Raw genomic sequence first — 57,671 nt, 5'->3', positions numbered from 1 at the left:
ACAAAACAAGCAGTTATTTATTTTTCTAAGCATTTAATTATGTATTGGAGGAATAGTTCGTGGCTGTTATCTACAAAGTTATCCACAGGTTGCTCTGCAATAATTATAGCTACTAAGCGTAATTCACTGTCGTTTTATTCACAACCTTATGGCATGCTTGTAATAATATTACTCTTTTGTATTTAGGATCCAAATTCACCATGGCTCAGATCCCCGAAAACCCGCTAATTTTAGTTGATGGCTCTTCATATTTATTCCGTGCTTATCACTCTCCACCGCATTTAACCAACTCAAAAGGTGAAGCAACAGGCGCTATTTATGGCGTGGTTAACATGCTTAAGAGTTTGATCAAACAATATGATCCGAGTCACATGGTGGTGGTGTTTGATGCCAAAGGCAAAACGTTCAGAAACGACATGTATAGCGAGTATAAAGCTAACCGTCCGCCTATGCCTGACGATTTACGAACGCAAATAGCGCCACTGCACAGTATTATTAAAGCAATGGGCTTTCCACTGATCAGTATAGAAGGTGTTGAAGCCGACGATGTGATTGGTACGTTTTCACGAATAGCGACTGAGCAAAAGCGCCATGTATTGGTTTCTACCGGCGATAAAGACATGGCTCAACTAGTTAACGAGCATGTGACGCTAATAAACACCATGACCGATAGCATTTCAGATCCTCAAACCGTTGTTGAAAAATTTGGTGTAGGACCTGAGCTAATCATCGATTATTTAGCATTAATGGGTGATAAAGTTGATAACATCCCAGGTGTTGAAGGTTGTGGGCCTAAAACAGCTGTTAAATGGCTACAAAAATATGGGTCACTTCAAGGTGTTATTGATAATGCCGGCGACATTAAAGGCAAGATTGGTGAAAAACTTGCAAACGCCCTAGATCATTTACCACTAAGTTATGAGCTTGCCACCATTAAATGTGATGTTGAGGTAGAGTCAGACCTAGATACCTTTAAAGTACAAGAGCCAAATAAAGATGAGCTTATTGCACTGTATGGTGAGTGTGAGTTCCGCCGCTGGTTAGCTGAGCTACTTGATAATCCAAAAGATGCAGAAAAAGCGCTCCCTACTGAGGAAAATGAACTACCAAAAGTAGAAGACGCTCATTATGAAACTATTTTAAGCGAGTCACAGTTTGATGCGCTTATAGAGCAGCTAAATAGCGCTGAGTTATTTGCCTTTGATACCGAAACAACTAGCCTTGATTATATGCAAGCGCAGTTAGTAGGTATGAGCTTTGCTGTAAAAGCTGGCGAAGCCGCTTACTTACCCATTGCACATGACTACCCGGGTGCACCAGAGCAATTAAGCTTTGAATATGTAATGCAAAAGCTTGGGCCAATTCTGGCCGATGCTAACAAAGCTAAAGTAGGGCAAAACCTAAAATACGACAAGAGTGTACTAGCTAATGCCGGCTATGAACTCAATGGCATTAAGTTTGATACTATGCTTGAGTCGTACGTATTTAATAGTGTGGGCACTCGCCATGACATGGATTCATTAGCGCTTAAATACTTAGGCCATAAAAACATTAGCTTTGAAGATATTGCCGGCAAAGGGAAAAAGCAGCTTACCTTTAATCAAATTGAGCTTGAAAAAGCTGCGCCTTACGCAGCAGAAGATGCCGATATTACACTGCGCTTACACCAAGTACTGTGGCCAAAATTAGAAGCTGATGAGAAGTTAAAGTCAGTGTTTGAAACCATAGAAATGCCCCTAGTTGATGTTATTTCTGATATTGAACGCACTGGTGTAGCTATAGATAGCAATATGCTTGCCGCACACAGTCAGCGTTTAGGCGAGCGTTTACTTGAGCTTGAAAAAGAAGCGTTTGAAATAGCTGGCGAACCATTCAACCTAAGCTCGCCAAAGCAGCTGCAAGTACTTTTATTTGAAAAACTTGAGCTGCCAGTCATTAAAAAAACACCTAAAGGTGCACCTTCAACGGCTGAAGAAGTGCTACAAGAACTTGCCCATGATTACCCATTACCTAAAGTGATTATTGAGCATCGTGGTTTATCTAAGCTTAAATCAACGTATACCGATAAATTACCATTGATGGTAAATGAGAAAACACAACGCGTGCATACTTCTTATCATCAAGCTGTTACGGCCACAGGGCGTTTGAGTTCTACCGATCCTAACTTACAAAATATTCCTATTCGCTCTGAAGAAGGGCGCCGAATACGTGAGGCGTTTGTAGCGGCACCAGGTTATAAAATTGTGGCTGCCGATTACAGCCAAATTGAGCTGCGTATTATGGCGCATTTATCGCAAGACAAAGGGCTACTAAATGCCTTTGCTAATGGATTAGATGTACACAGTGCAACCGCTGCTGAGGTATTTGGTGTTGAGCTTGGTAAGGTAACCACCGATATGCGTCGTAAAGCGAAAGCAGTAAACTTTGGTATAATTTACGGCATGTCAGCCTTTGGTTTAGCGCGTCAGCTTGATGTGCCACGTCACGAAGCACAGCACTACATAGATAAATACTTTGAGCGTTTTCCTGGGGTACTTGATTACATGGAAACAACGCGTGAGAAAGCGGCTGAGAACGGGTATGTAGAAACTATTTTTGGTCGTCGTTTACACTTACCAGAAATTAATGCACGTAATGGAGCTCGTCGTAAAGGCGCCGAACGTGCAGCAATCAATGCACCAATGCAAGGCACAGCCGCCGACATTATTAAAAAAGCAATGTTGAGTGTACATCAATGGGTTAGTGAGCAAGCCCCTAACACGATTAAATTACTCATGCAGGTACACGATGAGTTGGTATTTGAAATTAAAACCGACTGCGCACAAGCTTACACCAAGCAAATTTGTGAACTAATGTCGCAAGCTGCGAGTTTAGATGTGCCTTTAATTGTTGAAGCCGACGAAGGTGAAAACTGGGAACAAGCCCATTAACCTCAAAACATGCTTATAGTTTAAAAGCGCCGCAAGGCGCTTTTTTATTGCCTCTAAATAACTCACCCAATTAGGCGAATCGATATACGTATTTCTGTGTGTAAACAAAGTTTAGTTAAAAGTAGGTTAATTTAAGCAACTATTTGTATTAAATAGTTATATGTTCGTCAATTCGAACTATTTTGGCGGAATATGATTGTATTTTTATGCGCGCTTTTGTTAAAGTGCGCGCGTCCTCATCCTGTAGGACATCCTGTTGATGATGCATCTGAAAAGGTGCAACAAATTGATAGCTTCTCCCCAGTTTGCTATACCGGCCTGCTTGTTTTAAGCAGGCCGTTTTTTCTTTTCAATCCCCTTTATTATTTATTTTGAGTTGGTATGCGTATACCGCAAGTGGTAGTATCGAAAGCGCTATTATTCTCATTTAAATTTAAGGAGTGCGTTATGTTTAAAACGTTAGCCGCTGTAGGTTTATCGTTAACTAGCCTTGTTTTGTCTAATGCCGCTCATGCAGATTGGCAGCTCGTTAATGATAAAAGCCAATTAAGTTTTGTTTCTATAAAGAAAGACACGATTGCTGAGGCGCATCATTTTACTAATCTAGAAGGGACACTTTTAGACAGCGGTGCTTTTAGTGTAAATATTGACTTAACCTCTGCAGAAACACTAATCCCCATTCGCAATGAACGTTTAACTCAATTTGTATTTGAAGCGGCAAAATTCCCTAACGCAATTTTAACCGCAGATTTAAAAAAGCAATTAAGTAATATTAAAAAACCAGGCCAACATGTATTAAAAGCGGTTGATGCGCAGCTTGATTTTCATGGTAATAAAAAACCATTAAAAATAAATGTACTTGTTAGCAGTTCAAAAAATGGCGATTTAAGCGTATCGTCGTTTACGCCAGTAATTATAAATAGCCAAGACTTTGGGGTGACCGAAGGCGTTAAAAAGTTACAGCAATTAGCTGGCTTACCGGCCGTTGCTACAGCCGTCCCGGTTACTTTTGCACTGACACTAAAAAAACAGTGATCTCCTTAGCGGCGCTTAGTAAGCAATTAAGCGAGCCTAGTAAACCGTTTGATAGTTGGCAGCCAACCCAGTGTGGTGAACTGCCAATTATTATTAACGAACAAGGGCTGTGGTTTTACGATGGCAGCGAAATTACTCGCTCCGCTATGGTAAAACTGTTTGCCAGTGTTTTATGCAAAGAAGGCGAGCAGTTTTACTTAAAAACACCCATCGAAAAAATAGCGATAGAAGTACAAGATGCGCCATTCGTTATCGTAAGCTGGCATATAGAGAGCACAGCGCAGGGGCACGTTATGTGTTGTGTAGATAATTTAGCACGACAATGGTTAGTTAGTGCTGAGCAGCCTCTTTATATAAAAAACTATAAAAATGCAGCGGTGCCTTATTTGCAATTGCCTTATGGATGTAATGCGCGGGTATCACGAAATGTGTTTTATCAGTGGGCTGAAATAGCCGACGCAGATGAGCGCGGCTATTTTATAAAATCTGCAGGTGAAAGGTTTTATCTCTCATAGGTGCTTATTTTTTAAGCGTCTGAGTTATCTTCATCACTTGGCTGTGGTGCAACAGCCACGATTGGCCCTAAGTACCACTCATCTAATTTCTTGGCGACTTCCGGTAAACCCGTCCCCTTAAGTGATGAAAAAGCATGAACAGTAATATCACCGTCTAGTTCACTTAATTCGCGGCGTACTTGTAATACTTGTGCTTTGCGCGCCCCTTGCTTAAGCTTATCCGCTTTAGTTAAAAGCGCCAATACAGGGATTTCACTGCCAATAGCCCAATTAATTAAATCTTTATCTAAATCTTTTAATGGGTGGCGAATATCCATCAATACCACAATGCCTTTTAAACTTTGACGTTTTTGTAGGTATTCACCTAGTGATTTTTGCCATTTCTTTTTCATTTCAATGGGCACTTTAGCAAAGCCATAACCAGGTAAGTCAATTAAGCGCATATCATCCACTTCACCTAATTCAAACGTGTTGATCAATTGCGTACGGCCCGGTGTTTTACTGGTACGAGCAAGTTTTTGATCTGTAAGTGCATTAAGAGCACTCGACTTACCGGCATTAGAGCGACCTGCAAACGCGACTTCAATTCCCGTATCAGCAGGTAATTTAGTGATGTCTGGCGCGCTTGTAACAAAAGACGCAGTATTATATTTGATACGAGATTTGAGCACAGGCTCTCCTAAAACGTAAAAGTTAATCTTATTGAGCTAAATTGACTCAGGGCGCGTATTTTATACTATAAAGGATGTATTAAAAAGCGTATTTAAACACCTAAAAATGCTATAAATGGCACTATTAAAGCTGCTTAAAGGTTAATCTAGGTCAAAACCCTATAAATTATAAGCTTAATATGAGTAGAAAACGTGCCAGAGAATTTTTTATCGTGTAGAATACATGAATTACAACATCCATATTGTAGATGATACAGGGTCGGAAACAGAGAATTCACCATGAAAAAAATAGCACTATCTTTAACAATATTGCTTGGTGCGTTGTCAGCAAGCAACGCAACAGCATTTGATGGCGATGTAAACGCAGGTAAAGAAAAATCAGCAACGTGTGCGGCTTGTCACGGCCCAGACGGTAATGCACCGGTTAATATTTACCCTAAACTTGCAGGCCAGCATCCAGATTACATCCTTAAACAACTTAAGGATTTAAAACTAGGTATGACTTCAGGCGGTAAAGAAGGTCGTATGGATCCTGTAATGAGCGCGATGGCTATGCCACTTAGCGAACAAGACATGAAAGACCTATCTGCTTATTTTTCTTCATTGAACATGACTGAAGGCGCCACCCCTAAAGACGTGGTTGAAGTTGGTCAAAAGCTTTACAAAGCAGGCGATGCTGAGCGTGGTATTCCAGCTTGTGCGGCGTGTCATGGTCCGCGCGGCAATGGTTCGTCACTTGCTAAGTTTCCTAAAATTTCTTTCCAGCACCCAGAGTACATCAAAGCTCAGCTAGAGAAATTCCGTGATGGTACCCGTAAAAACGACCATAACGGTATGATGCAGGATATAGCGAAAAAGCTAACAGACAAAGATATTGAAGTACTTTCTCAATACTTGGGTGGTTTACACTAAAGTCGTATTTATTTAGTATTTGCTAATGTAATACTATGAAATATGATTAAAAAGCAGCTTACGCTGCTTTTTTTGTGTCCGTAATTTAACGATATCACCCTTTAGCTTGTGAGATATTTGCCATACCGAATTGTGAGAAATAACTTATTTTTAAACTTTTTAAGTGTGTAACTTATTAATTTATATTGTTTTTAATGAATTTATATGTGTGACATGTCAGAAAAATTATATAAACCAGTTGTAACAAAATTATTAATGGGTAAATTAACCACTGTCGCAAAACAACAATAACAACATGGATTATGCTAAAGGAAAATAGCGCGGCACGACTGAATAGCACACTGAAGGTGCTACAAAAGGAAATAACAAGAAAGCGTCAGGATGACCGTAAATAATAAAATCTCAAGGAAGTTAAAAATAAAAACAAAATGGAATGTAACAAGGAAGGTTAAAATAATAACAATACGGACTGATAATAATAAAAATAATAAAGACTAAAAAAGTCGAAGGGAGAAGTGTCCAGATAATGGCGCTCAGATTAGTAGGCGGTAGAGATGTTTTCTCTACCGCCTTTTTATTTGTCCTGTTACAATACCCACCGTTTAGCAATAAGCTAATGCGCTAATTCAACAAGCAACCCAAGCTTTAATGCGCAAATCGAATTCTTCTGGCTAGGCCAGCACTGCGATGCTCATGTTATGTGCCTCGCTCAAAACCTCTTAAGTGAGATGATCAAGATATGAGTAGAAAGAAAAAGTCACGTAAAATTCCTTCAAACGGCCCTGTTCGTTTAAGCCAAGATAAGCTTAGAGAAATGCGTGCGTTAAAGGAGCAACGTGTTAAAAAGCCAAAGGGCGCTAAACCTGGCTCTCGAAATGCACCAGAGCTATTAGATAGCGACACTAAAAAAGTAAGTTCAGCACCGAAAGATAAACGTGTAGGCAGTAAAAAAGCGGTACCTTTAGTGGCTGCCGCACCACAGCCACAAGTAGAAATGAAGCGTAACTTAAAGCCAATGGCCGAGCTTAAAAAGGCGACAGAGCCAGAGCTGACACCAGAGCAAGAGCTAGAAGCGCTTGAAAACGATGAGCGTTTACTTAAGCTCGTTGAGCGTCATGAACAAGGTGAAATGCTGACAGGTAAAGATGCAAAGTACTTTAATAGCCGTATTGCACGCCACCAAGTGCTTTGTAAGTTACTGGGTATAGAAGATGAGGATGAGGACGAGTTTGAAGATGATTTTGAAGACAATGTCCAAAGCAACGGTAACTCAGACTTTGATAAATACCTTTCAGATGATTTAGCCAATGAGTGGCTAGATGATGACGATAAATAGTAAGGGCGCTTAATGAGTACCGCAGTGATTGTAGCCTTGTTTGTAGGTGCTGTTATTATTGCTGGCTTAGCATTTTATGCAGGTCAGTTACTCTATAAGCTTAACGCGCAAAAAAAGTTAATTGCGCAAAAGCAAGCAGAGCAACAGCAAAAGCTTAAGCAGTCGCGCTTAAAGCGAAACGCTAAACTTGCCGATAGCATTCATTTAATTGCTCGTGCAATGGCTGAAAAGCAATGTGAGTATTCTGAAGGCTGTTTACGGATTTGGGTGTTAATGTCTCAGTACGCTTTTGAAGATGAGCGAGATTTAACCGAGGCGTACCCAGGCATTTATAAAATGTATAATGTCGTTAAAGAAATGCCGACTCACGATGCACGCAAAAAATACTCTAAAAAAGAGATTTTTAAACAAGATACAGCTCGTTGGCGAGCAGAAGAAAACTTTAGCGATGAGATTAAAGCCGATTGCGACAAAATCATTGTCGAGTTTAAAGCTGCGCCGGGCAGCGAAAACATAGTGTTTAATTAAGCTCAAAAATAAAAAAAGCAGATTTAGGTCTGCTTTTTTTATGCCTGCTTTAAATCACCCGTGAGAAACGGGTTTTACTTATTTGCTTTTGTAAGTGAGCATCAAAGCACATACATATAATACGAATAAACAAGTTCCCCCGAGGCGTGACGCGTATTACGTTATCATTTATATGTACCATCTCATCGTCTATTAAAGGCTGTAGTGCCAACAGGGCATCTGCAAAATACTCATTAAATTGAATAGTATGTTTTTTCGTAAAAGCCTGTGTGTCTAATTCAAACTGGCAGATAAGGGATTTAATAGCCTCTGCACGTATTACATCATCATGCGTTAAATGCATTCCTTTATGTATAGCGCTCCCAGCTTGCGTTTCAATGGCGTGATAATAATGCTTAAGCACTTTTTGATTTTGTAAAATGGCTGTGCCAATTTGTGAGATGGACGAGACCCCTAAGCCTAACAAGTCGCAATTACCGTGGGTGGTATAGCCCTGAAAATTGCGATGTAGCTGCCCTTTGTTTTGCGCAACTGCCAGTTCGTTGTCGGCTTTTGCAAAATGATCCATACCAATAAACTGATAACCTGCTGATGTCATTTGCGACAAGGTGTTTTTAAACATTGTTAGCTTGTCGTGGGCTTTGGGTAAATCAGCTTCTTTTATTTTACGTTGCGCAGCAAAGCGCTCCGGTAAATGCGCGTAATTAAATACAGAGACTCTGTCTGGGCTTAAGGCAATTAATTGCGCTATTGTTTTCTCAAAGCTTTGGGGTGTTTGTTTAGGTAGGCCATAAATCATATCTGCATTTATTGACTTAAAGCCCAGCTCGCGGGCTTGGGTTATCAGTGCTTTAACGGTCTCAACTTGCTGTGTGCGGTTAACTGCTTGCTGTACCTCATCGTTAAAATCTTGAATACCAAAGGATACGCGGTTAAAACCTAAAACCCGTAAGTGTATAAGCATATCTTTAGCAAGGGAGCGTGGGTCTATTTCAATGCCACGCTCAGTGTTGCGGGTAAAATGAAAGTGCTGCTCTAGCAAATTAATTAGGCGCGTCATTTGCTTTACAGTTAAAAAAGTTGGTGTACCACCGCCTAAATGCAATTGCTCTACCGTGTAGTGTTTGAATAATGGGGCATGCGCTGCTATTTCTTTTGCTAAATAATCTAAGTACACATCGGCTTTAGACTGATGGCGCGTAATCACCTTGTTACAACCGCAGTAATAGCAAAGCTCACTGCAAAATGGGATATGAATATACAAAGAGAGTGAGCGACTCGATGATGATTTTATAGCGCTAACTAGGTCTTGCTGCTGATACCCCTCGCTTAAAGATAACGCGGTAGGATAGGAGGTATAACGCGGCCCTGACACGTTATACTTATTTATAAGAGTTTGATCCCATTTTGGAAGCTTTATCATCACGCGCACCTTATATATTAATGAGGTGGTGAGTATAAAAAGCTTTTAAGGAAGGGGTTTTGATCTACAACAAAAAAGGTGCCTAAGCACCTTTTAAAAGAGTATTTTTTGTTAATACGTTATGTTGTGGGCATCTTTTAGGTATTGAAACAATTCTTTATAGCCCTTGCCTGGCTTCTCGGCTTTAACCTCTTTGGCGGCATTGCGAACCAATTGGCGCATTTTTTGGCGCTCAAGGGTCGGGTATTGCTCAATGGTTTCGTTGATTAAATCGTCGCCTTGTTCAATTAAGTCACTACGTAATTGCTCAATTTTTTTAATTAAAACCTCAGCTTGGTTATTTTTATTAAGCATTACATCAATAATTGCTTTAATTTCTTCAACGTTTTCTACTGTGCGCAGCGTTTTAGCAATGTAATTTAAATGACGACGGTACGCATCGCTTTTATTGCTAATTTTATCAGCAACCACCATGGCTTCTTTTAAATCGTCATTGAGTGGTAAGCGTTCGCGTTGTTTTTTCCCCATTTTAGCAATTTCAGAACCTAACTGGTGAAACTCTTGCGCGTCTCGCTTTAGCTCACTTTTTGATACGTAAATAATTTCTTCTTCAATTTCAGCAGGCTTGCCTTTTTTCTTCGCCATGGGGTGCTCTTAAGTAAAAATAACTTTTGCCATTATACGCGATTCTTTTAGTGATTAATATTAGCTGATGTGGTGCAGTGAGTGTGTTAGCATTTAAAGATAAGAAATGCGTGCAATATTGCCTTAAGGCTCAGGACTTAATTTATGAAAAGCCAACAACACGATCCAATTTATTCTCAAATCTCTCAAGTAAAAGATGCCGTAGCTGAAGTGCTCGAGCATGCAAAAAAATTGGGTGCTACTGCCGCAGAAGCTGCTATGTCGAGTACATCGGGTTTATCGGTAAGTACACGCATGGGTGAAGTAGAAACCATAGAATTTAACCAAGATGGCGGTTTAGGTATCAGTGTTTATGTAGGGAATAATAAAGGGTCGGCATCTACTGCAGATCTCAACCCAAAAACACTACGCACTGTAGTCGAAAAAGCCATTGATATTGCCAAGTTTACCTCCGATGATCCATTTAATGGCATTGCGGATAAAGAGCTACTTGAGTTTGCCCCTAAAGATCTCGATTTATATCATCCGTGGGATGTAAGCCCAGAGCAAGGTATTGAACTTTGCCATGCCGCCGAGCAAGCCGCCTTAAATGCTGATGAGCGCATTGTAAATTCAGATGGTGCAAGTTTTTCATCGCACCAAGGTTTACGTGTATACGGTAATAGCCATGGTTTAATTGCTGGTTTTCCACGTACGCGCCATAGTATTAGTACTATGGTAATAGGCAAAGAAGGCGAGCACATGCAGCGCGATTCGGCGTACACTGTTGCGCGCGATCAAGCTGGTTTAAACGATGCTGCAGCAGTGGGCCTTGAAGCTGCAACCGAAACACTTGCTAAGTTAAACAGCCAAAAACTAGGGACTATGAAAGTACCTGTTATTTTTAGAGCCGATATAGCTAACTCATTGTTTGGACATTTGGTATCGGCTATAGGCGGTGGGGCGCTTTATCGTAAATCGAGCTTTTTACTCGACAGCCTAGGCACCCAAGTATTTAGTAAGAGCGTTAATATTGCTGAGCGTCCACATATATTAAAAGGGTTAGCATCATCACCTTTTGATAGTGAAGGGGTTAAAACGATTGACCGTGAAATTATTCAAGGCGGTGAACTGCAAACGTATTTATTGGCAAGTTATGCAGCACGTAAATTAAATATGGCTCCAACAGGCCATGCAGGCGGTATTCATAACTGGTTAGTAGAGCAAACGCATAACGATTTAACCGCACTATTAAAAACCATGGGAACAGGCTTATTAGTTACCGAGCTGATGGGGCAAGGCGTAAACACCGTTACCGGTGACTACTCGCGTGGAGCAGCTGGTTTTTGGGTAGAAAACGGTGAAATTCAGTACCCTGTTAGTGAAATTACCATTGCCGGAAATTTAAAAGACATGTTTAAAGGTATTTCGGCCATAGGGGGCGATATTGAGCGCAGAGGCGGTATTCAAACGGGTTCAGTACTTATAGAGCAAATGCAAGTAGCAGGCGCATAATAGCAATTTGCAATAATACGTAATTAAGCGAATTGGTATAATATAAAAGCATATATTAAAGCCGAGCATTTAAACGCTTGGCTTAAGCGTGTTTTATTTAAATTGATGAGGTGTTGAATGGCTAAAGATAGGTACGCACCAAAACCCCTAACTGACATTATGGCAGGCCTTAATAATCGCTTATCTGCTTATGCAGGTAAAAGCCAAGCGCTAGATAAACAGCAAGTATTGCTTAAAGAGTTTTTAGGCCCAAAGCTTGCTGAAAAATGCCGTGTAAGTAATTACCGCGATGGCACGCTGATGATTGAAGCTGTATCGGCAGCAATTGCCCTTAAACTTAATTATTTAAAAATGGATATGCAGTCGCATTTTAGAGCGGCGGGCATGGCAGAGCTCGGCCAAATTAAAATTGTCGCAAACCCTCAAGCAACAGCGCGCTTAAGCCCAACAACAGATAAACGAGGCCCCGTAGGCAAAGCACCTGGCAATTCAAGAAAAATGAGCCAGCAAACCTCAGATTACCTTAATGCCATTGCCGCATCAGCGCCCCCTTCGCTGAAAGAAAAGCTAGAGCGCCTTGCTCGCCATGGTAAAAAATAACTCGCTAAAGCGCGAATATGGTTGTTGGTAGGGCTATTTTGTTATCTCGTCTCACGGCAAATACTTTGTTACATATTCTATTTTATTGTTTCTTTAATGGGGTTTATCATACAAATTCGGCGTGTTGTTTTAACCGCCTAAATATTAATTTCATTAAGTGAAAGCATCGCAGGGCGCTTTTTATCTTTCTCTGTGGCGCCATAGCTTAATGAAATAGATATTTTATTCTTTACTAACAAACGGAATAATTATGAAAAAAGTAACTATTACCGCCGCAAGTATTGCACTTGCGCTGGGCCTAGTAGGTTGCGGTGAAAAACAACAAGAAACACAAGTAGCCGATACAGCTACTGTTGCAGCACCTGCAGAAAAAACCCTTGAGCTAGGTGTAGACCTTGCCAATATGGATGAGTCAGTTCGTGCGCAAGATGATTTTTATTACCATGTAAACGGGCAGTGGCTTGCTAAAACAGAGATCCCTGGCGACAAGTCTAACTATGGCTCGTTTACACAGTTGTATGAAGAGTCGCAAAAAGCGATGAAAGCAGCACTTGAAAGTGCCGCTAAAAATAGTAATGCTAAAAAAGGCAGCGACGAGTACAAAATTGGTGCTTTTTATAAAAGCTACATGGATAAAGACACACGTGATGAGTTAGGTATTACACCTTTACAACCTTCACTTAATACCATTGATAGCCTAGATTCAAAAGCTGATCTTGCGCCTTTAATGGCTAAAATTCAGCAGCAAGGTGCCAGCTTACCATTTGGCTGGTTTGTAAATAACGATGCTAAAAATTCAAGTGAATACGCGCTGTACTTATCGCAATCTGGGCTTGGCTTACCAGATCGTGACTATTACTTAAAAGATGATGAAAAATTTACTAAAATTCGTGCATCTTACGAGCAATACATCACAGATATTTTAGCTAAATCGGGCGTTGAAAATGCCGCTGATGCCGCTAAAAGCGTTATCGCATTTGAAAGCGCTTTAGCACAGGCACAGTGGAGCCGTGTACAAAGCCGTGATGCCACTAAGTCATACAATAAAATGACTGTAGCTGAGGCAAGTAAGCTAACAGGCGACTTTGATTTAGCTGCGTTTTTCAAAAGCGCTGGGGTAGATACCTCAGACATTATTGTACGTCAGCCAAGCTATTTAGAAGGGTTTGCTGAAGTGTACAAAGAAACAGATTTAGCCACGTGGAAAAACTACTTAAAGTTTCATTTTGTAAGTGGTTACGCACAGTTACTAAGCACTGACTTGGTTGATCTTAAATTTGATTTTTATAGCACCACATTACGCGGCGTAAAAGAGCAGGCGCCTCTTTGGAAAAAAGCGGTGGATGCATCTAACAGCGTACTTGGCGAAATTTTAGGTAAAGTATACGTAAAAGATAACTTCCCACCTGAGGCAAAAGCGCGCATGGAAGAGCTGGTAGATAACGTTATTAAAGGTTACGGCGTTGCTATTGAAAACCTTGAGTGGATGAGCCCAGAAACCAAGCTTGCAGCCCAAGAAAAGCTAAACAAATTTACCCCAAAAATTGGCTACCCAGATAAATGGAAAGACTACTCTGAGCTTACAATTAATCCTGATGATTTAGTGGGTAACTACATACGTTATAGCCAGTGGGCTTACAGCGATATGATTGCTAAATTAGGCAAACCAGTTGACCGCTCTGAGTGGCACATGACCCCACAAACCGTTAATGCCTACTACAACCCAGTAAATAACGAAATTGTATTCCCAGCTGCTATTTTACAGCCACCGTTTTTTAATTTAGACGCCGATGACGCTGTAAACTACGGTGCAATTGGCGCAGTAATTGGCCATGAGCTAGGCCACGGTTTTGACGACCAAGGCGCTAAATACGACGGTGACGGTAACTTACGTAACTGGTGGAGTGAGTCTGACCTTAAACAGTTTGAAGAGCGTACCGGCGCGTTAGTGGCGCAATACAATGAATATAAACCGTTTGAAGATGCAGGTGTGAACGGCGAGCTTACGCTTGGCGAAAACATTGGCGACCTAGGTGGTTTAACGGTGGCTTACAAAGCGTATCAATTATCGCTAGGCGATAACAAAGCGCCTGTAATTGACGGTTACACTGGCGATCAGCGTTTCTTTATGGGGTGGTCACAAATTTGGCGTCGTAAGTACCGTGATGAAGAATTACGTAACCGCTTAATGACAGATCCGCATTCACCAAGTCACTACCGTGTTATTGGTATCTTGTCGAACATGCCTGAGTTTTACGACGCGTTTGACGTAAAAGAAGGCGACAAGATGTATATCAAACCAGAAGACCGCGTAAAAATTTGGTAATTGTTATGCTTTTTGGTTAACTTAGTAAAAACCAGCAAGTGTTTAGCTTGCTGGTTTTTTTATACTAATAACACTGCAGTTATTGCATGAGGGCTTTATGCATCCAGCTTTGATTGCTTAAAATATTTTTATACAAAGCGAGTTGGTTTTGCGCACGTTCTAAATTATGTTCTGCATGGGTGGTTTTAAAGTACACGTCGTTATTTAAGTAATCGGTTAAAAACCGCACACTAAGCATTAGCGGCATAACTTTAGCGCCAAGCAGTAAACTTGCTTGCTCTTTGTTGCTAATTGCCGATTTAAGGGGGGCAAGGTAGCCTTTAACAAGCGCTGTAAATACCTCTTTGCGAATAACCACTTTACCAAGGTTAGTTGAATCTTCTGCCTCAGCGCAGCAAAATGTGCGCACCATGTCTCCAAAGTCATAAAGTAAAAAGCCGGCCATGCAGGTATCTAAATCGATAACTGCTTTTGCTTTATATGTATTGCTGCAATACAGCATGTTATTTATTTTAGTGTCGTTGTGGCACACCCGGGTAGGCAAATCAGCTGTTACCTCAGCCAGTTCTTTTACCAAATGCTGTTGTGCAATGCAGTAGTCAATAACGGTTTTACACTGTTGCAGCCGCTCATTAGTGGCTGTGGCAATGGCTGTATTAAGCTGCTCAAAACGCATGGCTAAGTTATGAAAGTCTGCAATAACAGGGTAGAGGCTTGATGCGTCAAAATCGAGCAAGGCACGTGTAAATGTGCCAAATGCAAATGCCGCTTGCTCTGCGTGTTTAGGCTCTTTGACGATATCTTCACTTGCGCTTTGGCTAATAAAATTAAGCACGCGGTAGTACGCGTTATTAATTATTATAAGGTGTTCACCTTGGTGGGTACTTATATGCTTAACAATATCGAGCGGGTAAGTATTTGCTTGTTGTTTAGCGCTTAAATGCTGCTCAATTAACTGGGCGTTATTGACCAGTTGTGCTGGATTTTCAAATACATGAGTGTTGAGCTTTTGAACAACAAATTGCTGACCAGCATTGGTGAGCAGCCAGGTGGTGTTTATATGTCCGCTGCCTAAAGAGCTCACCTGAGTAAGCTCAGGGTTTAGCGCTAATAGCTCACTTAATTTATTTTGTATTGCTGTATTCATGTGCTTTACGCGTATCGCGCGTGTATTTTTTCAATAATCTCGGCGTTAGCAGCAGGAAACTCATAGTTACTAAGCTCATTAATAGCGACCCATTCACTAGGTTGCCCTTCGGCGCCATGTGCTTCACCGCTAAAGTTACTTACAACGTGAATATCAAGTTTTACACATTTATCGCCATAGTCATGTTCAATCACCATCAGTTGGCTAGAGCTGTGAATGGTAATGCCAACTTCTTCACTGAGCTCACGCTTAAGGGCGGCAAATACGCTCTCACCAGCTTCTACTTTCCCGCCTGGAAATTCCCATAAGCCACCTTGATGTTGCTCATTAGCGCGCTTACAAATGAATATAGCATTATTTTTTTTTATTACGCCTACCGCTACGTTAACTATTTTTGTTGTCATATTTTTTCTCCATAAAAAAAGCGACGCTAGCGTCGCTTTTTAATTACATACAATGCGTCGTTACTTTAATTTACCACAACATTGCTTAAACTTTTGTCCTGAGCCACATGGGCACGGATCGTTGCGGCCAACTTTAGGCGCTGTTCTTGCCATTACAGTTGCGCTTTGAGGGGCTTCACCGCCTACGTGTTCAGCTTCTTCGTGTTGGTACTCGCGAGGGGCATTTTCACTTTTACGGTGTTGCTCTTCTACTTTTTCAACATCTTCTTCGGCACGAACTTGTACTTTACTTAAAATGCCCACTACATCAACTTTTAAGTTTTCAAGCATTTCGGTGAATAGCTCAAACGACTCGCGCTTGTATTCTTGCTTAGGATTCTTTTGTGCATAGCCACGTAAGTGAATACCTTGGCGTAAATGATCCATTGCAGCAAGATGATCTTTCCAGTGCTGATCGAGGCTTTGTAGCATAATCGCTTTTTCAAACTGACGTAGTACAGAGTCGCCAACTTGTTCTTCTTTTTGCTTGTAAGCTTGTTCAACCGCTTGCTCAATACGCTCACGAAGTTTCTCTTCGTATAATTTATTGTCATCAGCTAGCCATTGCGCGATAGGCAACTCAATAAGAAAGTCTTGTTTTAAGCGTTCTTCAAGCCCAGGGATATCCCACATTTCAGCAAGGCTTTGTGGTGCGATGTATTGATCGATCACCCCATTGAGTACATCTGCGCGAATTGCAGTGATTGTTTCTGAAATATCGCCTTCTTCAAGCAACTCGTTACGCTGGGCGTAAACAACACGACGTTGATCGTTTGCTACATCATCGTACTCAAGTAATTGCTTACGAACATCAAAGTTACGTGCTTCTACTTTACGCTGAGCGTTTTCAATTGCACGGTTAACCCATGGATGCTCAATGGCTTCGCCGCGTTGCATGCCTAGTTTACGCATCATGTTAGTCATGCGCTCACCAGCAAATATACGCATTAGCGCATCATCCATCGATAAGTAAAAACGGCTAGAGCCGGCATCACCCTGACGACCAGCACGGCCACGTAATTGGTTATCTATACGGCGCGATTCATGACGTTCAGTACCAATAATATGTAAACCGCCAGCATCAATTACTGCATCGTGACGAATTTTCCACGCTGCTTTAATTTCAGCAATTTGTTCATCTGTTGGGTTTTCTAGTTTTTCAACTTCACTGTTCCAGTTACCACCAAGCACAATATCGGTACCACGGCCGGCCATGTTGGTAGCAATTGTTACAGTACCAGGTAAGCCTGCATCCGATACAATGTCAGCTTCTTGCGCATGGAACTTAGCATTAAGTACGTTGTGCTTAATTTTTTCTTTGCGTAAAAACTGCGATAAATACTCAGAGCTTTCAATTGAAATAGTACCTACTAGCACAGGTTGCCCGCGCTCTTGGCAATCTTTAATATCAGCTAAAATAGCTTCGTATTTTTCTTCTTGTGTTAGGTAAACTAAATCAGCGCGATCATCACGGATCATCGGCTTATTAGTTGGCATAACAACCGTGTCTAGACCGTAAATAGATTGAAACTCAAATGCCTCTGTATCGGCTGTACCTGTCATACCAGCTAAGGTTTCGTATAAACGGAAGTAGTTTTGGAAAGTAATAGAAGCCAGTGTTTGGTTTTCGTTTTGAATTTTTACACCTTCTTTCGCTTCTACAGCTTGGTGTAAACCTTCAGACCAACGACGACCTTCCATTGAGCGCCCTGTGTGCTCATCGATAATGATGACTTCGTTTTCTTTAACAACGTAATCCACATCTTTTTGATAAAGCTTGTGAGCACGAAGCGCAGCATACACGTGGCTTAGTAGAGTAATACTACTGGCTGAGTAAAGCGAATCGCCTTCTTCAATTAATCCACGTTCAGTAAGTAGGTCTTCTACTTTAATTTGACCGCGCTCTGTTAAATGAACTTGTTTAGACTTTTCGTCTATAGTGTAATCGCCATCGCCTTCAATGCCTTCTTCGTCTTCTTTTTCTTGAAGCTCTAAAAGCGGCACAATTTTATTGATTTCGATGTATAGCTCAGAGCTATCTTCAGCTGGGCCTGAAATTATAAGTGGCGTACGTGCTTCATCGATTAAGATTGAATCCACCTCATCCACTACCGCATAAAACAGTGGGCGTTGTACACGCTCATCAATGCTAAATGCCATGTTGTCACGTAGGTAGTCAAAACCAAACTCGTTATTAGTACCGTAAGTAATATCGGCACTGTAAGCTTGTTTTTTCTGTTGTGGCATCATGCCTGGTACGTTACAGCCTACAGTTAAGCCTAAGAACTCAAATAACTCGCGGTTTGTTTCAGCATCACGTTTTGCAAGGTAGTCGTTCACGGTAATTACGTGCACGCCTTTGCCTGTTAAGCCATTTAAGTAGGCTGGAAGTGTGGCTGTGAGTGTTTTACCTTCACCGGTACGCATTTCTGCTATACGGCCTTGATGTAAAACCATGCCGCCTAATAGCTGTACGTCAAAGTGACGCATGCCATTTACACGCTTTGACGCTTCACGTACCACAGCAAATGCTTCTGGTAGAATGTCGTCAAGGCTTTGCCCGTTATCGTAACGTTCTCTAAACTCAGCTGTCTTAGCTCTTAAATCTTCATCAGAAAGCGCTTCTAATTGCGTTTCTAGCGCGTTAATTAGCGCGACCGTCTTTCTTAGGTTTTTAATAGTGCGGTCATTGCGACTACCAAAAATCTTGGTAAATAAATTAGATATCATGATAAAACCGTTACAATGTATTCTTTGCTAACCGAGTGTCGGCTAACCCATTTTTTACAATTGGTAATTAATATGTACTTTTACATAACCTGTAGAACATATTAATTAGCAATTTTGTATTAAAGAGCATTAAAAGCACTGTTTAATACGTGTGCTACTATACCAGACTCTGCCAAACAACAAACTATCTCAATAAAAAGATGTGTATTTAAAACAGAAAAATTTGATCTGATGCGCAAAAAACTAGTTTTATTACGCTAAAAAATAGCAGCAAGTTGTGAAGATATGGTGTTAAAAAATTTAAAAACAAGAGTATAGGGTGGGTAAGTTTTATACTGAGTAACCCACCCTATGACGTAGTGTATTTAAAGCTTAAATTGATTAACCGTTTTGTTTAAGGCAACGGCTAGGTCGCTTAAATCACGCGCTTCATCTGCTAAAATGTGGGCGTGATCAGCTGTGCTGTTTACTAAGCCATTAATTGCTGCAAGGCTGGTGTTAATGTCCTCTGCTACAACCGTTTGCTGCTCTGTTGAGGTGGCAATTTGGTGGCTTTGGTCTTGCACTTTAGTTACCGACTGAGCAATGTTTTGTAATGAACTTAGCACTTCTTTGGTTTGCGATACTGAGCCTTCTGTTTGCTCTTGCCCTTGCAGCATCATTACCGATGCTTGTTGGGCAATTTGCTGTAAGCGAGAAATCATATTACGTATATCGTCTGTTGATTCTTGCGTACGGCTCGCAAGTGAACGCACTTCATCGGCAACTACCGCAAAACCACGGCCATGCTCACCAGCACGCGCAGCTTCAATGGCGGCATTAAGAGCAAGTAAGTTGGTTTGATCGGCAATGGAGTTAATTACATCCACCAATGCACCAATGTTATTACTTTCTTGCTCAAGCCCTGCCACCACTTTAGACGCTTCACCTATGTGTAGCGCAAGTTCGGTCATCACACGTTGTGCTTGAGTTGAGCGGTCAGCCCCTTCGGCAGTAATGGCTTGTACTTCTTCGGCGGCGCTGTTGGTATGCTGTGCGTTACGCGATATTTCAAGTACAGTGCTGGCCATTTCGGTCACGGCGGCACTAACGCTGTCTACTTGTTGTTTTTCTTGCTGTATTTCGGTATTGGTCTGGGCTGATACATTTTTAAGCTGCGCTGCGGCATTGGTCAATTGCTCAGCTTGTGCGGCTGTTTCTAACATCATGCCGCGCAGCTTATCAATGAATGTATTCATGTGATTGGCAAGCTGGCCAACCTCATCTTGGCTGTTAATAGTAATCTTTTGGGTTAAATCGCCTTCGCCCGATGCAATATCACGCATAATATTAGTTAGCGTGGTAATAGGCTGCGAAATCATGTGGGTTGCCCATAATATCATCGCTAAAATGATCACTAAAATAATCACCACTGCGGTGGTTGTGCTGGTAACCGCTTCATTAACGGGGGCTTCAATCATGCTGGTTGGAATTAGTATACCTACATACCAGTCAAGATAAGGTTGTTCTAGTTGTAAGCGATGATACACCACATAATACGCTTCGCCTTTTAAAGTCACCAATTGGCTGCCTTCAAGGTTGTTACGCATTTGGGTATTAAGCTCTGTAAAGCCTGATGTATTGCTAAACTGGCTTTCAAGGCCATCTAGCCCTTCTTTACCTTTAGGGCCTTCATCGGTGTTAGACAGTTTATGGCCAGTGGCATTTGAAAAGTGCACCACCTTTTGATTGCCATCGAGTAAAAAGCCATAGCCTTGGCCGTTAAAGCGGATACCTTCTACCATGTCGTTGATTTTATTAAGCTGTAAATCAACGCCGCCCATACCAATAAGTTTACGCTGTGCGTTGTATACCGGCTGCTGTACAACTGCCGAGGCAACACCTGTGGTTAAATCGACTGATATAGGGCCCACGTAAAGTTTATTTATTTGCAGGGCTTCTTGCCACCAACCACGCTTATAGGCGTAGTAAGGTTGGCCATTGTAATGGCTGGTACGCTCGTTTTCTTTAAAGTATTCGCCGGTGGTTGCTGAGGCAAAAAACGCCGACAGTATATTTTCGTCATTTGAGCTAATACGGACAAAGTCTTGATTAACTTCGTTGTATCCCGGAGCGTTTTTGATTGGCTGATTTCGAGTATCCCAATTTTCAAAAAAATTAACTAAGTGGGGATTATTAACGAACGTAGATACCAGCTTGCCATACTTTGCAAAATAGCTTTGCATTGAAAGTTGTTCGCTTTGTAGGTAGCTTTGAGCTTCGCGCTCAATGTTTACTCTGGAAAGGTTAGCGATGTGATTTACAAAAAATGTTGAAGCAATAATTAGCAAAATGGTGATGGTACCACCAATCAATAATAATATTTTCTTCCGTAATGATAAATTATTTAGCATGAGTGCACGTATTATTGTTATTTAGTAGGTGATATCTAATCATATCTTACTTTAAATCTCTATGAAGTTAGATAAAAAGCACTAATTATGCGTTTAAAATGAAGGGTTATGCAAAAATGGAAACAAAAGCTAATAAATTAGTAGTATTAGGCGCAGGCTGGTTGGGTCATGCTTTATGCTTACAAGCTAAGCAAGCCGGTTGGCAAGTACAAGGTACACATAGAAGTGATGAGCATACAGAGGATTTTCAGCGTCAATTTGTCCTCAATGAAGGGCTGCTAACACACCAAATAGATTTACACGATGCTTACTGGGTGTGTGCAATCCCCCCACGGAGCAGACACAGTGAAAGTAACTACCCAGAAACACTTAGTGCTGCACTTACTCTTTCTAAACAATTAACTGCCAAAGGCTTTATTTTATGCTCATCTACCGGTGTGTACGACCAAGAGCCTGGTGTTTACACTGAAAGCAGTGAAATAAGCTGCACCAATGAGCGACAAATAAAACTGTTCGATAGCGAAGAAAAAGTACTAGAACAAGACGGTAAGGTGCTGCGTTTAGCGGGCTTATTAGGACCTAACCGTGAGCCTGGACGCTTTGTGGCTGGTAAAGAATTAAACTCATCTAGCGAGCAAGTGGTTAATATGGTGCATCAACAAGATGTGATAAACGCTATTTTTGCGGTAATAGAAAACTATAATTCGGGGCAAAACATTTATAACGTGGTGAATCCATCGCACCCCACTAAAGCGAATTATTATGCACAAAAGTGTGCAGAGCATGGCGGTGAAATGCCAACCTTTACCAGTAATGAAAGTGCTGAGCGCAAGGTGCTTGGCTCAGCAATTGAGGCGTTAGGTTTTAGCTATCAGCATGGAATTTAGCATGCGATGGTAGCGGGTTGAGATTAATAAAGTCGCACAACGCCCCCTGAGATAAAAGCGTATTGGTCGCGTCTATATCGGGGGCAAAGTAGCGGTCTTTATCATAGTAACTTACATGCTCGCGCAGCAGTGCTTTTGCTTTTTCTACTTGCGGTGAGGGTTTTAGCGGGGCTCTAAACTCAAGCCCTTGAGCAGCTCCAAGCCATTCAATTGCTAATACCCCGCGGGTGTTATTGGCCATTTCATTTAAGCGCCTTGCTGCAAAGGTTGCCATAGAGACATGATCTTCTTGATTAGCAGATGTTGGCAGGCTGTCTACCGAGGCGGGGTGCGCAAGCGATTTGTTCTCGGAAGCAAGTGCCGCCGCAGTTACTTGGGCAATCATAAAGCCTGAGTTAACTCCGCCATTTTCAACTAAAAAAGGCGGCAGTGTAGAGAGGTTTGAATCAATAAGTAGCGCGATTCTTCGCTCTGCCAGCGCGCCTATTTCGGCAATCGCTATGGCTAAGTTATCAGCTGCCATAGCAACGGGCTCTGCATGAAAATTACCACCGGAGATAATATCGCCCACATCGGCAAATACCAGCGGGTTATCGGTAACGCCATTTGATTCACACAGTAGCACTTCTGAAGCTTGGCGAATTTGTGTTAAGCACGCGCCCAATACCTGAGGTTGGCAACGCAGGCAGTAAGGGTCTTGCACTTTTTCACAGTTTACGTGAGATTGGCTAATTTGTGATTGAGTACCAAGTAGCTCTCTAAATACACTGGCTGTATCGATTTGGCCGCGTTGCCCCCGTATTTCGTGAATGCGTGCATCAAAGGGGGCACGGCTGCCCTTAGCAGCTTCTATGCTAATAGAGCCTATAACACAACTTTGTGTGTATAAATCTTCTGCTTTGAAAAGCCCTTGTAACGCAAGTGCGGTAGAAGCTTGTGTACCATTTAACAGCGCCAGCCCTTCTTTTGCACCTAAAGTTAGGGGGGAAAGGTTTGCAATTTTTAGCCCTTGAGCAGCACTTATAATTTCACCTTTGTGACGCATTTTACCTTCACCTAGCAGCGGTAGACACATATGAGCAAGCGGCGCTAAATCGCCCGAAGCACCCACAGATCCTTTTTCTGGTACGCACGGGTAAACTTCACTGCATAGTAGCTTAATAAAAAACTCAATCACCTCAAGGCGTATTCCTGAGTAGCCCCGAGATAGAGAGTTTATTTTTAAGGTCATCATTAACCTTACTGTGCTGTCGTCCATGAGCTCACCTATACCGGCAGCGTGCGAAAGGACAATACTACGTTGAAGTAGCTCAAGCTCGTCATCCGCTATTTTTGTATTGGCTAATAAGCCAAAGCCGGTGTTGATACCGTACACCGTTTGACATTTGCTTATTACGTTTTGAACGGTTTGTGCGCTGGCGGCTATTTGTGTACTGGCGCCATCGACAAGGTTAAGCGTGACAGCTGAGCCATTAATTTTTCTTAGGGTGTTTAAGTCTAACTGCCCTGGTGTGAGAGTGTGTGAAATCATGGCTATTCCTTGTTTAGCATAGGGAGATCGAGATGGTGCTCTTGCGCACAATTTTTTGCAATGTCGTAACCTGCATCGGCATGACGCATAACACCGCTGGCAGGGTCGTTCCAAAGCACGCGGGCGATACGCTCTTTTGCTTCATTAGTACCATCAGCAACAATTACAACGCCGGCATGTTGACTAAAGCCCATACCAACACCGCCACCATGATGCAGTGAAACCCATGTAGCGCCGCCTGCAGTGTTTAATAAAGCATTGAGTATTGGCCAATCAGACACGGCGTCTGAGCCATCTAGCATACTTTCTGTTTCACGATTCGGGCTTGCTACTGAGCCTGAATCGAGGTGATCGCGACCAATAACAACCGGTGCTTTAAGCTCGCCATTTTTAACCATGTCGTTAAAAGCCAGTGCAAGGCGAGCTCGATTTTTTAAACCTACCCAGCATATACGTGCTGGTAAACCCTGAAATTGAATGCGCTCACGCGCCATATCAAGCCAGTTATGTAAGTGGGTATCTTCTGGGATAAGCTCTTTCACTTTTGCATCGGTTTTATAAATGTCTTCGGGGTCGCCCGAAAGTGCAACCCACCTAAATGGGCCAATTCCTTCACAAAATAACGGGCGGATATAAGCGGGCACAAACCCCGGAAAATCAAACGCGTTAGTAACGCCTTCTTCAAATGCCATTTGGCGAATGTTATTACCATAGTCGGTAGTGGCAGCACCTGCTTTTTGCAGTGCTAGCATAGCGTTAACTTGCATTGCCATAGATTGCTTAGCGGCTTTAACAACCGCGTGTGGGTTTTGTTTGCGCATTTTTGCCGCATCTTGCATGTTCCAACCTTGAGGTAGGTAGCCGTTGAGTGGGTCGTGCGCTGAGGTTTGGTCGGTCACGATATCAGGGATAATGTTGCTGTTTGCTAGGGTAGTAAAAATATCGGCGGCATTACCTAATAGGCCTACCGATAGGGCCTTACCTTTAATACACGCATCGGTAATAAGTTTAAGTGCGTGCTCAAGCGTCGTGGCTTTTACATCAACGTAGCCAGTTTTAATTCGAAAATCGATACGGGTTTCGTCGCATTCCACAACTAATGCGCTAAAACCGGCCATCGTCGCGGCGAGTGGTTGGGCACCTCCCATACCGCCAAGACCTGCGGTTAAAACCCATTTACCCTGCGCATTACCGTCAAAGTGTTGTTTTGCCATTGCTACAAAGGTTTCGTAAGTGCCTTGCACTATGCCTTGTGAGCCAATGTAAATCCAAGAGCCCGCGGTCATTTGCCCATACATCATTAAGCCTTTTTTATCGAGCTCATTAAAGTGCTCCCAATTTGCCCAATGTGGCACCAGGTTAGAATTAGCAATGAGAACGCGCGGCGCGTTTTCGTGGGTTTTAAATACGCCCACGGGCTTGCCCGATTGCACAAGCAGTGTTTCGTCGTTTTCGAGCCTATCAAGGGTTTCAATTATTTTATCAAAGCTTGGCCAGTCTCTTGCTGCTCGGCCAATACCGCCATAGACTACTAACGCATGGGGGTGCTCTGCCACTTCAGGGTCTAAATTGTTCATTAACATGCGTTTAGCGGCTTCGGTTTGCCAACTTTTAGCGCTAATTTTGTCGCCATGGGGCGCGCGGATTTCACGGTGTGTGTCGAGCCTGTTGTTCATGAATTTCTCCTGTTGTATATACAAGATGGTCAGCTATAAAAAAACGCCCTTAAGCGTTATCTTGTTATTATTTTTTAAATGTTAAGTGTCCACCCAGGCGGTATTTACTGCCCGGTGATACTAAGCGAGCAAAGCTCACTATGCCTTTTGTTGACCAAGTACGACGAATGACCTGTAAGCAGGGCTCTTCGTTATACAGGTTAAGCCATTGGCACATTTGCGAGTTAGGCATAACCGCTTCCACTGTGTGGCGTGCTTGTGTGAGTGGCGCTACGCTCGATAAGTACTCATGCGGTGTAAGGGTGCTAAAGTCTTGTTGTAAATAACCCGCGGCTAAAGCTGGGTTCACAAACCGCTCTTCAACTTGCAGTGGTTTGTCGTTCTCGTTGTGTACCAGTACACTGCGATACACCACGCTATCTACTTCAACGCCAAGCGCAATGGCGATGGGGGCAACGGCATTGATAGATTCAAGCACGTGCACGCTACAGCTGTAATGCCCGTTACGCTCTTTTACTTCATCGGCAATGTTTTTAATTTCGAGTAGAGATGATTGCGATTTAAAACTTGCTACAAACGTACCTAATCCTTGGCTGCGCGTTAAAATACCGGCATCTGTTAATTCGCTCAGTGCACGTCGTGCGGTCATACGGCTTACAGAAAATTGACTGCTAAGCTCGTTTTCTGAGGGGACGCGTTGGTTTTCTTGCCATGCGCCATTTTTTATTTTATCGACAATAAATTGTTTTATTTGTGCAAATTTAGGAGTGGTCATTACTTATTATTAGCTGTATTTAAAATAAACTATTTAATAAAGATGGCATAATTGTCTTGTATATACAAGGTGTATTGTTAGACTGTATTTCAAGCACGTTAGGGAGCTAAGTATGCAAAATAAAACAACGGGTTACGCTTTAGAAGATCTCGACTTATTATTGACAGATGCCAACATAGCAACCATGGATAGCACAGTTGCTACGCCTTATGGGGCGATAGGAAATGCGGCACTGGCGATTAAAAATGGCGAAATTGTATGGTTAGGTGAGCAATCAAACTTACCCAGTTTTGATGCCTTTGCTACCCCTACATTAAGTATTAAAGGGCAATGGTTAACACCTGGGCTTATTGATTGCCATACACATTTAATATTTGCAGGCTCCCGTTCAGAGGAGTTTGAGCAGCGCTTACAAGGTACAAGCTATGAACAAATAGCTGCACAAGGTGGCGGTATTGCCAGTACCGTTAGAGCCACTCGCGCGGCAAGCCATGAGCAATTATTTGTTGATGCAAAAGATCGCTTAAACACTTTATTTGCTGAGGGCGTGACGACTGCTGAGATAAAGTCGGGATACGGACTTGATGTTGAAAACGAAATAAAAATTTTAGAAGTGGCGCGTTTGCTTAATGAGCATCACCCTATTGATATTAAAACCACGTTTTTAGGTGCGCATGCGTTACCCCCTGAGTACAAAGGCCGTGCAGATGAATACATTGATTTAGTATGTACACAGATGCTTGAGCAAATAGTGGCTAATAACCTTGCAGATGCTGTGGATGTGTTTTGTGAAAATGTAGGCTTTAGTCATGCACAAACAAAGCAGGTGTTTGATGCAGCTAAAAAACATAACTTGCCGGTAAAGTGCCATGCTGAGCAGCTTTCTAATCAGCAGGGCGCGCAGCTGGTGGCTGAGTATAAAGGCCTTTCAGCTGATCATATTGAATACCTTGATGAAAATGGTGTAAAAGCTATGGCTGAGGCTGGTACTGTGGCTGTTTTATTACCTGGGGCTTTTTATTTTTTACGTGAAACGCAGCTTCCGCCCATCGATTTGCTGCAAAAGTATAAAGTGCCTATCGCCATTGCCAGTGACTTTAACCCAGGGACCTCGCCTTTATGCTCTGTGCAATTGATGATGAATATGGCTTGTACTTTATTTAAGCTTACCCCCGAGCAAGCTCTTGCGGGTGTAACGCGCAATGCAGCGCAAGCGTTAGGGTTGAAAGATAGAGGTGTACTAAAGGTGGGTGCAAGGGCTGATATTGCACATTGGCAAATAAGTCACCCTTCACAATTAAGTTACCAATTTGGCGTAAATAAACTGTTAAATCTATGGATTTTGGGTAGAATTAATTAGTTTGTATTATTTTTGTTCATATTAAACATGCTTTTATTAAATTTTATAGCTAATGGAGTGGCGTAAGCTTGAGTATTTTGACTGATAGTAACTTTCCTATATTTTTTAGCGGCGCGCTGTTAATGGCGATGGTGGCTACGTTAGTTGCGGTTAAGAATACCAGTATTAAATTTAGTTATTTATGTACAGCAGTTGTTGGTTTAGCCATTTTAAGCAGTGGCGCTGCTTGGTTGGCAATATTGCTCGCCTTTGGTTTTTGCTTTCACTTATGGCTGACATTTGAACGTAATAGTTGGAGCATGATTATCACAAGTGCTGTTTCTGGCTTGCTATTTGTGGTGTTGTTTTCGGCGCATTTACTCATGAATGTGCCTCTATTTTGGGTGGTGGTGGCAATTATCCTGCAGGCGGTTGTAGGGCTAATGAACGATGAAGAAGAGCCCAAAGTTGAAGATTTGCATAATATCAACGAGCCTGAACCGTACCAAGATGACTCTCCCCTTGCTGCATTTGCTGATAAACAACAGTTACGTCAAGGTTATTACAGCTGGTGTAAAGAAAAACAGCTAGAAGCTGCACTGGTAATTGTGCGTTTAGAAGGGTTTGAGCAAGTTAATCAACATATTGGTAGAGACTTTGGTGATTTGTTGTTGGCACAATCAGCTAATAGAATAAAAGGCTTACTAAATAACGACGATGTGATTGATTTAGGGGGCTATGAGAAGCTGGCGCATTTAGGCGGTCTTAACTTTGCGTTTATTTGTAGCCTAGCTGCGCATAAACATACTCATGAACACATTATTGAGCAAATTATTGGCGCAACACTCAAGCCGTTCAATGTTGCTAATTGTACAGTAGAGGTAAAAGCAAGAGCGAGTTACGTTAATTGCGATGAGCAAGATGCTAACTTTGATAACTTAGTATCGTGTGCTTACTTAGCTCTTGATAGACAGCCTAAAAAAGCAGTGGTTGTGTACCATCAACAAATGATGGTTGAACAGCTCGAGCAGCAAGCCCGCTTAAAAGAGCTGGCTAATATTGATTTTGTAAGCGAACTTGAGCTTTATTTTCAGCCTATTATTCGTAACGATGACGGCCAAATTGAATTTTTAGAACTCCTACTGCGTTGGCAGCATCCCCAGCAAGGTATTTTATCTGCCCACCGATTTATTGATGATATTCGTATTGCGGGCTTAGCTTACCCACTAGCTAAATTTGTTATAGAGCGCGCTGCAGAGCTTGCCATGGCACTTCGCATTGAGGGTATTGCTATACCACTGAGCATTAACTTATTTGGCCCTGAAATGCTTAACGAAGAGTTTATTGAGTTTGTTGATGGCGTGGTGAGTGAACACAACTTACAGCATGGGGATTTAATTGTTGAATGCCCTCTGCATATATTCACAGATTTAGATAATAAGGGACGCGCCATGATTGCGCGATTAAACAATTTAGGTTTAAAAATATGTGTTGATGGGTTAGGCGATAACCCAATTGTGCTTTCTAAGCTGCCAAATTTAGCGGTTGAGTACATTAAAGTGGCACCATCGCTAACCGCCGATTTTAGCAATCAGAATAATATTCGCAGCCTAGTTGGCGGTATGGTTGAAATGCATAACCAACAAAATACCAAGGTTATTTTTGAGGGCGTTGAAACCTTAGATCAATTAAAGTTTGTAAAAAGCTTAAAAGCCCATGCGGCACAAGGTTATTATTTTGGCCACCCGTTGAGTAGTATTGGTTTAATGAGTTGGCTGAAGCAGTGGCAGGCTCATCAAGCACAATGAGTTATCATTTTTAAAAGTGGCGCTTTATCATCTCGATAGGCCCGTTTAATCACCGCGCTTTATGAGATTGCTCAGAGTACTCAATGTTACTATTTCGTGCTAACTAATTTTGCCTGTAAGTATGTATTTACTAACGCACTAATAATTTGCCCACAGCTTTGCATACCGGCTTTTAACCCTGCAGGGTGATTTATCGGTGCAGCTTCACATAAATGTAGGTAACGGGCAGTGCTGTGTTTTGCTGTTAAATATACATAGTGCTCAGCATCACTGACACTAAAACCGCAGCATGTGTAAGCGCTGGCTGGTAAAAATGAAATACTGTCTAGGTCGAGTTCAATACCCAGTGGCGCATTATTAAACCCTGCTAAGGCGTGCTGTACGGCATCAGTTAGTGATATTTCTCGACGTATATTAATGGCCTGATAGCTGTGATAACGACATTGATTTTGCGCGATCAAATCAAAAATGGCTTGGTTATTTTTTTGCTCATGCAGGCCAATAATATGATATTGCTGCAATGCATTTTTTTTCAAAGCATAGCTAAACCCATTGCCACTATGACGGCCTTCGCAAGGGCGTAAGTCTGCATGGGGGTCAAAATTTATAGCGTTAACAGCAGCCCCAATATGCTTGCTTAAAGCACTGAGTATACCAAAGCTATTATTGTGTCCGCCGCCAATAACAATAGGCTCAAGGCCAGCATTAAATATAAGCATTAATACCGCCTCTACTCGCTCATCTATTGTTGCGCATAACTTGCGTAGTTGAGCCAGCTCTTCAGTGTGCTGGTTATTTAAGCCTTGGGCTTGCGCCATTACATCATCAACGTCAATTTCGCCTAACAGCAGTACCTGCTGTGCTGCGCTAAACTGGTTAACAGGTTGGTTTAAAAAGTATTGTAAAAAAGCGGGCCATGCCTGATGCGAGCCACCCCGGCCTAAATTAGCGCGAGGGCCTATATCTTCACATACACCAATTAATACGTAGCGAATACCAAATTGCGCTGCATCATTAAGTGCTTGTTGTACATTTACGTGGGTGTCTAATAGAGCAACAGACTGCCAGGTTTTTGTTTCGTTAGTGCGTGTGGAGCAATAGGGTTTAACGGCGTTTTCATCATACACTTTTAAGGTAGGGTGCACTGTGTTGAATCCGTATTGAGCAGTAAATAAATAGGGGTGGAGTAAGCTGTGCTTTTTCAAGCACAGCGTGTTACTTTATTCTTCGATAACTTCTAGTTCAAGTTCTTCGGCTGATAATACAATGCCAGTACTATCTGCATAGATAAAGTCATCATCAAAAAACGACACACCGGCAAAGTTAACGCCAATGCCATCTTCACCAGCGCCTTCGCTGTCGGCGGCAACAGGGATTGATGCAATTGCTTGAATACCTAAATCTATTTCTTCTAGCTCGTCTACATGACGTACAGCACCAAATACAATAATGCCGTTCCAGTTATTATCAAGCGCAAGCTCTGCAAGTTCAATGTCGATAAGAGCGCGTCGTGTTGATCCGCCTCCGTCGATAAGTAGTACTTGATCAGTACCATCTTGTGAGAGTATTTCACGGATCAGTTCATTATTTTCAAAACATTTAACGGTTTTAATTCGGCCGCCAAACGTGTGTCGACCACCAAAGTTGATGAACATCGGTTCAAGCACATCAACCACATCGGCAAAAAAATCACATAAGTCAGAAGTGCTGTAATCCATTATTTTATCCTCAAAGGGTACATAAGTTACCCTCAGTATACCCTCCTTATATGCAATAACAACGACTTAATCGCAGTAAATTTATTCAAAAAATAACGAAATTAGAAATGGCAACAATAGTGTCTTAAAAGCGTCACTCAATTGTTATTTTCTGCCACTAAGCTTTCATTATGGTTAGATATTGTGCAGCTGAAGGTGAATTATGAATGACAACAATGTGTTTAAAAAAATGGCTCGAATAGATGAACAACTGTTTTTAACTTTGTTTAATTATAACTCGCCCAAATGGTTAAAAACGGCTGCGCTTGGTTTATCTAAAAGTGGTAATGGTGGTTTATATTTACTTATGTGTTGCGCAGTTTGGTGGCTAAGTACCAATGAGCAGCATCAGTTATTGCCAATATCGGTGTTACTGGGGTTTGCAATTGAAAGACCGATATATTTTTTAGCAAAGCGTAGCTTTGCACGTATCCGCCCCTGCGATTGCCTTGTGAGCAATGCGTATATTGTCCCGAGTGATAAATTCAGCTTACCTTCTGGGCACAGTGCGGCTGCTTTTTTAGTTGCGGTAATATTGGGCCACTTTTTTGCAGAGTATGCATGGCTATGGTTTAGTTGGGCCTCAGGTGTGGCGGTTTCTCGCGTGGTATTAGGCGTACATTTTCCAGCAGATATAATAATAGGCGCCGTTATTGGCAGTTCATGTGGTTTATTTGCGCTAGCTTTGGTGGTGCCAGTATGAAGATACTATACGGCATACAAGGGACAGGTAATGGCCACATTACGCGTGCCCGTGTTATGGCAAGTTGTTTTAAAGAGTTAGGTATAAATGTTGATTACGTTTTTTCAGGACGCCCTGAAAAAGAATACTTTGATATGCAGGACTTTGCTGATTACAAAACGTTTCGGGGGTTATCGTTCAGCACTAAAAACGGCCAAGTAAAAAGCTATCAAACATTAAAAAATGCCCGTGTCTGCGAGTTGGTTAACGATATAAAATCATTTGATGTAAAAAAATACGACTTTGTCTTAAATGACTTTGAGCCTATTTCAGCCTGGGCTGCAAAGTGCTCAGGCGTACCTGTAGTTGGTATTAGTCACCAGGCGGCTTTTTTATCTAATAGTGTGCCTATGTTTGGTCGAGGTTTATTTAGAAAATCTCTTATTAAGCACTATGCGCCAGCAAACACCTATTTAGGCGTACATTGGCAGCCTTTTGCAGATAATATTATACCGCCCTTTATTGCAAACCATAACCATGGCAACCCAGTCGCGGTTATGAATAAAGTGCTTGTATACTTACCCTTTGAAAACCTCGACAACATTATTGATTATTTGAAGGACTTCCCTGAAAAAGAGTTTTATTGTTACCACCCACACGCGCAAGATAAATCCCTTGGACACATTCATTTACGCGCTCCTTCACGGGCGGGGTTTTTAAACGATTTAGCAAACACAAGCGGTGTTATTGGTAATGCAGGCTTTGAGCTGGCAAGTGAGGCTTTAAAGCTTGGGAAAAAGTTATTACTTAAACCACTCGATGGCCAGTTTGAACAAGATGCAAATGCGCAAACATTACGGGCGATGAAAATGGCTCATGTAATGAACTACTTAAACCCCCAAGCCTTAGATGACTGGAATAGTGCTCCGCAAAACAAGCAGATCAACTTTCCCAGTGATCCAGCTCCTCTGGTGCACTGGTTGCTTAAAAAACAATGGCATAACACTCACTCATTGCATAAAAATTTATGGGGTAGTGTCAATCTAATGGCATGACTTACATACAATAAAATTAACAAAAAGTTTAAAAAAAAGCGCCATAACGTACTACACTAATAGTGCATATTTAATATAGGTGTTTTCAATGAATTTTTTACAAAACTTAACTATTAAAAGACGTTTACAACTTAATGCAGTGGTAGTCGGTCTGGCAATGGTCATTTTGTTGTGTGTGATAATTTATGAGTCACGTGTAACACTTAATCTGAACAAAACAATTCAGCTTGCAGAAGAGCTCAACGTACATGCACTAGAGCTTAGAAAGTATGAAAAAAACTTTCTTTTTTACAAGCAGCAGGAAGCACTTACATCATTTGATAAGGATTTTAAACAGCTAAGCACTAAAATCAAAGAGCTGCAGGAGGTAATGCAAAAGCAGGGTATTACCACAGCGCAAGTTGAGCATTTTCATACGCTTATTACTAACTACAACAACAATTTTTCAGAGGTTGTTAGGTTACAGCAGCAGATAGGTTTAAACCCTAAAGATGGGTTATATGGCAAGCTTAGAAATGCAGTACATGAAGTTGAAGAACTATTAAAAGAGCAAGATAACTTTGAGCTTTTATCAGTAATGCTTCAGCTTCGACGTGCTGAGAAAGATTTTATGCTGCGCTTTGATGCAAAATACTTAACTCGCTTTAATAACCTTATCAGTACGTTTAAGCAAAAAATTACGCAAGCTAATTTGCAAAGTAGTTATAAGTCGCAAATAAACCCGTTAATAGATACTTATCAGGTCGCTTTTCAAAACCTAGTTAAAGCACAAACTGAGTTAGGACTAGATTTAGACTCAGGTGCACTAGGCGTTATGCGTATTAACGTAGAAAAAAGTGACAAAGTTGTAAGTGAAATCGTTGAGTCAACTAAGTCACAAGTTGAAACAAGTGTTGAACAAGCAGAACTTATAGCCATTATAGTTTTTGTTCTTTCAGGGGTTATCGTGTTGGCGTTGGTGTACTTAACTAGTCATTCAATCATTGTACCTATTGAACGAGTGTATCACACCATAAACGACATACGCCGCAATAACGATTTAAGCGTAATGATAGAGCAAACAGGTAATGACGAAGTTACCATCATGACCTCAGACTTTAATAGCTTAATAGGCGATTTTAAAAACCTCATAAACGAAGTTAATACTGCGCTTAATACGTTAAATGTAGCAACAGAGCACTTATCTGAAAGCACCTCTGCAACAAGTTCAGGCATGCAAGAGCAATTACACGAAGCGGATATGGTGGCCACTGCGGCTACGCAAATGCAGGCAACGATTCAAGATATTTCGCATAACACCGAAGCTGCTGCTAAAAAAGCAGAGTCAACCAATCTAAGCGCGCAGCAAGGGCGCAATGAAGTAGATTCTACGGTTATGCACATACGCGATTTATCTTCGTCGTTAGGCAATGCATCAAGTGTGGTATCGCAACTTGAAAAAGACGGTGAAACCATAGGCTCAGTACTCGATGTAATCAGAGGCATTGCAGAGCAAACCAATTTACTGGCATTGAATGCCGCGATAGAAGCCGCTCGTGCTGGTGAGCAAGGGCGAGGATTTGCTGTAGTGGCAGATGAAGTGCGCTCGCTTGCGCAACGCACACAAGAGTCTACCAGTGAAATTGAAGGCATTATTAATACGCTTCAGCAGCGCACGCAAGAGGTCGTCAGCATTATGCATCAATGTCGTTCTCAAGGCGATGAGAGTGCTTCACAAGCTATTAAAGCGGGTGATTTACTCGGCGCTATTACCGAGGATGTGCAAACCATAATGGAAATGAGCACGCAAATTGCTGTTGCCATTGATGAGCAAAGTCAGGTGGCATCAGAGGTAAACAAAAATGTAGTACGCATTAGAGACATTGCCCAAGATGCCTCTGAGCATGCAGTGAATAATGCGCAAACCAGTGAAGAAGTCTCTGAACAAGCGCGCGTATTATTTGCGGCTATTGATAAGTTTAAAGTGTAATACAGCGTAGCGTTTAAAAAGCCAATAAGGTTTAGGGAACAAACTTTATTGGTACGCTATCTTTGTTTTGTTCGTGCTCGGTAAGGCGCGCTTGGTATTTATCCCACAAGGTTTTTTGCTGCGCTTGTAGTGCTTCAAAGTAACTCCAGCTAAATAGCCCGCTGTTGTGGCCATCATCAAAGTCTAACCTAATTGCGTAATGCCCCACCGGTACAATCTCTTTTATACCAACATGTTGTTTATTAAGTACCAACTTCATTGGCTCTGCACCATGTCCTTGCACTTCGGCAGAGGGGGAGTGAACGCGTAAAAACTCGCAGCTAAATACAGCCATACTGTCATCATCAAAGTAAACATCTAGGTTTTTACTCACGCTATGATAATGCACTTTTGTTACGTGTTTCATTTTATATGTCCCATTAAAAAGCCCCCAATATGGAGGCTTTTAGTATAGTATTTTTGCCTACCTTATAAAATAAAGCGGCTTAAGTCTTCGTCTTCTACAAGTGCACCTAAGTGTTTTTCTACGTAGGCGGCATCTATAGTAAGGGTAGAGCCTGCCTGCTCAGATGCATCGTATGAAATTTCTTCCATTAGCTTTTCCATTACCGTATGTAAGCGACGCGCACCAATATTTTCGGTTTTCTCGTTAACTTGCCATGCCGCTTTGGCAATACGATCTATTGCATCATCACTAAACTCAACGTTAACTTGCTCAGTTTTAAGTAGCTCACGTTGCTGCTCAGTAAGTGAAGCATGTGGCTCGGTAAGAATACGTTTAAAGTCATTAGCACTGAGCGCTTCAAGTTCTACACGAATAGGTAAACGGCCTTGTAACTCAGGGATCATGTCTGATGGCTTAGCCATTTGGAACGCGCCCGATGCAATAAATAACATGTGATCGGTTTTAACCATACCGTGCTTAGTATTTACAGTTGAGCCTTCAATTAGTGGTAGTAAGTCGCGTTGCACACCTTCACGGCTTACATCTGGACCTGACGAATCGCCACGCTTACAGATTTTGTCTATTTCATCAATAAACACAATACCGTTTTGCTCTACAGCAAAGATAGCCTGCTCTTTTAACTCTTCAGGATTAACGAGCTTAGCGGCTTCTTCTTCAGTTAATAGTTTGAAGGCTTCTTTAATTTTTAACTTACGCTTAGTACGTTTGTCGCCACCCATGTTTTGGAACATGCTTTGCAGCTGGTTGGTCATATCTTCCATACCAGGTGGTGCCATAATCTCTACATTTGGCTGCGCTTGCGCTAAATCTATTTCTATTTCTTTATCATCAAGCTGACCTTCGCGTAATTTTTTACGGAATGTTTGGCGAGTCGATGAGTTGTCATCACGCTGCGTTTCACCGTATTGATCTTTAGCGGGTGGTAAAAGTGCATCTAAAATACGCTCTTCTGCTGCTTCTTCTGCGCGGTGTTTAAACTTTTTAGTTTGTTGCTCGCGGGTCATTTTAATTGATACATCAACTAAATCGCGAATGATAGTTTCTACTTCTTTACCAACATAACCTACTTCAGTAAATTTAGTCGCCTCTACTTTAATAAAAGGCGCATTTGCTAGTTTAGCTAAACGGCGGGCAATTTCAGTTTTACCAACACCGGTTGGACCAATCATTAAAATGTTTTTAGGGGTTACTTCGCTACGTAGGTCATCGTTTAATTGCATTCTGCGCCAGCGATTACGCAAGGCAATAGCCACGGCTTTTTTAGCTTTAGCTTGACCAATAATATGCTGATCTAACTCGTGTACAATTTCTCTTGGGGTCATAGCAGACATAATGGGTCCTATTATAGTTCTTCGATTGTTTGGAAGTTGTTGGTAAATACACAGATATTGCCAGCAATGGTCAGGCTTTTTTCTACGATATCGCGAGCGCTTAAATCGGTATTTTCTAATAGGGCAGTGGCTGCTGATTGAGCAAAGTTACCACCGCTACCAATAGCAATTAAATCGTTCTCTGGCTGCACTACGTCACCGTTACCTGTGATAATTAGTGAAGCAGTTTCATCTGCAACTGCCAACAACGCCTCAAGCTTGCGCAGAGCTCGGTCGCTACGCCAATCTTTGGCCATTTCTACAGCGGCTTTAGTGAGGTTACCTTGGTGCATTTCTAGTTTGCTTTCAAAGCGTTCGAAAAGGGTAAAAGCATCAGCAGTACCGCCGGCAAAACCAGCAATTACTTTGCCATTATAAAGGCGTCGAACTTTGCGGGCATTGCCCTTCATTACGGTATTACCAAGCGATACTTGGCCGTCGCCACCAATTACTACTTTATTGTCGCGGCGTACACTTACGATAGTGGTCATGTTATTCCTCATCATCAAGCTGCGAGGGCAGCTTGTAAAAAACGATTATGAAGAGGTTATATGGGTGAATGCACTAATTTCAAGTCCAGCCCCAAATTCCGCAGCTAACAACGTGTACTCGCTTGAGTTTGTTTTTGTCGCTCTCGGCTTGGCGCTTTGTTTTGTATGGGCCTAAACGCACTTTATACCAAACCCCGTTAGTACCGGTGGTTTTTTTAATTTCAGAAATTAAGCCCGCGAAAGCAATTTTAGCTTTAAGGGTTTCAGCTTGCTCATGTGTTCTAAACGACCCACACTGCATAACATAGGGGCCTTTTTGCTCAATTTCTCTCACTTCTACTTGGATCTCATGCTCTTTAATTTCTTCAATGAACTTAGGGGCGCGAGGTTTAGCTATTTCTACTTTTTCAGCTGTTTTAGGGTGTGCCTGCTGCTCAACAAGCTCAGGATCAGCATTATTTTTAATAAACCATAAGCCGTAGGCAAACCCACCTACAAGCAAAACAGTAATAACAACTAAAAGTATAGGAAATGGTTTTTTAGCAGGGGTCTGCTTGGTGTTTTTTCTACCCGATGGTTTTTTATTAATATAATCGTGCTGTGCCATTTGGCTTTAACCTAAATCATGTCTATAGGGTCAACATCAAGGCTCCAGCGCACTTTTTGTGCGAGTTTGCTGGTGCTTAAATAGTCAACCATTTGCGCAAGATACTGATGCAATACTTTGCGGTCTTGCGCTTGAATGTGTAATTGAAATCGATACATACCCGCCACTCTTTCAAGTGGAGCAGGGATTGGACCGAGCAATTGTATACCAGATACACCGTTAACAGGAACCAAATCCGTCAAAAAATCGACAACTTGCTTAATACTGTGCCCTTGTGCCCTGACTATAGCCATATTAGTGATGGGTGGTAAATCAGCGTCATCTCGCTCACTTAAAGCAAAACGGGCAAAGTCTTGATAGCCGTTATTAACTAAATCTTGTAAAAGAGGGTGTTCTGGAAAGTGCGTTTGCAGTAATACTTGCCCAGGCTCCCCCGAGCGACCCGCGCGCCCAGCAACTTGAGTCACTAGCTGGGCTAAATGCTCAGTAGCTCTAAAGTCACACGAGTACAAACCACTATCTACATCTAATATAAGCACTAAGCTAACATCGGCAAAATGATGACCTTTAGCTAACATTTGTGTGCCCACTAAAATACGCGCTCCACCTTGGTTTATTTCCTCTAAGGCTTTTTCTAAGCTTCCTTTACGGCGGGTTGAGTCGCGGTCGATGCGACTTACGGGCGTATCGGGAAATTCACTCGATAAAAACTCTTCAATTTGCTCTGTGCCTTTTCCGTTAGGAAAAATTTGCGTGCTACCGCAATCAGGGCATTGATGAGGTACAGGGTGCTGCTCACCACAGTGATGGCAAATCATTTGACCAATGGCTTTATGAAAGGTGGCACTAGTGCTGCAACGATTGCACTCACTGAGCCACCCACATTCGTGACAAATAAGCGTAGGAGAAAAACCGCGACGATTTAAAAACACCATAACTTGCTTACCGCGGTTTAAATGTTGGCGCATAGTGGCAAGGCTTGCATGAGCAATACCCGCTTGATCGGGCTGACCTTTCATATCAAGCAACATAAACTGATTATCGGTTGCTGTTTGCGCGCGCTCTGTAAGGCTTAAAAGTTGGTATTTATTGTTTATAGCTTTGTGCAGTGTTTCCAGTGCTGGGGTGGCACTGCCTAAAATAAGCGGTATTTTATGCTGAAATGCCCGATAAGCTGCTAAGTCGCGTGCGTGGTAACGTAAGGTATCTTGCTGTTTGAATGATGAATCGTGTTCTTCATCAACCACTATCATTCCTAACTTTAAAAAAGGGAGAAAAATACTTGAACGGGTACCTATTACAATTGCGCAGCTGCCTTTTTCGCAAAAACGCCATGTTTGCAAGCGCTCGTTATCGGTGAGGGCTGAGTGCCATAGCATTATTGGGGTATCAGGGAAGCGACGACGAAATCGGTTGACGGTTTGTGGCGTCAACCCTATTTCAGGTACTAGTACTAGGGCTTGTTCGCCACGTTTGAGGACTTCTTCTAAGCATTGTAAATATACTTCGGTTTTACCGCTGCCGGTCACACCTTCTAATAAAAAGCTATTAAAACCAACGCTTTGATTTATTGTTGTGCACGCTACGGCTTGCTCTTTATTCAGTACTGGCTTAGTACCGACTGTGGGCGCAACGCTTTGCCATTGGTTGTCGTGCTCAATGCTTTGGGTTATAAATTCCTTATCTATTAAGGCATCTATTGTTTTTTTACTAAAGCCGAGCGCTTTTAGTTCGGTTAATGATGACTTACCTGATTGTGCGAGCTGCTTTAACAAGTTTAATTGGGTTTTCGCTTTTAATGACGGTATTTTTGCGCCTTTTTCGGTAAGACTAACCATACTTATGCTGGTTTTATCAGGGTGCTCACCTTGGCGAAGCGCACTAGGCAGCGCAATGTGTATAGTTTCACCGAGTGGGTAGCAATAATAGCGGGCGGTAAAGCTAAGCAGTTCTAAATGCTGCGATGATAAAATGGGGGTTTGGTCAATAACTTCACTAACCGCTTTAATTTTGTTCTCGGGTACATCGGTATGCGTTTTAAGTGCAAGAACAACAGCTACTTTCTTTTGATTCCCAAAAGGCACCAAAACACGCATCCCTGGCATAATTGTCGCTGAGGGCGAGATAAGTTGTTCATCTATTTTATAATCAAAGGTGCGTGGTAACGGAACTTTTATAGCAACTTCAACAAAGCGCATAACAACTCATGTGATAAAGGGTAATAGCTTAATGTACTAAAAATAAGGCTAAAAACCTATACTCAAATAGTCGCTCTAAGGCTAGTTGGTTACTTTTTTGACAAAAAGCGTAATTAAAGCTTGTGCGGGGCAGGCTAGTTGGATAAAATCCGCGGCCTATAAATTTGTTTTAACGACGTATGGTGCCAGACTTCGGGTTTGGAGAGCGATGCGGCCTTAACTAGAGGTTCCTATGAAAGAAGGTATTCACCCTAAGTACGAAGTAATTTCTGCAACATGTTCATGCGGAAACAAATTCGAAACTCGTTCTACTCTTTGTAAAGACATTCACCTAGACGTATGTTCAGCGTGTCACCCGTTTTACACTGGTAAGCAAAAGATTTTAGACACTGGCGGCCGTGTTGATCGCTTCAACAAGCGCTTCGGTGCACTTAGCAGCAAAAAATAATTATTGCTGTTTAGTAAAAAAAGCATCTTCGGATGCTTTTTTTGTGTCTAAAATTCACCTTTTTGGGTATAAAACTACCAATTATTACCATATTCCCACTGCATAACTATTTCCTGTTCTTATTCTGAATATGCATAAAGCTTTGCTGACAAACAGACAATTCTTCTCTATATTTTTTATACGTTAATTTTTAACCAAGTTGCTAAAAGCGCTAATCGTGGCGATATTTGTTTTTAACAGTGATTAACGCGCCATAATGGTGCAGTTTGATAAACTAATATCATGCAAAATACTAAAAATATTGTTTAGGTAAAATGAACCTCAAAAAGCACTTTTTAAATGAATTTTTATTTTTTAATGTTGATAACTTTTAGCGAAGTTGCTGATAAATCACTTAAAATTAACGGATATAGCATATAACAGGATAGACCTGATATTGCTTGGAATTTAAAATTAATAAGAGTATCTTAGCCCCATACTCCCTCTCACTTAACTTAAATTGCAGGATACCATCGCGTTATGTCAGATTTTCGTGAACAAGCATTACATTACCACTCTCACCCCGTTCCAGGCAAAATCAGCATTGAGCTAACAAAACCAGCTGAAACGGTGCAAGATTTAGCATTAGCCTATAGCCCAGGTGTAGCAGAGCCTGTGCGAGAAATTGCAGCAGATCCAGCCAATGCGTATAAATACACCGGTAAAGGTAATATGGTTGCAGTTATCAGTAATGGTACGGCAATTTTAGGTTTAGGTAATTTAGGGCCACTAGCCTCTAAGCCTGTTATGGAAGGTAAGGCGCTCTTATTTAAGCGTTTTGCCGGCCTTGATTCTATTGATATTGAAGTTAAGCATCGCACCACCGAAGATTTTATAAATACAGTGGCCAACATTGCCGACACGTTTGGTGGTATTAACTTAGAAGATATTAAAGCGCCAGAGTGTTTTGAAATTGAAAAAGCGCTTATTGAACGCTGCAGTATTCCGGTTTTTCATGATGACCAACATGGTACCGCTATTGTAACTGCAGCAGGAATGCTTAACGCATTAGAAGTGCAAGGCAAATCAATAGAAGATGCCATTATTGTATGCTTAGGTGCCGGTGCTGCAGCAGTTGCGTGTATGGAGCTGTTAATTAAGTGTGGAGCACTGCGCGAACATATTTATATGCTAGACCGAAAAGGGGTTATTCATACCCGCCGCGATGACTTAAATGAATACAAGCAGCTTTTTGCTAACAATACAGATAAGCGCACGCTGCAAGATGTAATTGCTGATGCAGATGTGTTTGTAGGTGTATCGGGCCCTAATTTGCTAGCACCTGAAGACCTAAAGTTAATGGCCGATAAGCCAGTGGTATTTGCATGTTCAAACCCAGATCCTGAAATTGCACCTGAGCTTGCGCACAGTGCACGTAAAGACTTAATTATGGCCACAGGGCGTTCTGATTTCCCTAACCAGGTTAATAATGTTTTATGTTTCCCGTTTATTTTCCGTGGTGCTTTAGATGTGCGTGCAAGCGCAATTAACGATGAAATGAAAATAGCTGCTGTTGAAGCTATTCGTAGTATTGCTAAAGAGCCAGTGCCTGAGCAAGTATTAAAAGCAGCGGGTGTAGAAAAGCTCGAATTTGGTGCAGATTACATTATTCCTAAGCCGATGGACCCGCGTTTATTACCACGTATAGCCAAGGCGGTTGCGATTGCGGCTGTTGAATCGGGCGTGGCACAAATCGACTTACCTGAAAATTACATGGCATAATATATAGCGCTTAAACAAAAAAACCTCAGCATGCTGAGGTTTTTTTGTTTAAAAAGACGTTTTATTCTTCGTCTAAAATAGGCACTTCTAAACCCATTTCTTGCATTATTTTTTTAACTTCTTCAGGTACTTTTTCTGCGTTGTCTTTACGTAGGTCATCATCATTAGGTAATGGTTGGCCTGTAAAAGCATGCAAAAACGCTTCGCATAGTAACTCGCTATTTGTTGCATGACGCAGGTTGTTTATTTGACGACGTGTACGCTCATCAGTTAATACTTTTAATACATTTAGCGGGATCGAAACGGTGATCTTTTTAACTTGCTCTGATTTTTTCCCGTGTTCTGCGTATGGGTGAATATACTCACCATTCCATTTAGCCATAAGATGTATCGTTGCCTCAGATTATTAATTTCTCACACGGCGTAAAAAGCGTGTAAATATGCGTGAAATTCTATCGTTTTAAAAAAGATAGTCAAATAATAGATAGCAATCTATCTTAATAAGCTGGTTGTAACGGCAAATAAAGATTTATGAGGGCTTTACACGTATATTATTTTTAGCCATCTAGAGCTTTAAAATCTTTGACTTATTATAATGGATAACTTACTCTTTTAGACGTCTAAACATCCAAATTAATCAGGTGACGAATATGAGCGAAAAAAACAAAGCAACCATTGCTGTACGAAATGGGGTTGATGCCGATAAACATCATGGCGCCGTTGTACCGCCAATTTATTTATCGACGACGTATTCGTTTGCCGATTTTGATACTAAGCGCGCATATGACTATGGGCGCAGTGGCAATCCTAATCGCGATATTTTAGCAGAAACGCTAGCAGAGCTTGAAGGTGGCGCGCGGGGCATTATTACTGCTACGGGCATGGCTGCTGTGCATTTAGCCACACAGTTATTAAATAACGATGATACCTTGGTTATCCCTCACGATTGTTATGGCGGCAGCTACCGTTTATTTACGTCGTTAGAAAAGCGCGGCTTGCTTAAACTTAAAGTACTTGATTTAACTAAACCAGAAAGCCTAGAACAAATTTTAACCATTAAACCTAAATTAATTTGGATAGAAACACCCAGTAACCCTGTGCTGCGCCTAACGGATATTAAAGCCGTGACGGATATAGCAAAACAGTGCGGTGCATTAGTGGCTGCCGATAACACCTTTTTATCACCGGCATTACAAAACCCAATTAAGTTTGGCGTAGATATTGTGGTGCACTCAACCACTAAATATATCAACGGCCATTCTGATGTTGTAGGCGGTGCAGTTGTTGCTGCAACACAAGAGCTTGGTGATGAGCTTGCTTGGTGGGCCAATAACATTGGCATTACCGGCGCTCCATTTGATAGCTATTTAACGTTACGTGGTTTACGTACTTTAAATGTGCGCTTAAGGCAGCACCAAGAAAATGCTCTGACGATTGCTAAATACCTTGAAAGCTCTGAGTATGTTAGCCAAGTTTACTACCCTGGCCTTGAATCGCACCCTCAACATACGCTTGCTAAAGCCCAACAACTTGGCTTTGGTGGCATGGTTAGCTTTGATATTAAGGGGGATGTGGATGATGCTGCGGCGTTTTTAACAAGCCTTAAAGAGTTTAGCTTAGCTGAATCGCTAGGTGGGGTTGAGAGTTTAATTTGTCACCCTGCGACCATGACTCACGCAGGTATGGAGCCAAAAGCGCGTCTAGAAGCGGGAGTGGGCGATACGTTAATTCGTATTTCGGTCGGTATTGAAGATGTAGAAGATCTATTAGCTGATTTTGAGCGTGTTTTTAACTTAGTTAAACCTGGACAAAATAAAAATGTAGGGCGCGTTGGTAAAGCCGCAGGCAATGCCAATGGTGATGTAAAGCAGCAGGCTGCCCATCCAGCTTTGTGGTGATTGAGTATGGTAAATAGTGTACATAAATTTGGTGGCTCGAGCTTAAGTTCGAGCGAGCGCTATCAGAGCGTGGCAAAAATTATTATTGCTCACACACAGCCAGGCGACTGCGTGGTTGTATCTGCTGCGGGTAAAACCACTGATACCTTGGTTTCGCTGTGGCAAAGTTATCAACAACAAGATAAGCAAGCCGTTGCTGATATTTTACTGCAATTGAGTAACCACCAAACAGCATTAATTGAAGCGTTATTAAAAGCCGATGCTAAACACGCAGCTTTAGCTGTGTTAGCGCAAGAGCTAAGTGATGTGGCAGAGCAAGCCAATGAGCAGCAGTTGCAAGAGGCGGCGCTACTGGCGCATGGCGAACTGTGGTCTGCGCGGTTATTGGCGGCCTATTTAACGCAATTAAACATTCAAGCGTGTGCTCATGATGCTAGAGCGCTGTTTAGTGTAACAAGCGGGGAGCTTTTGCATGCGCAAAACAAGCAGCAATGCATCCAAGTTATTGATGAAAATAAAATTAATGTAGTAACAGGGTTTATCGCAGCAAGTGCTGATGGCGAAACAGTTACGCTTGGGCGTAATGGCAGTGACTACAGCGCCACTTTATTAGCCAATTATTGCGACGCACACAATGTATGTATTTGGACTGATACACCTGGCGTGTTTAGTGCAGATCCCCGTAAAGTTGAAAAGGCGATTAAGTACAACAAGGTGTGCCGTGAACAAGCTAACCTATTAGCTCGGTTGGGTAACCCTGTGTTACATGCAAAAACGCTTTCGCCTTTAAAACATAGTAATATTAAACTGGCTGTGCGTAGCAGTTTTGATGTGCAAACTGCCCCTACCAATATTGTAAAACAAGGCAAAGCTAAGCAAAAACGTTTCATTACTACATTACAAAACGTTGATTTACTACTTGTAGAAGGTATTAACGCGGGTGAAGTGGCGCATGTTAGCCAACTTATTCAACACAGCCTTCATCATTTTATACACAACGGCGATACATACTTAGTTGTGCCCGCGGGAGCAACGCATCAAGTAGTGAGTTATTTTGCTGGGCGAGCAAACATAAGCGAGTCTAATTTAAATAGCTGCGCGGTTGTTGCACCTACGCAAGATGTTTACACCCTAAGTACATTAGCGGCTGAGGTTTTAAATCAGCAAAGTATTCACCCTCGTTTTATTCATCAAGATACAGGCTATACATTGCTGTTAACTGATCAGTTAATAGAAAGCGATGTACTTAGTTTATTGCACGAAAAATTAATTAATAAAGGCCAAGAGATTGCCCTAGTTGTGGCTGGTTTAGGTAATGTAGGCGATGAATTTTTAAGCCAGCTAGAAGCTCAATTTAAGCGTTTGTCGGGCGATTATAGTATTAAGCTAGTTGGGTTAATTCGCTCGCAACATATGCTATTTAATGCCTCGGGTATTACGCTTGGGCAATGGAAAAAACAATGGCAGCATAATGCCGTTGCTTATGAGCAGACGGATTTATTAAGTGCATTAAACGAACTTGATTACGAGCACAAAGTTGTTGTTGATATAACGGCAAGCGAGCAATTTAGCCAATTATACACCGACTTTGTAGAGCGAGACTGTCATTTAATAAGTGCTAACAAGTACGCGGGCACGGCTGCAACAAATTGGTATAACGCGCTGCGCCAAAGTATTAGCGAGCGTAACTTGCATTGGCGCTATAACACCAGTGTAGGGGCTGGGCTACCAATTAACTTTGCATTGGCCGATTTACAAAATAGTGGCGATAAAATTACGCGTATTGAAGGTGTTTTCTCGGGCACACTCTCGTGGTTGTGCAGTAAGTACGATGGCAGTGTGGCATTTTCTGATCTTGTTCTTGAAGCGCAAAAAATGGGCTTTACAGAGCCTGATCCGCGCGAGGATTTATCAGGTCGCGATATGCAACGTAAATTACTGATACTTGCGCGCGAGCTTGGCATTGAATTAGATTTAGATGATATAAGCTTACAAGCATTGATGCCTGATGAGTTAGCCCAAGGCTCATGGGATGATTTTTTAGCGAATAAAGATAAGTTAAATGCCTTTATTAAGCACCATGGCGATGCGGCAAATACGCAAAATGCTGTACTTAGGTATACAGGCTTATTGGCATTAGAGCCGGGAAAAGTAACGGCGAAGGTAGGTATAACTTACGCGCCTAAAGGGGATGCCTTAGCTAACTTAACACCTGGCGATAATATCTTTGTTATTAATAGCCAGTGGTATAACGAAAACGCCTTAGTAATACAAGGCCCTGGGGCAGGCAAAGAAGTGACCGCCGCGGGAGTGCACTCTGATTTATTTTGGTTAGTTAAAAACCTAAAATAGCGGGGCCAAATATTAATAGTAAAACGGCAGCGTGTGCTATACCAATCCGCAATAACACTTAATCATTTTCAGGGGCTAAACGTGTCGCTATCTGCGTTAAAAAAGTTCTCATTTAGAACAACTAAATAGCGAATTTTTTGCCTTGCTATCAACACGTTTATCCATCCTCAAAATAGATCACTTAATTATGTGGATTGGTATAAGCTGCCGTTTTTGATTTTTAGAATAACTCTTCTTCTGTTTTTGTATCTTCTTCAAAAATATCAGTTGGCTGAGACAGTACATATTTTGTTGGGGCTGTGCCTTTTTCAAAATATTCAAAGCGACTGGTGTAGTCGTTTTTATGACTTAACAAACCTGTTTTTAAATCGATACGAATTGAAACGAGTCCTTCAGGGGGCTCTATTGGCGCTTCTGGTGTGCCTTCAAGGGCCACTTTCATAAAATCAATCCAAGCTGGTTGTGCCGTTTTAGCACCTGATTCAGCACCAGAGATCTGGCTACTATCTAGGTTGTTATTATAGGTTGAGCGTCCTAACGAGTTTCCTGGGTTGTCAAAACCCACCCATACAGACGTTGCTACATTGCGGTTAAAGCCGCTAAACCAAGTATCAACAGAGTCATTCGTTGTGCCTGTTTTACCCGATAGATCGCGCCTATCTAATGCTTGCGCACGCCAACCAGTCCCGCTCCAGCCTGTTTTATGGGTCCAGCTACCGCCACCCCATACAGCGCTGTGCATTGCCTCAGCAATTAAAAAAGCATTTTGCTTTGATATAACACGCGGTGCACAACGTGGTTGTATGGCTTGCTCATCTGCTGTATCGGTATCTAGGTTATTGTTGGCAAAGCTATCCGTTGCTTGAGAGACGGGTAATAGCTCGTCTTCATCGCAAGCAAGAGCAGGGGATGCTTTAAATAGTACATTACCATAGGCATCTTGAATTTCAGATATAAAGTAAGGTTCAATTAAGTGGCCACCATTAGCAAATGTGCTCATGCCGCGAGCAAGCTCTAATGGCGTGATTGATGCACTCCCTAATGCTAAGGATTCACTGCGGTTAATGTCCTCATCTTTAAAGCCAAACTTAAGTAAGTGATCGGCCGTGCGCTGCAGCCCTACACCGCGCAGCAAACGCACAGAAATAACATTTTTAGATTGTGCTAGTGCACGGCGAATACGTATAGGGCCATTATAAACCGCAGGGCTGTTTTTTGGCCGCCACGCTACACCTAAACTTTTATCCCATTGGTTTATTGGCGCATCGTTTAAAATAGAGGCCAATGTATAGCCATTTTCAAGCGCAGCAGAATAAATAAAGGGTTTGATATTAGAGCCAACTTGACGTTTAGCTTGTACCGCTCGATTGTATTGGCTTTGTTCAAAACTGTAACCGCCCACTATGGCTTTAATACGACCATCTTGTGGGTCGAGTGAAACAAGTGCACTGGCCGCTTCAGGTATTTGGCTTAGCAGGTAACTGTCGTCGTTATTTTTACGCAGCCATATTTGCATGCCTGGGGTAAGAATGTCAGTAGCGGCTTTAGGAGCAAAACTTTGACGGTAGCGAGTAATATATTTGCGCGCCCATTTTAAATTATCCCAATTAAGTGTGGTGTATTGGCCATTTTTTAAAATAACGTCAGCGGTTTTTTCAGATACGTTTAATACCACCGCAGCGTGCAAATCAGCAATTTCTTTAACTGGTTTTAGCTTTTCTAGGATTTGTTGCTCACCTAAGGCTGGTTGTGTTTCTGGGTCCCATAGCACGTCTACAGGCCCACGAAAGCCATGGCGCATATCGTAGTTATGTAAATTATTTACTAAAGCCGTTTGCGCAGCCTTTTGTACTTTAGACTCTACAGAGGTAAATATTTTAAAACCAGAATTATATGCTTTATCTACACCGTAACGCTTAACCATCTCTGCACGAACCATTTCAGAGATGTAAGGCGCGTACAGGTCTATCTCGGCTCCGTGAAAATACGCGGTGATAGGTTGGCTGGTTGCTTCGTTGTATTGTTGTTGTGTTATATAGTTTTCTGTAAGTAAGCGACCAAGCACTACATTACGACGTGCTTTAGCTCTTATGGGGTTACGAATAGGGTTAAGCGCAGAGGGCGCTTTAGGTAAACCTGCAATCATTGCCATTTGTGCAAGAGTGAGGTCTTTTAGCTCTTTACCGTAATAAACTTGAGCAGCTGCACCAATACCAAATGCACGATTACCTAGTTCTATTTTATTAAGGTAAAGCTCAAGAATTTCGTCTTTTGTTAATACACTTTCAATATGTAGCGCTATAAAAATCTCTTTAACTTTACGAATATATGCCTTTTCTCGTGTTAAGAAAAAGTTACGAGCGAGCTGCATGGTGATTGTACTCGCGCCTTGTTTTTTTTCACCTGTTGAAATTAAGACAATAGCGGATCGAACAATACCTATGGGATCAATGCCTATATGGTCATAGAAACGGTTATCTTCTGTTGCTAAAAAGGCATCAATTAAAGGTTGCGGAATTTCGTCTATGGTGACAGGGATGCGGCGTTTTTCACCAAATTGATTGATTAACAGTCCATCTTTTGTAAAGACCTGCATAGGGGTTTGTAATTGCACGTCTTTTAAAACTTGCACACTGGGGATATCAGGTTTAACGTAATAATAAAGGCTGATTAAAGTGATCAGACCAATTAACGTGCAAATGATAAAAAATTGTAATGTTCGTTTTAATAAAATCACTTATATTTCCCTAAATGGACTCCCAATTGCGAGTTTAGACTGCTAGTATATATTGATTAAAAAATGAATAATATTTTTTACTAAAAAAATTATAACTTGTTTATTATTAAAACAAAGGTCAAGTTGCAAACATGCTAAGTCAACTATTTCAAAAGCCATCAGCTGCGATGGTCGGAATTGATATCGGATCGCACTCTATCAAAGCAGTGCTTTTAAGTGAAATTGAAACGGGATTTCGACTAGAAGCACTTGCAATTGAACCTATGCCTAAAGGCGCGATGAGCGAGCGCTCAATTCAAGATATTGAAGCAATTGGTAATGTGATTACAAAATTAAAAAGAAAACTACCAAAATCGCTAAAATCTGCGGCAGTCGCTGTATCAGGACAAACCGTTATCACTAAAGTAATTTTTATGGATGTTTCATTAAGTGACGCTGAATTAGAGTCACAAATTGAAATTGAGGCTGACAGCTTAATCCCATATCCCCTCGACGAAGTGAGCTTAGATTTCGAAAAGCTTTCTACTAATGAAGCCGATCCCAGTAAAATGAATGTACTACTCTCTGCTGCGCGTACCGAGAGCGTTGAGGCGCGTGTAGGTGCACTTGAAGCTGCCAACTTAACCGCTAAAGTGGTTGATGTTGAAAGCTATGCATTGAGCCGAGCGATGGATGTGTATTATCAGCAACTTCCAAGTGACGCCTTTAATAAGTGTGTTGCAGTGGTAGATATTGGCGCGGTGTTGATGTTGGTAAGTGTGGTGCAAGCCGGTGAAACAATTTACACCCGCGACCAAGTGTTTGGTGGTGACCAATACACCAATAGTATCGTGTCATACTACAACAAGGGCTTTGATGAGGCTGAGATAGGTAAAACAACAGGTGATTTACCCCCTAACTATACCTTTGAAGTACTTGCACCGTTTCAAACATCATTATTGCAGCAAGTGCGACGTGCGGTACAAATGTTTTTAACAACCACAGGTAAAGATCAAGTTGATTATATTGTACTAACCGGTGGCACATCGATGATCGAAGGGCTCGATCGTTTGTTAATAGAAGAGCTGGGTATTCATGCTGTTGTAGCTGAACCGTTTGCAAATATGGAAATTTCACCAAAAGTAGATCGAAATATTATGCAGCGAAATAGAACACAGTTTGCAATTGCTACTGGTTTGGCATTAAGGAGCTTTTCATCATGCCACATATAAATTTACTGCCTTGGCGCGAGTTGCAACGTGAAGAGTCTAAAAAGAAGTTCATCACAATTATAGTTGCGGTAGTAATTGGTTGCTTTGCATGTATGTACCTGCTTAGTTCTTTTTATGCTGGTTTAAAAGATGGCCAAAATTTAAAAAATAACTATCTCAGTTCAGAAATAAGCATGCTTGATAAAAAAATTAGTGAAATTCGAGATCTTGATAAACGAAAAGAAAATTTACAACAACGTATGCGATTAATCGAAGAGTTGCAAAGCAGTCGTAATTTAGGCACTCAAATTATGGATGAGGTGGCGAAAATTGTTCCTCAAGGGGTATATCTCACTAAGCTTGAGCGTCGTGGTAACCAAATACATGTACTTGGTCGAAGTGAATCAAACAATCGCTTATCTACGATGCTGCGTCAGGTGCAAGGCTCATACTTATTAGAAAGACCCACCATGCAAGGTATTGTAGCGGGCGATCAGACATCACGGTTACTCAGTGATTTTAATATGGAGTTTTATGTAAAACCATTTGATGAAATTGGCGAGGTAAGTGATGAACCTTGATTTAAAAGCTCTAAATGAAATAGATTGGAATGAAATTGAGCTCGACAATATTGGTGAGTGGCCTGTTGCAGTAAAAGCAATTAGTTGCTTATTTGTCGCAGGTTTAGTGTTATTTTTTAGCTACAGCTTATTGGTATCTGACGAAATAGACAGCTACCACAGTGCTGTAGCAAAAGAAGTGGAATTACGTAGCACTTATAGAACTAAATATGCTGTAGCAAGTAAACTTGATATATACCGTCAGCAGATGGTTGATATGGAAGATAAGTTTTCTCAATTGTTAAAGCGACTACCCACATCAAATGAAACACCGGGTCTACTTGATGATTTATCTTATGTAGGGACTACTAGCGGTTTAACATTTTTAAAAATAGGTTGGTTACCGGAAGTCGAAAAAGAGTTTTATACAGAGCTCCCTATAAAAATCGAAGTAATAGGTACTTACCATGAGTTCGGTGAATTTGTTGGAAAAGTAGCCCAATTACCACGAATTGTTAGTTTACATGACTTTTCGATTGTATCATCTGGGGAAAAGCAACTAACATTCAGTGTAGTAGCAAAAACATATCGTTATGAAGAAGGGGTTAAAAAGTGAGATTAGTCCCTTTATTATCGCTGTCTATTTTATTTTTAGCAGGTTGTAATGACGATACGTCTGAGCAAAAAGAGTTTATTGACCAAGTTAAAGCCAGTACCACGGCTAAAGTTGAGGAAATACCTGAATTAACTCAGTTTGAACATTTTGAATATAACGCATCGCAATTGCGAAGCCCTTTTGTAGCACCACAGCCTGAAATTATTCAAAATAAACTGACGCAAATTAAAAATTGTTTACACCCTGACCCTGATAGAGTGAGAGAGCCGCTAGAAAAATACCCGCTCGATAACCTATCTATGAAAGGGACGTTAGGCTCTAACGGACAAATGTGGGCATTGATCACCGCAGCAGATGAGACGCTGCATAGGGTAACGGTAAATAACTACTTAGGGACATACGACGGTAAGGTTAAATCTGTAAGTAGTGATTATGTAGAATTAGTTGAATTAATCCCTGATGGGTCGGGTTGTTGGAAAGAGCGGCTGACTAAATTGGAAATGTTAGAGGCGGCAAATAATGGCGCAAATTAATAATAAAAAAGGTAAAACACACATGCATAAGGATGTACTTTGGCATCATCGTTTTCAAACGATGTTTTTTGTCATATTGGCTCTTTTTGTTGCAAAAACAGCTAGTGCAGCGCCATTACTTTATGATGTACGCTATAACCCATTGCTTAAAGGCGAGACCGAGTTACAACTTGTATTTGACGAAGAGCTAACACAACAACCTAAAATTCAGGTACATAATACACCAGCGCGTATAGAGATGCTGTTTGATGGTGTTGAATTAGAGCAGGGCCTTGAAAATGTACCGGTCGATCACGCAGGTATTAATAGTGTTAGCAGCGTACAGACAGAGCAAGGCTTAAAAGTTACGGTAAATTTGGAACGTTTAAAAATATACGAAACTCAAGTTAATAATAACTTAGTGTCGTTGCGCGTATCGGATAACCCACTTACTGAACAAGCTTCTGATGAAAGCAGCAATGGTTATGATGCCTCAAGCGCTTATATTAACCGGATTCAATCTATTGATTTTCGCCGTGGTGAAAAAGGTGAAGCAAAAGTTTTAGTATTTTTGCAAGACACGCAAGCTGCAATAGAAGTACATGAAAGCGGTGGAAAAATAATTGCAGAGTTTCATCATACAGATATTTTAGACGACTTACTGTATGAACTAGATGTATTAGATTTTGGCACTGTTGTAAGTACCATTGAAACCTTTAAAGAAGATAGCCTAAGTCGTGTGGTTATTGAGCCTAATGCTGCTTTTACCTTTACCTACCAGCAAATAGATAACATTTTAACGTTAACGATTGAAAAAGATGAAACGCAAAATGCTTATTTAGATGGGGGCAAAGAATACCAAGGTCGTCCAATGACCTTAAACTTCCAAGATATTTCGGTTAGAGCTGTACTGCAAATAATAGCGGGCTATAACGAGTTTAACTTAGTAACGAGTGACTCAGTAACCGGCAACATCACGCTTCGTTTAGATGGCGTTCCATGGGATCAGGCTTTAGATGTTGTGCTGCGTATTAAAGGCCTTGATAAGCGCATGGATGGCTCTATATTGATGGTGGCGCCAGCTGAAGAGCTAGCCGCCCGTGAAGCGAAAGATTTACTAGCTAAACAAAAGGTCGAAGATTTAGAGCCGCTTTACAGTGAGTATATTCGTTTAAACTATGCTAAAGCTGAAGACTTTGCGGATTTACTTAAAACCGACACGAACAGTATCATTTCTGCTCGTGGCAGTGTATCGGTCGACCAGCGTACCAATACCTTACTTATTAAAGATACAGCGAAGAGTATTGAAAGTATCCGTCGTATGATTGAAACACTTGATATCCCAGTGCAACAAGTTGTTATTGAATCACGTATGGTAACGGTACGCGATAACGTCACAGAAGATTTAGGTGTACGTTGGGGATTTAGCGACCAACAAGATAGTGATGGTATTTCAGGCTCGCTTGAAGGTGCTGAGTCTATCTCAAATGGTACTATTCCTGACTTATCAGATCGTCTTAATGTAAACCTACCTATTACTAACCCTGCGGCGAGTATTGGTTTACACATAGCAAAGTTGGCGAATGGCACCTTAATTGATCTAGAGCTAAGCGCTTTAGAGGAAGAAAATAAAGGTGAGATTATTGCGAGCCCGCGCATTACTGCGGCTAATCAGCAAAAAGCACGTATTGAGCAAGGTACTGAAATCCCCTATACCGAATCAGCCTCAAGTGGTGCTACTACTGTAAGCTTTAAAAAAGCGGTATTGAGCCTTGAGGTTACACCGCATATAACGCCTGACAACAAAGTTATTTTAGACTTAGTTATTACACAAGATACTCGTGGCGAAACGGTCCAAACCGGAACAGGTGAAGCGGTGTCGATAGACACTCAACAAATTGAAACACAAGTGCTGGTTGATAACGGCCAAACCGTTGTGCTGGGTGGTATTTTTCAGCAGCAAATAATTAATACCACAAATAAAGTACCTGTACTTGGTGATATTCCCTATGTTGGACGCTTATTTAAGAGCACCAGCGAGTTTAATGAGAAACGTGAATTACTTATTTTCGTGACACCGAAAATACAAATAGACTAAAATTTAGTGGTTTTATGTTCGCCAACGAGTGTTTATTGATAATAATTGCTCGTTATATGGCTTTTTATTGTAATAGACTTGAAATACCCGGCCAATTACTGAGATAATCCCCTCCTTAATTTTGGGGCCAGGTCGTTAGGCGGGGTTTTATTTCAAATTTTAGAGTTCGTTTGTACTAAAAGATATGGCTGAGAAACGTAATATATTTCTAGTTGGCCCCATGGGGGCTGGCAAAAGCACGATTGGTCGTCACATCGCTGACCAATTACACCTTGAATTTGTCGATTCTGATCAAGAAATCGAACGCCGTACCGGTGCAGATATTGCCTGGGTGTTTGATCTTGAGGGTGAAGAAGGCTTTAGACTTCGTGAAGAATCTGTTATTGGCGACTTAACCGAAATGCAAGGTATTGTACTTGCAACCGGTGGTGGGTCAGTAATGAGTAAAGAAGTTCGAAACAAGCTTTCGGCTCGCGGTATCGTTGTATACCTAGAGACACCTATAGAAAAGCAAGTTGCACGCACGCAACGCGACAAGCGTCGCCCATTACTGCAAACTGAAGAAGCACCTCGTAATGTACTAGAGCGCTTAGCAGAAGAACGCGAGCCACTATACAAAGAAGTTGCTGATTTTGTTGTACGCACCGATGAGCAAAGCGCTAAAGTTGTTGCTAACCAAATCATCGAGAAATTAGATTTTTAAAAACCAATAATAAAGGAAATAACAAAGCATGCTTGAATTAACTGTTAATTTGGACGAGCGAAGTTATCCTATTTTTATTGGTCAATCTGCACTTCAAGATAATGGCCGCCTTGTTCACCACATTGGTGATTGTCGGCCTATCATTATCACTAACGACACAGTTGCCCCTTTATATTTGCAAGGACTGCTAGATTCGTTAGCTGAGCTAGACCCTCTTTCTTTTGTCATTCCAGATGGTGAGCAATACAAATCACTTGAATGGTTTGAGAAAATTTCTGCTTTTTTATTGCAAAATAATTGCGGTCGAGATACCTGCTTAATAGCATTAGGTGGCGGTGTTATTGGCGATTTAACAGGCTTTGTAGCTGCATGCTATCAACGCGGTGTACCGTTTATTCAAATTCCTACCACGGTACTATCACAAGTTGACTCCTCTGTTGGGGGGAAAACAGCTGTAAACCACCCACTGGGTAAAAATATGATTGGGGCATTTTATCAGCCGCAAGCTGTTTTTATTGATACTGAATCACTTCATACATTACCGGCGCGTGAATTTGCAGCGGGCATGGCCGAAGTTATCAAGTATGGTCTGATTTACGATACCGAGCTCTTTGCTTTTATTGAGCAAAATGCAGAAAAGCTACAGCAATTAGACGAAGCCAGTTTGCAGCATATCATTTATAGATGTTGTGAAATTAAAGCGCTTATTGTTGCACAAGATGAAAAAGAAAATGGCCTTCGTGCGTTACTCAATTTAGGGCATACCTTTGCTCACGCAATTGAAGCGCAAATGGGGTATGGCGTATGGCTGCATGGTGAGGCTGTTGCGACCGGAATGGTACTGGCTGCTAAATTAGCCCATACACGCGGTGATTTGTCGCAAGATGAGGTAGATAGAATTGTAACGCTACTCAAGCTTTATAATTTGCCTACTGAGATCCCAGCAGAAATGACTGCTGAGCAGTTTTTGATGCATATGCGCAAAGACAAAAAAAATAAAAAGGGCACTATCCGTTTTATTTTACCGACAGAATTTGGTCAATGCGCATTAGTAGATGACGTATCAGATGACCACGTTAGAGCGTTAATCGAGCAATAATGCAGGCGCAAATTTTACCAAGCCGTGCGGCGTTGGTGGATAGAATCGCGCTGCAATTTGAATATGGGCAAAACTTAATTGTATTGCTAGGCACCTCAGGCCTTGGCAAAAGTTATATGCTCGAAACCTTCATCACCGACAAATACAACAGTTTTAATAAAGCATTTGTACAAGTAAGTGCCAGTGTAAATGATGTATCACTGATGAGTGATATATTAGAGCAAAGCTTTAACTCTCCGCTGATTGACCACGATTTATCGTTAAGTGAAAACTTTTACCAACTGCTAGAACAACAGCCGTGCGAGGCCTGTTTATGGGTGCTCGATAATGCAAGGCATTTATCTGAAGAGTTATTACAAGAGTTAGAGTTACTTGCCAAAAATAGCCCTATAACGCTTTATATTATGCTAGCCTCGCAATCAAAGCTGGCTATTAATAATGCCGTTGAAATTTACTTAGAGCCTTTATCTTCCAGAGAATCTAAACAGTTGATGAGCTGGTATTTTCCTAATTTACCGTACGATGAAGACCCCGTATTTAGCGCATTTTTAAATGAAGCAAAAGGCAACCCCAGCTTATTATTAGCATGGCAGCCAACGGAGCATGTGGCTGATATTGTAAAAAAAGATACAGTGTCATGGCGTATACATTTAATCTCGTTGTTAATTATTATTATGTTACTAATTATTGGGCTGCTCTATAAAAATGACATGACCCAATGGTGGCAAACGTACTATCAAAATCAACAAAGCCAAGACATAGATACCGCTATTCCTGCTTCTAAAATTACCGCTATCCCAAGAGCGGATAAAGAAGTCAGTAATGACAATGCTGATATTTCAAAAGCGGATTTGCCTTTAGAGCCGGTCAGCGATAAATCACAAGGGAGTGAAGCGCCACATAAAAACGATGTGCCGGCGATAATGCAAAGCCTAACGCGTCAGGCTCAACAAAGCGCTCAAAGTGAGCAAAGCGAGGCGTTACCACAAAGCTCAAACACTCCTGAGACTATTGAGCCAATTGAAAGTGACGATAAAGAAAGCCCACAGTCTAAAACCTCAAATAACGTATCAGATAACGCGTGGTATTTAGCTCAGCCAGATAATAATACAACTGTGCAGCTGCTTGCTGTGACACAGGAAAAAATCATTCGTGAGTTTATTATTCAACATAGTTTAAGCCAGCGGGCTAGGGTATATAAAACTAAGCGGAACAATAAAGTATGGTGGGTAGCTACTCTTGGCAGTTATGTATCACTCGCTGATGCTAAAAGTGCGTTGTCTGCCTTGCCAAGTACGCTTAGAAAGAACAAGCCTTTTTATAAAAAAATCAGCAAAATAAAACAAGAAATTGCACGACTTGATCAGTAAACTGACTCACTTTAGTGTAAAATCGCGCTACAGCAGATTGAAGTTAAGAACCAATGCAACAAAAGAGTAGAGCCTTCCTTAAATGGGCTGGCGGTAAATACAGCCTAGTTGAAGATATTAATGCACGATTATCTCAAGCCAGCAAACATGCTGAAACCTTGGTAGAACCGTTTGTAGGTGCAGGCTCAGTATTCTTAAACAGTAATTTTAAACGCTATTTACTTAACGACATAAATGCTGACTTAATTAACTTATACAAAGAGCTCAAGCGCTCACCTGATGAGTTTATAAGTGACTCTAAAAAGCTGTTTGTTGATTTAAATAACCATCCAGACGCTTACTACGAATACCGTGTACAGTTTAATAAAAGCAATGATGTATATGAGCGCGCAATGCTCTTTTTATACATGAATCGCCATGGTTACAATGGATTGTGCAGGTATAATCTAAAAGGCATTTTTAACGTGCCATTTGGTAAATATAAAAAGCCTTATTTTCCAGAAAAAGAAATGTACTTTTTTGCCGAAAAAGCACAAAAAGCCACATTTACCTGCCTAAGCTACGATGATGTGTTTAAGCTTGTGCCAA

Annotated in this window: 47 protein-coding genes (1 of these 47 only partly in view); 28 read left to right on the top strand and 19 right to left on the bottom strand. The window is 41.5% G+C overall.

Annotated elements, in window-relative coordinates; genetic code table 11:
- Positions 1 to 200 precede the first annotated feature (200 nt).
- The 3 genes from polA to AN393_RS08110 all read left to right on the top strand — a co-directional run bounded on the left by polA (position 201) and on the right by AN393_RS08110 (position 4,480).
- On the top strand, positions 201 to 2,930 hold the full coding sequence (gene polA, locus AN393_RS08120; protein ID WP_055017790.1) for a DNA polymerase I: 2,730 nt from the start codon (positions 201 to 203) through the stop codon (positions 2,928 to 2,930).
- A gap of 447 nt (positions 2,931 to 3,377) precedes the next feature.
- Positions 3,378 to 3,965, top strand: a complete 588-nt coding sequence (locus AN393_RS08115) for a YceI family protein (protein WP_055014561.1) — start codon at positions 3,378 to 3,380, stop codon at positions 3,963 to 3,965.
- A complete protein-coding gene (locus AN393_RS08110; protein ID WP_055014562.1) occupies positions 3,962 to 4,480 on the top strand; it encodes a DUF1285 domain-containing protein in 519 nt (172 codons plus the stop codon). Before AN393_RS08115 ends, AN393_RS08110 begins: the two co-directional genes overlap by 4 nt.
- Before the next feature lie 11 nt (positions 4,481 to 4,491).
- On the opposite strand, the gene yihA is transcribed toward AN393_RS08110, so the two are convergent.
- Positions 4,492 to 5,151: a ribosome biogenesis GTP-binding protein YihA/YsxC gene (yihA, locus tag AN393_RS08105; RefSeq protein ID WP_055017789.1), complete on the bottom strand. Its 660-nt coding sequence runs from the start codon at positions 5,149 to 5,151 to the stop codon at positions 4,492 to 4,494.
- Positions 5,152 to 5,430: 279 nt separating this feature from the next.
- On the opposite strand from yihA, the gene AN393_RS08100 reads away from it, so the two are divergent.
- The 3 genes from AN393_RS08100 (at position 5,431) to AN393_RS08090 (ending at position 7,927) form a co-directional block, all read left to right on the top strand.
- Positions 5,431 to 6,063 carry a cytochrome c gene (locus AN393_RS08100; RefSeq protein WP_055014564.1) on the top strand — a complete coding sequence of 211 codons (633 nt, stop codon included), beginning with the start codon at positions 5,431 to 5,433 and terminating at the stop codon, positions 6,061 to 6,063.
- 739 nt (positions 6,064 to 6,802) lie between these two features.
- A complete protein-coding gene (gene yihI, locus AN393_RS08095) occupies positions 6,803 to 7,399 on the top strand; it encodes a Der GTPase-activating protein YihI (protein ID WP_055017788.1) in 597 nt (198 codons plus the stop codon).
- Between the two features lie 12 nt (positions 7,400 to 7,411).
- Entirely contained in the window at positions 7,412 to 7,927 is a 516-nt protein-coding gene (locus tag AN393_RS08090; protein WP_055014566.1) for a DUF2489 domain-containing protein, read from the top strand.
- A 49-nt stretch (positions 7,928 to 7,976) separates the two neighbouring features.
- Here AN393_RS08090 and hemN read toward each other — a convergent pair whose 3' ends face one another.
- A complete protein-coding gene (gene hemN / locus AN393_RS08085) occupies positions 7,977 to 9,350 on the bottom strand; it encodes an oxygen-independent coproporphyrinogen III oxidase (protein ID WP_055017787.1) in 1,374 nt (457 codons plus the stop codon).
- A gap of 111 nt (positions 9,351 to 9,461) precedes the next feature.
- A complete protein-coding gene (yjgA, locus tag AN393_RS08080; protein ID WP_055014568.1) occupies positions 9,462 to 9,995 on the bottom strand; it encodes a ribosome biogenesis factor YjgA in 534 nt (177 codons plus the stop codon).
- A gap of 144 nt (positions 9,996 to 10,139) precedes the next feature.
- Here yjgA and pmbA point away from each other — a divergent pair, with 144 nt between their 5' ends.
- The 3 genes from pmbA to AN393_RS08065 all read left to right on the top strand — a co-directional run bounded on the left by pmbA (position 10,140) and on the right by AN393_RS08065 (position 14,415).
- Positions 10,140 to 11,489, top strand: coding sequence for a metalloprotease PmbA (pmbA, locus tag AN393_RS08075; protein ID WP_055017786.1), 1,350 nt, complete (start codon positions 10,140 to 10,142; stop codon positions 11,487 to 11,489).
- Positions 11,490 to 11,606: 117 nt separating this feature from the next.
- Complete coding sequence (locus AN393_RS08070; RefSeq protein ID WP_055014570.1) at positions 11,607 to 12,089, top strand: DUF721 domain-containing protein; 483 nt, start codon at positions 11,607 to 11,609, stop codon at positions 12,087 to 12,089.
- 250 nt (positions 12,090 to 12,339) lie between these two features.
- A complete protein-coding gene (locus AN393_RS08065) occupies positions 12,340 to 14,415 on the top strand; it encodes a M13 family metallopeptidase (RefSeq protein WP_055014571.1) in 2,076 nt (691 codons plus the stop codon).
- A 79-nt stretch (positions 14,416 to 14,494) separates the two neighbouring features.
- Here the strand turns inward: AN393_RS08065 and AN393_RS08060 are convergent, their stop codons facing one another.
- From AN393_RS08060 to AN393_RS08045, 4 genes are all read right to left on the bottom strand, one after another.
- Positions 14,495 to 15,562 (bottom strand): phosphotransferase enzyme family protein, encoded by a 1,068-nt coding sequence (locus AN393_RS08060; RefSeq protein WP_055014572.1) that lies wholly within the window; start codon positions 15,560 to 15,562, stop codon positions 14,495 to 14,497.
- Positions 15,563 to 15,567: 5 nt separating this feature from the next.
- Positions 15,568 to 15,966, bottom strand: coding sequence for an 8-oxo-dGTP diphosphatase MutT (gene mutT / locus AN393_RS08055; RefSeq protein ID WP_055014573.1), 399 nt, complete (start codon positions 15,964 to 15,966; stop codon positions 15,568 to 15,570).
- A 60-nt stretch (positions 15,967 to 16,026) separates the two neighbouring features.
- The gene (gene secA / locus AN393_RS08050) at positions 16,027 to 18,735 is read right to left on the bottom strand and encodes a preprotein translocase subunit SecA (RefSeq protein WP_055014574.1); all 2,709 of its coding nucleotides are present in this window, start codon (positions 18,733 to 18,735) and stop codon (positions 16,027 to 16,029) included.
- A 365-nt stretch (positions 18,736 to 19,100) separates the two neighbouring features.
- Positions 19,101 to 21,128: a methyl-accepting chemotaxis protein gene (locus AN393_RS08045; RefSeq protein WP_055014575.1), complete on the bottom strand. Its 2,028-nt coding sequence runs from the start codon at positions 21,126 to 21,128 to the stop codon at positions 19,101 to 19,103.
- 116 nt (positions 21,129 to 21,244) lie between these two features.
- On the opposite strand from AN393_RS08045, the gene AN393_RS08040 reads away from it, so the two are divergent.
- Complete coding sequence (locus AN393_RS08040) at positions 21,245 to 22,015, top strand: NADP-binding protein (RefSeq protein WP_055014576.1); 771 nt, start codon at positions 21,245 to 21,247, stop codon at positions 22,013 to 22,015.
- On the opposite strand, the gene hutH is transcribed toward AN393_RS08040, so the two are convergent.
- The 3 genes from hutH to hutC form a co-directional block, all read right to left on the bottom strand.
- Entirely contained in the window at positions 21,993 to 23,546 is a 1,554-nt protein-coding gene (gene hutH, locus AN393_RS08035; RefSeq protein ID WP_055017785.1) for a histidine ammonia-lyase, read from the bottom strand. The two genes, AN393_RS08040 and hutH, sit on opposite strands and share 23 nt — an antisense overlap.
- Before the next feature lie 2 nt (positions 23,547 to 23,548).
- On the bottom strand, positions 23,549 to 25,222 hold the full coding sequence (gene hutU / locus AN393_RS08030; protein ID WP_055014578.1) for a urocanate hydratase: 1,674 nt from the start codon (positions 25,220 to 25,222) through the stop codon (positions 23,549 to 23,551).
- Positions 25,223 to 25,289: 67 nt separating this feature from the next.
- A complete protein-coding gene (gene hutC, locus AN393_RS08025) occupies positions 25,290 to 25,997 on the bottom strand; it encodes a histidine utilization repressor (RefSeq protein WP_055014579.1) in 708 nt (235 codons plus the stop codon).
- A gap of 112 nt (positions 25,998 to 26,109) precedes the next feature.
- On the opposite strand from hutC, the gene hutI reads away from it, so the two are divergent.
- Both hutI and AN393_RS08015 read left to right on the top strand, forming a co-directional pair.
- Positions 26,110 to 27,357, top strand: coding sequence for an imidazolonepropionase (gene hutI, locus AN393_RS08020; RefSeq protein WP_055017784.1), 1,248 nt, complete (start codon positions 26,110 to 26,112; stop codon positions 27,355 to 27,357).
- Positions 27,358 to 27,479: 122 nt separating this feature from the next.
- Positions 27,480 to 29,144, top strand: coding sequence for a GGDEF domain-containing phosphodiesterase (locus AN393_RS08015; RefSeq protein WP_055014646.1), 1,665 nt, complete (start codon positions 27,480 to 27,482; stop codon positions 29,142 to 29,144).
- A gap of 89 nt (positions 29,145 to 29,233) precedes the next feature.
- Here AN393_RS08015 and AN393_RS08010 read toward each other — a convergent pair whose 3' ends face one another.
- On the bottom strand, positions 29,234 to 30,289 hold the full coding sequence (locus AN393_RS08010) for a formimidoylglutamase (protein WP_055017783.1): 1,056 nt from the start codon (positions 30,287 to 30,289) through the stop codon (positions 29,234 to 29,236).
- A 75-nt stretch (positions 30,290 to 30,364) separates the two neighbouring features.
- A complete protein-coding gene (gene rraA / locus AN393_RS08005) occupies positions 30,365 to 30,862 on the bottom strand; it encodes a ribonuclease E activity regulator RraA (RefSeq protein WP_004589330.1) in 498 nt (165 codons plus the stop codon).
- A gap of 202 nt (positions 30,863 to 31,064) precedes the next feature.
- On the opposite strand from rraA, the gene AN393_RS08000 reads away from it, so the two are divergent.
- The 3 genes from AN393_RS08000 to AN393_RS07990 all read left to right on the top strand — a co-directional run bounded on the left by AN393_RS08000 (position 31,065) and on the right by AN393_RS07990 (position 34,607).
- Positions 31,065 to 31,604: a phosphatase PAP2 family protein gene (locus AN393_RS08000; protein ID WP_055014582.1), complete on the top strand. Its 540-nt coding sequence runs from the start codon at positions 31,065 to 31,067 to the stop codon at positions 31,602 to 31,604.
- Positions 31,601 to 32,638 carry an MJ1255/VC2487 family glycosyltransferase gene (locus tag AN393_RS07995; RefSeq protein ID WP_055017782.1) on the top strand — a complete coding sequence of 346 codons (1,038 nt, stop codon included), beginning with the start codon at positions 31,601 to 31,603 and terminating at the stop codon, positions 32,636 to 32,638. Before AN393_RS08000 ends, AN393_RS07995 begins: the two co-directional genes overlap by 4 nt.
- Positions 32,639 to 32,726: 88 nt before the next feature.
- Positions 32,727 to 34,607, top strand: coding sequence for a methyl-accepting chemotaxis protein (locus AN393_RS07990; protein WP_055017781.1), 1,881 nt, complete (start codon positions 32,727 to 32,729; stop codon positions 34,605 to 34,607).
- Positions 34,608 to 34,638: 31 nt separating this feature from the next.
- On the opposite strand, the gene AN393_RS07985 is transcribed toward AN393_RS07990, so the two are convergent.
- The 5 genes from AN393_RS07985 to priA all read right to left on the bottom strand — a co-directional run bounded on the left by AN393_RS07985 (position 34,639) and on the right by priA (position 39,739).
- Complete coding sequence (locus tag AN393_RS07985) at positions 34,639 to 35,013, bottom strand: gamma-butyrobetaine hydroxylase-like domain-containing protein (protein WP_055014585.1); 375 nt, start codon at positions 35,011 to 35,013, stop codon at positions 34,639 to 34,641.
- Between the two features lie 62 nt (positions 35,014 to 35,075).
- Positions 35,076 to 36,404 carry an HslU--HslV peptidase ATPase subunit gene (gene hslU / locus AN393_RS07980; RefSeq protein ID WP_055014586.1) on the bottom strand — a complete coding sequence of 443 codons (1,329 nt, stop codon included), beginning with the start codon at positions 36,402 to 36,404 and terminating at the stop codon, positions 35,076 to 35,078.
- Positions 36,405 to 36,415: 11 nt separating this feature from the next.
- Positions 36,416 to 36,934 (bottom strand): ATP-dependent protease subunit HslV, encoded by a 519-nt coding sequence (gene hslV, locus AN393_RS07975; RefSeq protein ID WP_004589336.1) that lies wholly within the window; start codon positions 36,932 to 36,934, stop codon positions 36,416 to 36,418.
- 79 nt (positions 36,935 to 37,013) lie between these two features.
- Entirely contained in the window at positions 37,014 to 37,541 is a 528-nt protein-coding gene (locus AN393_RS07970; RefSeq protein ID WP_055014587.1) for an SPOR domain-containing protein, read from the bottom strand.
- An 11-nt stretch (positions 37,542 to 37,552) separates the two neighbouring features.
- Positions 37,553 to 39,739 (bottom strand): primosomal protein N', encoded by a 2,187-nt coding sequence (priA, locus tag AN393_RS07965; RefSeq protein WP_055017780.1) that lies wholly within the window; start codon positions 39,737 to 39,739, stop codon positions 37,553 to 37,555.
- Positions 39,740 to 39,971: 232 nt separating this feature from the next.
- On the opposite strand from priA, the gene rpmE reads away from it, so the two are divergent.
- Together rpmE and AN393_RS07955 are read left to right on the top strand one after the other, a co-directional pair.
- The gene (gene rpmE, locus AN393_RS07960; protein WP_008115018.1) at positions 39,972 to 40,187 is read left to right on the top strand and encodes a 50S ribosomal protein L31; all 216 of its coding nucleotides are present in this window, start codon (positions 39,972 to 39,974) and stop codon (positions 40,185 to 40,187) included.
- Between the two features lie 519 nt (positions 40,188 to 40,706).
- A complete protein-coding gene (locus AN393_RS07955) occupies positions 40,707 to 41,948 on the top strand; it encodes a malic enzyme-like NAD(P)-binding protein (protein WP_029771819.1) in 1,242 nt (413 codons plus the stop codon).
- Between the two features lie 61 nt (positions 41,949 to 42,009).
- Here AN393_RS07955 and metJ read toward each other — a convergent pair whose 3' ends face one another.
- Positions 42,010 to 42,330, bottom strand: coding sequence for a met regulon transcriptional regulator MetJ (metJ, locus tag AN393_RS07950; RefSeq protein WP_004589341.1), 321 nt, complete (start codon positions 42,328 to 42,330; stop codon positions 42,010 to 42,012).
- Positions 42,331 to 42,598: 268 nt separating this feature from the next.
- Between metJ and metB the strand changes: the two genes are divergently transcribed.
- Both metB and metL read left to right on the top strand, forming a co-directional pair.
- Complete coding sequence (gene metB / locus AN393_RS07945; RefSeq protein WP_055017779.1) at positions 42,599 to 43,846, top strand: cystathionine gamma-synthase; 1,248 nt, start codon at positions 42,599 to 42,601, stop codon at positions 43,844 to 43,846.
- A gap of 6 nt (positions 43,847 to 43,852) precedes the next feature.
- Positions 43,853 to 46,198, top strand: a complete 2,346-nt coding sequence (metL, locus tag AN393_RS07940) for a bifunctional aspartate kinase/homoserine dehydrogenase II (protein WP_055017778.1) — start codon at positions 43,853 to 43,855, stop codon at positions 46,196 to 46,198.
- Between the two features lie 220 nt (positions 46,199 to 46,418).
- Here the strand turns inward: metL and AN393_RS07935 are convergent, their stop codons facing one another.
- Positions 46,419 to 48,935: a penicillin-binding protein 1A gene (locus tag AN393_RS07935; protein WP_055014591.1), complete on the bottom strand. Its 2,517-nt coding sequence runs from the start codon at positions 48,933 to 48,935 to the stop codon at positions 46,419 to 46,421.
- Between the two features lie 131 nt (positions 48,936 to 49,066).
- Here AN393_RS07935 and AN393_RS07930 point away from each other — a divergent pair, with 131 nt between their 5' ends.
- From AN393_RS07930 to AN393_RS07890, 9 genes are all read left to right on the top strand, one after another.
- Positions 49,067 to 50,146, top strand: a complete 1,080-nt coding sequence (locus AN393_RS07930; protein WP_055014592.1) for a pilus assembly protein PilM — start codon at positions 49,067 to 49,069, stop codon at positions 50,144 to 50,146.
- Entirely contained in the window at positions 50,134 to 50,706 is a 573-nt protein-coding gene (locus AN393_RS07925) for a PilN domain-containing protein (RefSeq protein ID WP_055017777.1), read from the top strand. The genes AN393_RS07930 and AN393_RS07925 overlap by 13 nt, the downstream gene beginning before the upstream one ends.
- Positions 50,696 to 51,301 carry a type 4a pilus biogenesis protein PilO gene (locus tag AN393_RS07920; protein WP_055017776.1) on the top strand — a complete coding sequence of 202 codons (606 nt, stop codon included), beginning with the start codon at positions 50,696 to 50,698 and terminating at the stop codon, positions 51,299 to 51,301. The genes AN393_RS07925 and AN393_RS07920 overlap by 11 nt, the downstream gene beginning before the upstream one ends.
- The gene (locus AN393_RS07915; RefSeq protein WP_055017775.1) at positions 51,298 to 51,834 is read left to right on the top strand and encodes a pilus assembly protein PilP; all 537 of its coding nucleotides are present in this window, start codon (positions 51,298 to 51,300) and stop codon (positions 51,832 to 51,834) included. Before AN393_RS07920 ends, AN393_RS07915 begins: the two co-directional genes overlap by 4 nt.
- A complete protein-coding gene (locus AN393_RS07910) occupies positions 51,821 to 53,911 on the top strand; it encodes a type IV pilus secretin PilQ (protein WP_055017774.1) in 2,091 nt (696 codons plus the stop codon). The genes AN393_RS07915 and AN393_RS07910 overlap by 14 nt, the downstream gene beginning before the upstream one ends.
- Positions 53,912 to 54,095: 184 nt before the next feature.
- Entirely contained in the window at positions 54,096 to 54,614 is a 519-nt protein-coding gene (aroK, locus tag AN393_RS07905) for a shikimate kinase AroK (protein WP_004589350.1), read from the top strand.
- A 28-nt stretch (positions 54,615 to 54,642) separates the two neighbouring features.
- Positions 54,643 to 55,713 (top strand): 3-dehydroquinate synthase, encoded by a 1,071-nt coding sequence (gene aroB / locus AN393_RS07900; protein ID WP_055014597.1) that lies wholly within the window; start codon positions 54,643 to 54,645, stop codon positions 55,711 to 55,713.
- Positions 55,713 to 57,083, top strand: a complete 1,371-nt coding sequence (locus AN393_RS07895) for an AAA family ATPase (protein ID WP_055014598.1) — start codon at positions 55,713 to 55,715, stop codon at positions 57,081 to 57,083. The genes aroB and AN393_RS07895 overlap by 1 nt, the downstream gene beginning before the upstream one ends.
- A gap of 53 nt (positions 57,084 to 57,136) precedes the next feature.
- A protein-coding gene (locus AN393_RS07890; protein WP_055014599.1) for a Dam family site-specific DNA-(adenine-N6)-methyltransferase crosses the window boundary here: on the top strand, positions 57,137 to 57,671 show its 5' portion. 332 nt of this gene lie beyond the right edge of the window; 535 of the gene's 867 nt are visible here — the first part of the coding sequence; it begins with the start codon at positions 57,137 to 57,139; its stop codon lies beyond the right edge, outside the window.

It is taken from the genome of Pseudoalteromonas sp. P1-25, assembly GCF_001401805.1.
GTDB lineage: Bacteria > Pseudomonadota > Gammaproteobacteria > Enterobacterales > Alteromonadaceae > Pseudoalteromonas.
Note: the sequence above shows the minus strand (reverse complement) of the source record. Positions and strands in the feature narration are given on the sequence as shown.

Coding starts and splice junctions, on each gene's coding strand:
- polA (WP_055017790.1), top strand. CDS start 201: ATGGCTCAGATCCCCGAAAACCCGCTAATTTTAGTTGATGGCTCTTCA.
- AN393_RS08115 (WP_055014561.1), top strand. CDS start 3,378: ATGTTTAAAACGTTAGCCGCTGTAGGTTTATCGTTAACTAGCCTTGTT.
- AN393_RS08100 (WP_055014564.1), top strand. CDS start 5,431: ATGAAAAAAATAGCACTATCTTTAACAATATTGCTTGGTGCGTTGTCA.
- yihI (WP_055017788.1), top strand. CDS start 6,803: ATGAGTAGAAAGAAAAAGTCACGTAAAATTCCTTCAAACGGCCCTGTT.
- AN393_RS08090 (WP_055014566.1), top strand. CDS start 7,412: ATGAGTACCGCAGTGATTGTAGCCTTGTTTGTAGGTGCTGTTATTATT.
- hemN (WP_055017787.1), bottom strand. CDS start 9,350: ATGATAAAGCTTCCAAAATGGGATCAAACTCTTATAAATAAGTATAAC.
- yjgA (WP_055014568.1), bottom strand. CDS start 9,995: ATGGCGAAGAAAAAAGGCAAGCCTGCTGAAATTGAAGAAGAAATTATT.
- pmbA (WP_055017786.1), top strand. CDS start 10,140: ATGAAAAGCCAACAACACGATCCAATTTATTCTCAAATCTCTCAAGTA.
- AN393_RS08070 (WP_055014570.1), top strand. CDS start 11,607: ATGGCTAAAGATAGGTACGCACCAAAACCCCTAACTGACATTATGGCA.
- AN393_RS08065 (WP_055014571.1), top strand. CDS start 12,340: ATGAAAAAAGTAACTATTACCGCCGCAAGTATTGCACTTGCGCTGGGC.
- AN393_RS08060 (WP_055014572.1), bottom strand. CDS start 15,562: ATGAATACAGCAATACAAAATAAATTAAGTGAGCTATTAGCGCTAAAC.
- mutT (WP_055014573.1), bottom strand. CDS start 15,966: ATGACAACAAAAATAGTTAACGTAGCGGTAGGCGTAATAAAAAAAAAT.
- secA (WP_055014574.1), bottom strand. CDS start 18,735: ATGATATCTAATTTATTTACCAAGATTTTTGGTAGTCGCAATGACCGC.
- AN393_RS08045 (WP_055014575.1), bottom strand. CDS start 21,128: ATGCTAAATAATTTATCATTACGGAAGAAAATATTATTATTGATTGGT.
- AN393_RS08040 (WP_055014576.1), top strand. CDS start 21,245: ATGGAAACAAAAGCTAATAAATTAGTAGTATTAGGCGCAGGCTGGTTG.
- hutH (WP_055017785.1), bottom strand. CDS start 23,546: ATGATTTCACACACTCTCACACCAGGGCAGTTAGACTTAAACACCCTA.
- hutU (WP_055014578.1), bottom strand. CDS start 25,222: ATGAACAACAGGCTCGACACACACCGTGAAATCCGCGCGCCCCATGGC.
- hutC (WP_055014579.1), bottom strand. CDS start 25,997: ATGACCACTCCTAAATTTGCACAAATAAAACAATTTATTGTCGATAAA.
- hutI (WP_055017784.1), top strand. CDS start 26,110: ATGCAAAATAAAACAACGGGTTACGCTTTAGAAGATCTCGACTTATTA.
- AN393_RS08015 (WP_055014646.1), top strand. CDS start 27,480: ATGGCGATGGTGGCTACGTTAGTTGCGGTTAAGAATACCAGTATTAAA.
- rraA (WP_004589330.1), bottom strand. CDS start 30,862: ATGGATTACAGCACTTCTGACTTATGTGATTTTTTTGCCGATGTGGTT.
- AN393_RS08000 (WP_055014582.1), top strand. CDS start 31,065: ATGAATGACAACAATGTGTTTAAAAAAATGGCTCGAATAGATGAACAA.
- AN393_RS07995 (WP_055017782.1), top strand. CDS start 31,601: ATGAAGATACTATACGGCATACAAGGGACAGGTAATGGCCACATTACG.
- AN393_RS07990 (WP_055017781.1), top strand. CDS start 32,727: ATGAATTTTTTACAAAACTTAACTATTAAAAGACGTTTACAACTTAAT.
- AN393_RS07985 (WP_055014585.1), bottom strand. CDS start 35,013: ATGAAACACGTAACAAAAGTGCATTATCATAGCGTGAGTAAAAACCTA.
- hslU (WP_055014586.1), bottom strand. CDS start 36,404: ATGTCTGCTATGACCCCAAGAGAAATTGTACACGAGTTAGATCAGCAT.
- hslV (WP_004589336.1), bottom strand. CDS start 36,934: ATGACCACTATCGTAAGTGTACGCCGCGACAATAAAGTAGTAATTGGT.
- AN393_RS07970 (WP_055014587.1), bottom strand. CDS start 37,541: ATGGCACAGCACGATTATATTAATAAAAAACCATCGGGTAGAAAAAAC.
- priA (WP_055017780.1), bottom strand. CDS start 39,739: ATGCGCTTTGTTGAAGTTGCTATAAAAGTTCCGTTACCACGCACCTTT.
- rpmE (WP_008115018.1), top strand. CDS start 39,972: ATGAAAGAAGGTATTCACCCTAAGTACGAAGTAATTTCTGCAACATGT.
- AN393_RS07955 (WP_029771819.1), top strand. CDS start 40,707: ATGTCAGATTTTCGTGAACAAGCATTACATTACCACTCTCACCCCGTT.
- metJ (WP_004589341.1), bottom strand. CDS start 42,330: ATGGCTAAATGGAATGGTGAGTATATTCACCCATACGCAGAACACGGG.
- metB (WP_055017779.1), top strand. CDS start 42,599: ATGAGCGAAAAAAACAAAGCAACCATTGCTGTACGAAATGGGGTTGAT.
- metL (WP_055017778.1), top strand. CDS start 43,853: ATGGTAAATAGTGTACATAAATTTGGTGGCTCGAGCTTAAGTTCGAGC.
- AN393_RS07930 (WP_055014592.1), top strand. CDS start 49,067: ATGCTAAGTCAACTATTTCAAAAGCCATCAGCTGCGATGGTCGGAATT.
- AN393_RS07925 (WP_055017777.1), top strand. CDS start 50,134: ATGCCACATATAAATTTACTGCCTTGGCGCGAGTTGCAACGTGAAGAG.
- AN393_RS07920 (WP_055017776.1), top strand. CDS start 50,696: ATGAACCTTGATTTAAAAGCTCTAAATGAAATAGATTGGAATGAAATT.
- AN393_RS07910 (WP_055017774.1), top strand. CDS start 51,821: ATGGCGCAAATTAATAATAAAAAAGGTAAAACACACATGCATAAGGAT.
- aroK (WP_004589350.1), top strand. CDS start 54,096: ATGGCTGAGAAACGTAATATATTTCTAGTTGGCCCCATGGGGGCTGGC.
- aroB (WP_055014597.1), top strand. CDS start 54,643: ATGCTTGAATTAACTGTTAATTTGGACGAGCGAAGTTATCCTATTTTT.
- AN393_RS07895 (WP_055014598.1), top strand. CDS start 55,713: ATGCAGGCGCAAATTTTACCAAGCCGTGCGGCGTTGGTGGATAGAATC.